General features: G+C 62.3%; 49 protein-coding genes and 1 pseudogene. 28 read left to right on the forward strand and 22 right to left on the reverse strand.

The genetic code is table 11. The annotated features are described in order from the left end of the window. Positions 1 to 51 precede the first annotated feature (51 nt). From PSTU_RS0111785 to PSTU_RS0111795, 3 genes are read right to left on the reverse strand one after another with little or no spacing between them, the layout of a single operon-like run. On the reverse strand, positions 52 to 642 hold the full coding sequence (locus tag PSTU_RS0111785) for a DUF1080 domain-containing protein (RefSeq protein ID WP_019341231.1): 591 nt from the start codon (positions 640 to 642) through the stop codon (positions 52 to 54). A gap of 4 nt (positions 643 to 646) precedes the next feature. After that, complete coding sequence (locus tag PSTU_RS0111790; protein WP_019341232.1) at positions 647 to 2263, reverse strand: alpha-amylase family protein; 1617 nt, start codon at positions 2261 to 2263, stop codon at positions 647 to 649. 1 nt (position 2264) lies between these two features. Beyond that, complete coding sequence (locus tag PSTU_RS0111795) at positions 2265 to 3800, reverse strand: alpha-amylase family glycosyl hydrolase (RefSeq protein ID WP_019341233.1); 1536 nt, start codon at positions 3798 to 3800, stop codon at positions 2265 to 2267. A gap of 175 nt (positions 3801 to 3975) precedes the next feature. Between PSTU_RS0111795 and gap the strand changes: the two genes are divergently transcribed. The 5 genes from gap to PSTU_RS0111820 all read left to right on the forward strand — a co-directional run bounded on the left by gap (position 3976) and on the right by PSTU_RS0111820 (position 9720). Further along, a complete protein-coding gene (gap, locus tag PSTU_RS0111800; protein ID WP_019341234.1) occupies positions 3976 to 4995 on the forward strand; it encodes a type I glyceraldehyde-3-phosphate dehydrogenase in 1020 nt (339 codons plus the stop codon). 13 nt (positions 4996 to 5008) lie between these two features. Continuing rightward, positions 5009 to 5608, forward strand: a complete 600-nt coding sequence (locus PSTU_RS0111805) for a cyclodeaminase/cyclohydrolase family protein (RefSeq protein ID WP_019341235.1) — start codon at positions 5009 to 5011, stop codon at positions 5606 to 5608. Between the two features lie 555 nt (positions 5609 to 6163). Beyond that, positions 6164 to 7330, forward strand: coding sequence for an iron-containing alcohol dehydrogenase (locus PSTU_RS0111810; RefSeq protein WP_019341236.1), 1167 nt, complete (start codon positions 6164 to 6166; stop codon positions 7328 to 7330). Positions 7331 to 7335: 5 nt separating this feature from the next. Next, on the forward strand, positions 7336 to 8838 hold the full coding sequence (locus PSTU_RS0111815; protein ID WP_019341237.1) for a CoA-acylating methylmalonate-semialdehyde dehydrogenase: 1503 nt from the start codon (positions 7336 to 7338) through the stop codon (positions 8836 to 8838). Between the two features lie 117 nt (positions 8839 to 8955). After that, complete coding sequence (locus PSTU_RS0111820; RefSeq protein WP_019341238.1) at positions 8956 to 9720, forward strand: IclR family transcriptional regulator; 765 nt, start codon at positions 8956 to 8958, stop codon at positions 9718 to 9720. Between the two features lie 58 nt (positions 9721 to 9778). On the opposite strand, the gene rep is transcribed toward PSTU_RS0111820, so the two are convergent. Beyond that, a complete protein-coding gene (gene rep, locus PSTU_RS0111825; RefSeq protein WP_019341239.1) occupies positions 9779 to 11788 on the reverse strand; it encodes a DNA helicase Rep in 2010 nt (669 codons plus the stop codon). A gap of 264 nt (positions 11789 to 12052) precedes the next feature. Between rep and PSTU_RS0111830 the strand changes: the two genes are divergently transcribed. Beyond that, positions 12053 to 13693, forward strand: a complete 1641-nt coding sequence (locus PSTU_RS0111830; protein ID WP_019341240.1) for a putative bifunctional diguanylate cyclase/phosphodiesterase — start codon at positions 12053 to 12055, stop codon at positions 13691 to 13693. Between the two features lie 51 nt (positions 13694 to 13744). Here PSTU_RS0111830 and PSTU_RS0111835 read toward each other — a convergent pair whose 3' ends face one another. The 3 genes from PSTU_RS0111835 to PSTU_RS0111845 all read right to left on the reverse strand — a co-directional run bounded on the left by PSTU_RS0111835 (position 13745) and on the right by PSTU_RS0111845 (position 17733). Beyond that, the gene (locus PSTU_RS0111835; RefSeq protein WP_019341241.1) at positions 13745 to 15715 is read right to left on the reverse strand and encodes a BCCT family transporter; all 1971 of its coding nucleotides are present in this window, start codon (positions 15713 to 15715) and stop codon (positions 13745 to 13747) included. A gap of 222 nt (positions 15716 to 15937) precedes the next feature. Next, on the reverse strand, positions 15938 to 17437 hold the full coding sequence (locus tag PSTU_RS0111840) for a YifB family Mg chelatase-like AAA ATPase (protein ID WP_019341242.1): 1500 nt from the start codon (positions 17435 to 17437) through the stop codon (positions 15938 to 15940). Positions 17438 to 17469: 32 nt separating this feature from the next. Beyond that, complete coding sequence (locus PSTU_RS0111845) at positions 17470 to 17733, reverse strand: accessory factor UbiK family protein (RefSeq protein WP_019341243.1); 264 nt, start codon at positions 17731 to 17733, stop codon at positions 17470 to 17472. Positions 17734 to 18128: 395 nt separating this feature from the next. Here PSTU_RS0111845 and glnK point away from each other — a divergent pair, with 395 nt between their 5' ends. The 5 genes from glnK (at position 18129) to sutA (ending at position 22438) form a co-directional block, all read left to right on the forward strand. Beyond that, positions 18129 to 18467 (forward strand): P-II family nitrogen regulator, encoded by a 339-nt coding sequence (gene glnK, locus PSTU_RS0111850; RefSeq protein WP_003096476.1) that lies wholly within the window; start codon positions 18129 to 18131, stop codon positions 18465 to 18467. A 124-nt stretch (positions 18468 to 18591) separates the two neighbouring features. Continuing rightward, on the forward strand, positions 18592 to 19908 hold the full coding sequence (locus tag PSTU_RS0111855; RefSeq protein ID WP_029404746.1) for an ammonium transporter: 1317 nt from the start codon (positions 18592 to 18594) through the stop codon (positions 19906 to 19908). Positions 19909 to 19985: 77 nt separating this feature from the next. After that, positions 19986 to 21239, forward strand: a complete 1254-nt coding sequence (locus tag PSTU_RS0111860) for an ammonium transporter (protein ID WP_019341245.1) — start codon at positions 19986 to 19988, stop codon at positions 21237 to 21239. A gap of 97 nt (positions 21240 to 21336) precedes the next feature. Next, on the forward strand, positions 21337 to 21762 hold the full coding sequence (locus PSTU_RS0111865) for a secondary thiamine-phosphate synthase enzyme YjbQ (protein ID WP_019341246.1): 426 nt from the start codon (positions 21337 to 21339) through the stop codon (positions 21760 to 21762). A 340-nt stretch (positions 21763 to 22102) separates the two neighbouring features. Continuing rightward, positions 22103 to 22438 (forward strand): transcriptional regulator SutA, encoded by a 336-nt coding sequence (sutA, locus tag PSTU_RS0111870; protein WP_019341247.1) that lies wholly within the window; start codon positions 22103 to 22105, stop codon positions 22436 to 22438. A gap of 104 nt (positions 22439 to 22542) precedes the next feature. On the opposite strand, the gene PSTU_RS0111875 is transcribed toward sutA, so the two are convergent. The 6 genes from PSTU_RS0111875 to lptM form a co-directional block, all read right to left on the reverse strand. Continuing rightward, positions 22543 to 23238: an HAD family hydrolase gene (locus PSTU_RS0111875; protein ID WP_019341248.1), complete on the reverse strand. Its 696-nt coding sequence runs from the start codon at positions 23236 to 23238 to the stop codon at positions 22543 to 22545. Continuing rightward, positions 23235 to 24134 carry a tyrosine recombinase XerC gene (xerC, locus tag PSTU_RS0111880; protein WP_019341249.1) on the reverse strand — a complete coding sequence of 300 codons (900 nt, stop codon included), beginning with the start codon at positions 24132 to 24134 and terminating at the stop codon, positions 23235 to 23237. Before xerC ends, PSTU_RS0111875 begins: the two co-directional genes overlap by 4 nt. Before the next feature lie 152 nt (positions 24135 to 24286). Beyond that, the gene (locus tag PSTU_RS0111885; protein WP_019341250.1) at positions 24287 to 24982 is read right to left on the reverse strand and encodes a DUF484 family protein; all 696 of its coding nucleotides are present in this window, start codon (positions 24980 to 24982) and stop codon (positions 24287 to 24289) included. Continuing rightward, positions 24979 to 25809, reverse strand: a complete 831-nt coding sequence (dapF, locus tag PSTU_RS0111890) for a diaminopimelate epimerase (RefSeq protein ID WP_019341251.1) — start codon at positions 25807 to 25809, stop codon at positions 24979 to 24981. Before dapF ends, PSTU_RS0111885 begins: the two co-directional genes overlap by 4 nt. A gap of 10 nt (positions 25810 to 25819) precedes the next feature. Continuing rightward, the gene (gene lysA, locus PSTU_RS0111895) at positions 25820 to 27067 is read right to left on the reverse strand and encodes a diaminopimelate decarboxylase (RefSeq protein ID WP_019341252.1); all 1248 of its coding nucleotides are present in this window, start codon (positions 27065 to 27067) and stop codon (positions 25820 to 25822) included. Positions 27068 to 27077: 10 nt separating this feature from the next. Then, positions 27078 to 27218, reverse strand: a complete 141-nt coding sequence (gene lptM, locus PSTU_RS0111900) for an LPS translocon maturation chaperone LptM (RefSeq protein WP_019341253.1) — start codon at positions 27216 to 27218, stop codon at positions 27078 to 27080. Positions 27219 to 27417: 199 nt separating this feature from the next. Between lptM and cyaY the strand changes: the two genes are divergently transcribed. Together cyaY and rnk are read left to right on the forward strand one after the other, a co-directional pair. Next, complete coding sequence (gene cyaY, locus PSTU_RS0111905) at positions 27418 to 27750, forward strand: iron donor protein CyaY (RefSeq protein ID WP_019341254.1); 333 nt, start codon at positions 27418 to 27420, stop codon at positions 27748 to 27750. Between the two features lie 150 nt (positions 27751 to 27900). Continuing rightward, positions 27901 to 28308: a nucleoside diphosphate kinase regulator gene (gene rnk / locus PSTU_RS0111910; RefSeq protein WP_019341255.1), complete on the forward strand. Its 408-nt coding sequence runs from the start codon at positions 27901 to 27903 to the stop codon at positions 28306 to 28308. 35 nt (positions 28309 to 28343) lie between these two features. On the opposite strand, the gene PSTU_RS0111915 is transcribed toward rnk, so the two are convergent. The 3 genes and pseudogenes from PSTU_RS0111915 to PSTU_RS0111925 form a co-directional block, all read right to left on the reverse strand. After that, the gene (locus PSTU_RS0111915) at positions 28344 to 31175 is read right to left on the reverse strand and encodes a class I adenylate cyclase (RefSeq protein ID WP_019341256.1); all 2832 of its coding nucleotides are present in this window, start codon (positions 31173 to 31175) and stop codon (positions 28344 to 28346) included. A gap of 171 nt (positions 31176 to 31346) precedes the next feature. Further along, positions 31347 to 31592 carry a TIGR02647 family protein gene (locus PSTU_RS0111920; protein ID WP_019341257.1) on the reverse strand — a complete coding sequence of 82 codons (246 nt, stop codon included), beginning with the start codon at positions 31590 to 31592 and terminating at the stop codon, positions 31347 to 31349. A gap of 72 nt (positions 31593 to 31664) precedes the next feature. After that, positions 31665 to 31922 (reverse strand): annotated as a pseudogene (locus tag PSTU_RS0111925) (hypothetical protein); the annotation flags it as partial. A gap of 155 nt (positions 31923 to 32077) precedes the next feature. On the opposite strand from PSTU_RS0111925, the gene PSTU_RS0111930 reads away from it, so the two are divergent. Beyond that, the gene (locus PSTU_RS0111930) at positions 32078 to 33043 is read left to right on the forward strand and encodes a magnesium transporter CorA family protein (protein ID WP_019341259.1); all 966 of its coding nucleotides are present in this window, start codon (positions 32078 to 32080) and stop codon (positions 33041 to 33043) included. Here the strand turns inward: PSTU_RS0111930 and PSTU_RS0111935 are convergent, their stop codons facing one another. The 4 genes from PSTU_RS0111935 to PSTU_RS0111950 all read right to left on the reverse strand — a co-directional run bounded on the left by PSTU_RS0111935 (position 33044) and on the right by PSTU_RS0111950 (position 38272). Next, complete coding sequence (locus tag PSTU_RS0111935; protein WP_019341260.1) at positions 33044 to 33571, reverse strand: hypothetical protein; 528 nt, start codon at positions 33569 to 33571, stop codon at positions 33044 to 33046. An 80-nt stretch (positions 33572 to 33651) separates the two neighbouring features. Beyond that, positions 33652 to 34794, reverse strand: a complete 1143-nt coding sequence (locus PSTU_RS0111940; RefSeq protein ID WP_019341261.1) for an NnrS family protein — start codon at positions 34792 to 34794, stop codon at positions 33652 to 33654. 53 nt (positions 34795 to 34847) lie between these two features. Beyond that, positions 34848 to 36242, reverse strand: a complete 1395-nt coding sequence (argH, locus tag PSTU_RS0111945; RefSeq protein ID WP_019341262.1) for an argininosuccinate lyase — start codon at positions 36240 to 36242, stop codon at positions 34848 to 34850. 98 nt (positions 36243 to 36340) lie between these two features. Continuing rightward, positions 36341 to 38272 carry a methyl-accepting chemotaxis protein gene (locus tag PSTU_RS0111950; protein WP_019341263.1) on the reverse strand — a complete coding sequence of 644 codons (1932 nt, stop codon included), beginning with the start codon at positions 38270 to 38272 and terminating at the stop codon, positions 36341 to 36343. Between the two features lie 267 nt (positions 38273 to 38539). On the opposite strand from PSTU_RS0111950, the gene PSTU_RS0111955 reads away from it, so the two are divergent. The 9 genes from PSTU_RS0111955 (at position 38540) to PSTU_RS0111995 (ending at position 46950) form a co-directional block, all read left to right on the forward strand. Continuing rightward, positions 38540 to 39622: a sensor histidine kinase gene (locus PSTU_RS0111955; RefSeq protein ID WP_019341264.1), complete on the forward strand. Its 1083-nt coding sequence runs from the start codon at positions 38540 to 38542 to the stop codon at positions 39620 to 39622. Next, the gene (locus PSTU_RS0111960; RefSeq protein ID WP_019341265.1) at positions 39619 to 40365 is read left to right on the forward strand and encodes a LytR/AlgR family response regulator transcription factor; all 747 of its coding nucleotides are present in this window, start codon (positions 39619 to 39621) and stop codon (positions 40363 to 40365) included. The genes PSTU_RS0111955 and PSTU_RS0111960 overlap by 4 nt, the downstream gene beginning before the upstream one ends. A gap of 130 nt (positions 40366 to 40495) precedes the next feature. Then, complete coding sequence (hemC, locus tag PSTU_RS0111965; RefSeq protein WP_019341266.1) at positions 40496 to 41434, forward strand: hydroxymethylbilane synthase; 939 nt, start codon at positions 40496 to 40498, stop codon at positions 41432 to 41434. Then, positions 41431 to 42201, forward strand: coding sequence for a uroporphyrinogen-III synthase (locus PSTU_RS0111970; protein WP_019341267.1), 771 nt, complete (start codon positions 41431 to 41433; stop codon positions 42199 to 42201). Before hemC ends, PSTU_RS0111970 begins: the two co-directional genes overlap by 4 nt. Before the next feature lie 16 nt (positions 42202 to 42217). After that, entirely contained in the window at positions 42218 to 43477 is a 1260-nt protein-coding gene (locus tag PSTU_RS20755) for a uroporphyrinogen-III C-methyltransferase (RefSeq protein WP_019341268.1), read from the forward strand. Further along, positions 43474 to 44712: a heme biosynthesis HemY N-terminal domain-containing protein gene (locus tag PSTU_RS0111980; RefSeq protein WP_019341269.1), complete on the forward strand. Its 1239-nt coding sequence runs from the start codon at positions 43474 to 43476 to the stop codon at positions 44710 to 44712. The genes PSTU_RS20755 and PSTU_RS0111980 overlap by 4 nt, the downstream gene beginning before the upstream one ends. A gap of 122 nt (positions 44713 to 44834) precedes the next feature. Continuing rightward, the gene (locus PSTU_RS0111985) at positions 44835 to 45326 is read left to right on the forward strand and encodes a disulfide bond formation protein B (protein WP_019341270.1); all 492 of its coding nucleotides are present in this window, start codon (positions 44835 to 44837) and stop codon (positions 45324 to 45326) included. Positions 45327 to 45575: 249 nt separating this feature from the next. Then, positions 45576 to 46040, forward strand: a complete 465-nt coding sequence (locus PSTU_RS0111990; RefSeq protein ID WP_019341271.1) for an Rsd/AlgQ family anti-sigma factor — start codon at positions 45576 to 45578, stop codon at positions 46038 to 46040. A gap of 115 nt (positions 46041 to 46155) precedes the next feature. Beyond that, complete coding sequence (locus tag PSTU_RS0111995; RefSeq protein WP_019341272.1) at positions 46156 to 46950, forward strand: AlgP family protein; 795 nt, start codon at positions 46156 to 46158, stop codon at positions 46948 to 46950. Here PSTU_RS0111995 and PSTU_RS0112000 read toward each other — a convergent pair. Continuing rightward, the gene (locus PSTU_RS0112000) at positions 46923 to 47402 is read right to left on the reverse strand and encodes a TIGR02444 family protein (RefSeq protein WP_019341273.1); all 480 of its coding nucleotides are present in this window, start codon (positions 47400 to 47402) and stop codon (positions 46923 to 46925) included. The genes PSTU_RS0111995 and PSTU_RS0112000 overlap by 28 nt on opposite strands. 67 nt (positions 47403 to 47469) lie before the next feature. On the opposite strand from PSTU_RS0112000, the gene abc-f reads away from it, so the two are divergent. Genes abc-f through PSTU_RS0112025 form a run of 5 tightly spaced genes read left to right on the forward strand, consistent with a single transcriptional unit; the run spans position 47470 to position 51887 of the window. Further along, positions 47470 to 49380 (forward strand): ribosomal protection-like ABC-F family protein, encoded by a 1911-nt coding sequence (gene abc-f, locus PSTU_RS0112005; protein ID WP_019341274.1) that lies wholly within the window; start codon positions 47470 to 47472, stop codon positions 49378 to 49380. Then, positions 49377 to 49958 carry a mechanosensitive ion channel family protein gene (locus tag PSTU_RS0112010; protein WP_019341275.1) on the forward strand — a complete coding sequence of 194 codons (582 nt, stop codon included), beginning with the start codon at positions 49377 to 49379 and terminating at the stop codon, positions 49956 to 49958. The genes abc-f and PSTU_RS0112010 overlap by 4 nt, the downstream gene beginning before the upstream one ends. A gap of 5 nt (positions 49959 to 49963) precedes the next feature. Then, entirely contained in the window at positions 49964 to 50725 is a 762-nt protein-coding gene (locus PSTU_RS0112015) for a TerC family protein (protein ID WP_019341276.1), read from the forward strand. A 53-nt stretch (positions 50726 to 50778) separates the two neighbouring features. Then, positions 50779 to 51411, forward strand: coding sequence for a LysE family transporter (locus PSTU_RS0112020; RefSeq protein ID WP_019341277.1), 633 nt, complete (start codon positions 50779 to 50781; stop codon positions 51409 to 51411). A 14-nt stretch (positions 51412 to 51425) separates the two neighbouring features. Next, positions 51426 to 51887 (forward strand): YaiI/YqxD family protein, encoded by a 462-nt coding sequence (locus tag PSTU_RS0112025; RefSeq protein ID WP_029404747.1) that lies wholly within the window; start codon positions 51426 to 51428, stop codon positions 51885 to 51887. 50 nt (positions 51888 to 51937) lie between these two features. Here PSTU_RS0112025 and PSTU_RS0112030 read toward each other — a convergent pair whose 3' ends face one another. Then, entirely contained in the window at positions 51938 to 52405 is a 468-nt protein-coding gene (locus PSTU_RS0112030) for a thioesterase family protein (RefSeq protein WP_019341279.1), read from the reverse strand. Positions 52406 to 52527 lie beyond the last annotated feature (122 nt).

Here is a 52527-nt window from a genome sequence, read left to right on the forward strand (position 1 = left end):
GGAAAGCCGCGCATTCTCGCTCAATTCCGTGCGTGGGTCCAAGTGCACCGTTCAGTCAGGTGTTTCGATCGACAAGCGGCGAAAGCGCGCGGCCTCGCCATGATGCTGCAACACCAGATGGCCCTCGTCGGCCTGAGCGAAGCGTGGAAAGCCGGCGAACTTGCTCTGGACGATACGCGCATGCAGGCTCGGGTCGTCGAATCGATAGCGCAGCACACGGCGGCCGCGTAGCCAATGCTCGACATGCCCATCGGAGACGATCAGCGCCGCCTCGATGAACTCGCCAGGCTCCATAGACGTTTCCGGTTCGGCAGCCATCAGCCCATACAGAGCACCGTTGCGGGTGGTGGGCTCGCGGCCGTCTGGGTGGCCGGCGTCATCCAACAGCTGCATTTCCGGACCACTGTGCCAGCTGAGCTCGACGTCTTCTTCTACGCGGCAGAGCACGCCAGAGTTGCCGGCGATGGGCAGCGCGAATTCGAAACGGAAGGTGAAATCCCGGTAGCGTTGCTGCGAGATCAGATCGATTCGCGGGGCGCCGGCGATGGCCTGCAGCTCGCCGTCGCGGCTTCGCCAGCTGCCGACGGGAAAGCCGTCGGTGTGCCAGCCGCGCCAGTCATCGGCCTCGAGTACTCTTTGCATCGCCTTAACCGAACAGCTGCTGCTTGCGCCGCAGCCAGCGATAGCCGTAGCCGATCAGCCGTATCCGCAGCGGATGCCCCTCGGGCTGTTCATAGTCGCTGTCGGCCAGCACGTCGACCATTTCCTGAAGGTCGTCCTCGGCGATCACGACCTCTACCTCCCGGTCCGCCAAGTTCACGAGCATCAGCACGGTGGAATCGTTGTCATGGCGAATGGCGAAAACCGACGGGCAGCCCGTCTCGACGGCACGATGTCGGCCACCGCCAATCTCGCGCAGCCCGATTCGGGTGCGGATCATGGTGCCGGTCCTGGCTAGCAGTGAATCGTCGCGCAGTGTCTGCGCATAAACGTTGCGCTGCTCATAACCGAAGTCGCTCCCGTCGATCAGCGGTGCCGCCAGTTGCGGGGTGTCGGCACAGGAGAAGCCGGCGTTGGGTTCGTTGGACCACTGCATCGGTGTGCGTACCGCCAAGCGCTCCGGGCGCGACAGATCTTCGCCCATGCCGATCTCTTCCCCGTAGCGGATGATTGGCGTGCCGGGAAGCGCGAACAGCAAAGCGTGGGCCATGCCAATGCGCCGCTCGTTGCCGTCGAGCATCGGCGCCAGGCGCCGACGGATGCCGCGGTTGTAGGCGCGCATGTCAGGGTCGGGGGCGAAGGCCTGCATGACTTCTTCGCGCTCATCGTCGGTCAGCCGTTCGAGATCCAGTTCGTCATGGTTGCGCAGCCAAATCGCGTACTGCGCGCGCTCAGGTGGTTCCGGCTGGCGCTCCAGCGCACGATGCAGAGGCTCGGCTTCGCTGCGAGCGAGGGCGAGGAAAAAATGGTTGTTGGCCCAGAAGTTCAGCAGAAGGGTCAACCGATCACCTTCGCCGAAATAATCGCGGTACTGCTCCGGCTCGACATCTACCTCGCCCAGCAGCACCGCTTCGGGGCGGCGCAGGGTAACGAAGTCGCGCATGTGTTCGAGCAACCAGTAGCCGTTACTATCACCGTCACCGGCCTGTTCGATCAGGTGTGAGGCGGCATCGACGCGAAAACCCGATACCCCCAGGCGCAGCCAGAAGGCAATGATCCGCTCGATCTCCTTGACCACCGCCGGGTTGCCCAGGTTCAGGTCTGGCTCATGGTTGTAGAACAGGTGGCGGTAGTACTGCCCTGCATCTTCGTCCCAGGTCCAGACGCTCTTCTCTACGGTGGGGAAAATCGGCTCGATGCTGTCATCCGGCTCGTCTGCCCAGATATAGAAATCCCGGTAAGGCGACTGCGGGTAGCGTCGCGCTTCCTGAAACCAGCGATGCTCGATCGAGGTGTGCTGCACGACCAGCTCGATCATCACATGCAGGCCCAGCTCCTCGGCCTTCTCCAGCAAATAGACCACGTCGGCGAGGTCACCGAAGCGCGGATCGACCTGCAGGTGATCGCTGACATCGTAGCCCGCATCGCGGAAGGGCGACTGATAGAAAGGCATCAGCCAGATGGCCGTGGCGCCCAGGCCGCGGACGTAATCCAGGCGCTCGGTGACGCCGCGTAGGTCACCACAGCCATCACCGTTGATGTCGAGGAACAGTGACGGGTCAATCTGATAGATCACCGCATTGCGATACCAAAGTGGTCTCATTTCAATGTTCCTCCGGTCTGAGCACCAGTGCCTGGCCTGCTGCCAGCTCGCCGCTGTAGGGTTCGTCCTCGCCCTGGGCATCGCTGGCGATTTCTATCTGCCAGTGGCCGGTGATCGGAAACGCATGAGGTTCATCGGCGAAGTTCAGGCAGATCACGCGCTGGTCATCGCCCAGCTTTCGTCGGTAAGCGAGCACGTTCGGGTGTGATCGCAGTTCTTCCCAATCGCCATGAAGCAGAGCGGGGCTGCGTTTGCGCGCGGCAATCAGCCGGCGGTAAAGCTCGAGTGTCGATCCGGGCGCCTTTCGCTGCCGCTCGGCGGCCAGCTCGTCGCTGTCCGGTGGGAACGGCAGCCACGGCGGACTGCCTTCCCAGCCATGGGGCGGCGTGACGAGCCAGGGGATCGGGGCGCGGCAGCCATCGCGACCACCGGGGTCGACCTGCTCGTCCGGCTCGACCACCGCATCTTCCAGCCCCAGTTCCTCGCCCTGGTAAATGAACGGTGTACCGCGCAGCGTGAGCAAGAGCACCGCGGCGGCATGAGCGCTGCGCAGCGAGCCGTGATAGCGGCTGCGTTGACGATGATTGTCGTGGTTGGACAACACCCAGGTCGGCCAGGCGTTGGCGGGTTTGAGCAATGTCTCAACGTCGCGAATGCAGGTGCGGAACAGCACCGGTTCCCAGGGCGCATCCAGCGGCTGGAAGTTGAACGACATATGCAACTCGTCGCCGGCCCCGTAGTACTGCAGGACCCGCTCGGTGGAGCGTATGTTGACCTCGCCGACCAGCACGCGCTCGCCGGGGTAGCTATCGACCAGCCGGCGCAGGCCGCGCAGCACTTCGTGGCTGTAGGCCTGGTCGTTGAACTCCACCAGCGGCTGGCCGGCCAGGCAGCGTGGATCATCGGCGAAGCTCGGGTCCTTGCCGGTGCAATGAATGACATCGACACGAAAGCCATCGATGCCGCGATCGAGCCAGAAGCGCAGCACGCCGTGCATCGCCTCGATCACTTCAGGGTTGCGCCAGTTCAGATCCGGCTGTTCGGGTAGAAATAGGTGCAGGTAATACTGCTGGCTGTGTTCGTCCCAGGTCCAGGCGCTGCCGGCGTTGAGTGCGGCACGCCAGTTGTTGGGCTCGTCGCGCCAGATGTACCAGTTGCGCTTGGGGCTGTCCCGCGAGCTGCGCGACTCGATGAACCAGGAATGCTGATCGGAGGTGTGGTTGGGCACGAAATCGAGCAGCACCCGAATCCCGCGGGCATGCGCCTCGGCGATCAGCCGGTCGATGTCATCCAGCGAGCCGAATAGCGGATCGATATCGCAATAGTTACTGATGTCGTAACCGGCGTCCGCCATCGGTGAGCGGAAAATCGGCGACAGCCACAGCGCGTCGACGCCCAGATATTGCAGGTGGTCGAGATGGCGCAGTACACCGTCGAGGTCGCCGATGCCGTCGCCGTTGCTGTCGGCAAAAGATCGCGGATAGATCTGATAGACGGTGGCGCCTTTCCACCAGGGCGGCTGGGTTGACTCGCTCATGCTTGTCCCCTCTGTCCGGTGTTTCGGCAGGTCCGGCGGGCGGGCCTGTGAGGTGTAAGACTGACGAACGGTGCTCGGGTTTCCCAGCTTCGTTGATCTCCGTCGGACGGTACTGAACGTCACGGGCGATACTCCGACTAACCTTGCAGCTGCTTCAACGACCCAGGAGACCGCCATGTTACGTATTGCCATCAATGGTTATGGCCGTATCGGACGAGCCGTGTTGCGCGCCCTGTTCGAGCGAAATCTGGAGAACCAGATTCACATCGAGGCCATCAACGACCTCAGCGAACGGAGCGCGATGGCGCACTTGACGCGCTTCGATACCACCTTCGGGCGTTTCCAGGGGCAGGTCGACCTGCATGACGACGTGATGCAGATCCGTGGCCAATCGATCCGTCTGCTGCATGAGCGCGATCCCAGCCAGCTGCCGTGGAAGCAGCTCGGGGTCGACGTGGTGCTTGAGTGCTCGGGGAAATTCAAGAAGCGCGACCTGATCGATCAGCACCTGCAGGCCGGTGCCGAGCGCGTGTTCGCCTCGCATCCGCTCGATGACGCTGACCTGACGGTGGTCTACGGCATCAACCATGAATTGCTCGATGGCAGCCAGCGGGTGATCTCCAACGCGTCCTGCACCACCAACTGCCTGGCGCCGCTGGCCAAGGTGCTGCATGAGGCGGTAGGGATTCGTCAGGGACTGCTCAACACGGTGCATTCCTACACCAATGACCAGAGCTTGCTCGACAAGGCTCACAAGGACCTCTACCGCGCCCGTGCTGCGGCGGAGTCGATGATTCCGTCCACTACTGGCGCGGCCAAGGCCATCGGTTTGGTCCTGCCGGAGCTGGCCGGGCGACTGGATGGGTTGTCGGTACGGGTGCCGACGCCCAACGTTTCGCTGGTAGACCTGACCTTCACCGCTGAGCGCGCGCCGGGAAGTGTCGAGGCAGTCAACCAGATCTTGCAGGCAGGGGCGCAGAAGATGCCGCTCGGGGTGATGGAGTGCAACGACCTGCCGCTGGTCTCGCGCGACTTCATAGGTTATCCGATCTCATGCGTCGCCGATCTGAGCCATACCCGTGTACAAGATGATTTGGTCAAAGTCCTGGCCTGGTATGACAACGAATGGGCATTCTCCAACCGCATGCTCGACGTGCTGCTGGCCTGGGGTGACGGCACGGCGCGGGCCGCCTGACCGGATCGTTTGGATGAGCGACGGTGCGAGCCTCTGGACGCAACGGCTGGCGGATTTCCGGACGGCTACGGCTGCTCGCCAGCCAACGCCCGGTTGCGGCGCGGCGGCGGCTGTCACGGCTGACATTGGACTCGCGCTGGTACTCAAAGGCCTGCGCATCAGCGAGGCCCATGCGTCCGACCCGACTCGCCTTGAGCTGACGCAAGCGGCTCAAGCGCTACTGGGAAGGCCAGGTGCTTTCGCTGACGATGACATGCAGGCCTTCAGCGAGTATCTGAGCGCGTCCCGAGAGGATGAGCCCGAGCAAAAGCAGGCGGCGTCCCGTCAGGCCTGTGCCGTGCCGCTGGCTCTGGCTCATTGCTGTCTGGAGGCGCTCGAACTCGCCGTCAACGCCTGGCCTTGTACGGCGCCGATCGTCCAAAGCGATGTCCAGGCCGGCGCCGTGCTTATCCATGCCGGGCTCAGCGCAGCCTTGATCAATGTCGATGCCGATATGGCGAGTCTTGAAGACGCTGCCAGCCGTGATCAGGCCGGGCAGACCCGAGCGCGCTTACAGGCTGAGGGCGACGAACTGTTGCAGCGTCTCCAGGGCCAGGCGTTGTCCCGTTCTTAGCAGATGATCGTCAGCAAGCTGGCTCCTACGAAAAGCCTGTGTCAGCAGTCATGCACGGTTGTTGGCGTCCCCTTGCTGTGGATCTGATTACGCTCGGAAAAGGCAGGGGGGTTTAGTGCGGCTGTGGCATAACAAACCCCACATTCCTGTAGGAGCCAGCTTGCTGGCGAAGCGGTTACCCATCACGCCCGAGGTGGGGCGTATCGCTGATATTCGCGAGCAAGCTCGCTTCTAGGAGACCGATCGACTCGGGTAGCGAGCGACCGCTACGGCTCGCTTCTGTAGGAGCCAGCTTGCTGGCGAACCGATCCCGCTCGCGAGTCAATGACGGACCTTGGCGATAGCATTGGCATATCCGATCGTCTATAACGAGAAAAAATGTCTCGTTATAGTTTGACGGCTGCGCGGATTGTTTCTAGTCTCCAGGTCAGCTGAGGCACTTTCAAATAACAATCGAGACCCGACCGTCTCCTCACGCAAGCCGTTCGCGCATGTGCTTGTTTGGCAGCCAGCTGCCGGACTTTAACGATGTCGCGACCGCCACCGGAGAACACCATGAGCCATCGCATCGTCCTGCCGCGCCTGATGGAAGTCGGCGCCGGCGCCAGCCAGCAGATCGTCTCCGTCCTTCAGAATCTCGGCTGCAAACGGCCGCTGATCGTCACCGACCGGATGATGGTCGAGCTGGGCTATGTCGCGCGGATCAGCGAGACGCTGAGCAACGGCGATATCTCCAGCGACTGCTTCGCTGACACCCTGCCGGAGCCGACCGCCGCCTCGATCCGGGCGGGCGTCGATATGGTGCGGGCGGGCAACTACGACTCGATCATCGCCCTCGGCGGCGGCAGCCCAATCGATTCGGCCAAAGCCATCGGCATCCTCGGCAAGTTCGGCGGCGAGATGCGCGACTACCGCTTCCCGCGCGACGTCAGCGAAGCCGGCCTGCCGCTGATCGCCATTCCCACCACGGCCGGGACCGGCTCGGAAGCCACGCGCTTTACCATCATCACCGACGAAACCAGCGACGAGAAAATGCTCTGCGCCGGGCTTGGCTTCATGCCGGTGGCCGCGCTGATCGACTATGAGCTGACCCTGTCGCTCCCGCCACGGGTCACTGCCGACACCGGCATCGATGCGCTGACCCACGCCATCGAGGCCTACGTCAGCCGCAAGGCCAGTCTCTACAGCGATGCGCAGGCGCTGCAGGCCATGCGTTTGCTGGCGCCGAACCTGCGCGCGGCCTACCACGAGCCCGGTAATCGCGACGCTCGCGAGGCGATGATGCTCGGCGCGACCCTGGCCGGCATTGCCTTCTCCAACGCTTCGGTGGCGCTGGTGCACGGCATGAGCCGGCCTATCGGGGCGTTCTTCCATGTGCCGCACGGGCTGTCCAACGCCATGTTGCTGCCGGCGATCACGGCCTTCTCGATTCCCGCCGCGCCCGAGCGCTATGCCGACTGTGCCCGCGCCATGGGCGTGGCGGCGCAGACCGACGGCGTCGAAGCGGCCAATGAAAAGTTGCTGACCGAGCTGCGAGCGATCAACAAGGAACTGCAGGTGCCCAGCCCCGAGCAGTTTGGCATCACCCGCGAGCGTTTCTTCGAACTGCGCGAAACCATGGCCAAGCAGGCGCTGGCTTCGGGCTCGCCCGGCAACAACCCGCGCGTACCCAGCGAAGCGGAAATCATCGACCTTTACGAAACCGTCTGGAACCAGGAGTGAGCCCCATGCAGACCCTCGGCAACCTGATCAACAACGAGGCCGTCGCTGGCCGCTCCGAACGTCACGCCACCGTCTACAACCCGGCCACCGGCGAGCCTCGCCTGTACGTTTCGCTGTCCTCGGCGGATGAAACCCGCGAGGCCATCGCCGCCGCGCAGGCCGCGTTCGACGGCTGGTCGAAGACGCCGCCGCTGGTGCGCGCCCGCGTCATGTTCCGCTTCAAGGCGTTGCTGGAAGCGCGCCGTGACGATGTCGCGCGGCTGATCTCGCTGGAGCACGGCAAGGTGTTTTCCGACGCCCAGGGTGAAGTCACCCGCGGCCTGGAAGTGGTGGAGTTCGCCTGCGGCATTCCGCATCTGCTCAAGGGCGAGTTCTCGCCCAACGTCGGACGCGACATCGATTCCAACTCGCTGATGCAGCCTCTGGGTGTCTGCGTCGGCATCACACCGTTCAACTTTCCGGCCATGGTGCCGCTGTGGATGCTGCCGGTAGCCATCGCCTGCGGTAATACCTTCGTCCTCAAGCCCTCGGAAAAGGACCCGAGCGCCACCATGCTGCTTGGCGAACTGCTGGCCGAAGCCGGGCTGCCGGCGGGCGTGCTGAACATCGTCAACGGTGATAAGGAAGCGGTTGACGTGCTGCTGACCGACGAGCGCGTGCAGTCGGTGAGCTTCGTCGGCTCGACGCCGATTGCCGAGTACATCTACAGCACCGCCTCGGCCCACGGTAAGCGCTGCCAGGCCCTGGGCGGCGCGAAGAACCACATGGTGATCATGCCCGACGCCGATCCGCAGCAGGTGGTCAGCTCGCTGATGGGCGCCGCCTACGGTTCGGCCGGCGAGCGGTGCATGGCGATCTCGGTGGCCGTGTGCGTGGGTGATGAGGTGGCCGATAACCTAGTCGAGATGCTCAAGGGCGAGATTGGCCAGATGCGCACCGGCCCTGGGACCGGCGTTGAGCCTGAGCCGCACATGGGCCCGTTGGTTACCCGCGAGCATCAGCAGAAAGTCGTCAGCTACATCGAACTGGGCGTGGAAGAGGGCGCGTCCCTGGTCTGCGATGGCCGTGGATTAAAAGTTGATGGCTACGAGCATGGCTTCTACGTCGGCCCGACGCTGTTCGACCACGTATCGCCGCAGATGCGCATCTATAAAGAGGAGATCTTTGGCCCGGTGCTGGCCGTGGTGCGGGTCAACTCCTTCGACGAGGCATTGAAGCTGGTCAACGACCATGAGTTCGGTAACGGCACCTCGATCTTCACCCGCGACGGCGATACCGCGCGCCAGTTCGAGGAGAGCGTCAAGGTCGGCATGGTCGGCGTCAACGTGCCGATCCCGGTGCCCATGGCCTTCCACTGCTTCGGCGGCTGGAAGCGCTCGGTATTCGGCCCGCTGAACATGCACGGCCCGGATGGCGTGCGTTTCTTCACCCGCATGAAGACCGTCACACGACGCTGGCCGACCGGCATCCGTGCTGGCGCGGATTTCTCGATGCCGACCATGAAGTAAGCCGCGGCGCCGTGCAGCGATCATCCGCGCAACCGGTGTGGGTCCCGGTTTATATCGATTAAGCTTTGCCGCCCTTCGGGGCGGCTGTTTTATTCATCTACCGCAACGGGCTTGGCCATGCGCAGTACCCCTCGTGAAAAAGGCTCTTCCATCACCCGCGTGCTGGAAATCATCGAAGCCGTGGCCGGCGCCGCGGAGCCGCTGTCGCCCAGCGCGCTGGCAGAAAAACTGGACATCCCGAAGGCCAGCGCCCACCGTCTGGTGCAGACGCTGGAAAAGGAAGGTTTCCTGCAGTTCGGCCTGCGCGGTGGCCTGTTGCCGGGTGATCGGCTGCATACCACGGCGGTGAACATCCTCGGCAGCGGCCGGCACAAGGCCCTGCGTCAGGCCATCCTTCGTCAGCTGTCTGATGAGATCGGCGAAACCTGCGGCCTGTCCGTGCCCGATGGCCTGGATATGCTCTATTTCGACCGGGTGCAGACCAACTGGCCGTTGCAGATCAACCTGCCCATCGGCAGCCACACGCCGCTCTGGTGCACCGCCAGCGGCAAGCTGTATCTGGCCTCGTTGCCGCTGGAACAGCTGGAAAAGATCCTCCCACGCCTGCCGATCCGGCAGCTGGCACGTAACACCATCACTGACTTGAGCGCCCTGCGTGACGATCTGGCACGTATTCGCGACGAAGACCTGTCCATCGATTCGGAGGAGTTCATCGACGGCATGGTCGCCTGCGCCGTGCCGGTGCGCGATGCTCGCGGCGAGCTGAGTGCTTGCCTATTCACCCATGCGCCGGTCATCCGTTGTTCGATGGAGTCGCTGCTGACGTTCGTGCCACGTTTGCGAGCGGCGGCGAAGGAGCTGGAGGCGATTGTCAGCGGCTGATAGCCAACGGGGTACGCCTGACTCCAAGACCGCCCTGACCTGTAGGAGCCAGCTTGCGCTATTTCTTCAACATCGCCCGCATCGCCGCCAGTGCGTCATTGCCGCGCGCGGCCTTGACCTCCACGGGTGCATCTTCCTGGCCTTCCCATTCCAGGTCTTCCGGCGGCAGCTCGTCAAGGAAGCGGCTGGGCATGCATTCGATGATTTCGCCGTACTGCTTGCGCTTGGCGGCGAAGGTCATCGCCAGGTTCTGCCGTGCACGGGTGATGCCGACGTAGGCCAGGCGGCGTTCTTCCTCGATGGTGTCGGCCTCGATGCTGGAGCGGTGCGGGAGGATTTCCTCTTCCATGCCGAGGATGAATACGTAAGGAAACTCGAGCCCCTTGGACGCATGCAGCGTCATCATCTGCACGCCTTCTGCGCCTTCCTCCTCTTCCTGTTGTCGCTCGAGCATGTCGCGCAGCACCAGCTTGGCGATGGCTTCCTCGATGGTCATTTCGCCTTCTTCGTCGCGCTCCAGCGTGTTCTTCAGCGCGTCGATGAGGAACCAGACGTTGCCCATGCGGAAATCCGCGGCTTTGTCGCTGGAGGTCTGGCCGCGTACCCAGGTTTCGTAGTCGATGTCCATGACCATGCTGCGCAGCGCGGCGATCGGATCGTTCTGCGCACATTGCTGGCGCAGGTTGTCCATGTAGCGCTTGAAGCGTGACAGGCGGTCGGTGAAGCGGCTGTCCATGTGCGCGCCCAGGCCCATTTCGTCGCAGGCGGTGTACATGGAGATCTTGCGTTCGGTGGCGTAGTTGCCGAGCTTTTCCAGGGTGGTCGAACCGATCTCCCGCCGCGGGACGTTGATCACGCGCAGAAAAGCGTTGTCGTCATCGGGGTTCACCAGCAGGCGGAAGTAGCTCATCAGATCCTTCACTTCCTGGCGGCCGAAGAAACTGGTGCCGCCGGACAGGTGATAGGGAATCTGATGGTGTTGCAGTTTCAGCTCGATCAGCTTGGCCTGGTAGTTGCCGCGGTAGAGGATGGCGAAATCGCTGTAGGGCCGCTCGGTCTTCAGGTGCAGCGTGAGGATTTCCATCGCCACGCGCTCGGCCTCGGCTTCCTCGTTGCGGCAGCGGATCACCCGGATCGGGTCGCCGTGGCCCATTTCCGACCAGAGCTGTTTCTCGAAGGCGTGCGGGTTGTTGGCGATCAGGATGTTCGCGCATTTCAAGATGCGGCTGGTGGAGCGATAGTTCTGCTCCAGCATCACTACCTTCAGCGAAGGGAAATCCTCTTTCAGCTGCATCAGGTTTTCCGGCCGCGCACCGCGCCAGGCATAGATCGACTGGTCGTCGTCGCCCACCACGGTGAAGTGCGCGCGCTCCTGCACCAGCAGCTTGACCAGCAGGTACTGGCTGGCGTTGGTGTCCTGGTATTCGTCCACCAGCATGTAGCGGACCTTGTTGCGCCATTTCTCCAGCACTTCGGGGTGGTTCTGGAAGAGTTTCACCGGCTGCATGATGAGGTCGTCGAAGTCCACCGCGTTGTACGCCTTGAGCGTGCGCTGATAGTGGGTGTAGACGATGGCGGCGGTTTGCTCTTTCGGGTTGCGCGCGTTTTCCAGCGCCTCCTCGGGCGTGATCAGGTCGTTCTTCCAGTTGCCGATGTAATTCTTGATTTCATCGACGCCGTCATCACCGGCGTACTCTTTCTGCATGATGTCGGTTAGCAGCGCCTTGATGTCGCCCTCGTCGAAGATCGAGAAGCCGGGCTTGTAGCCGAGCTTGGCGTACTCCTTGCGGATGATGTTCAGGCCCAGGTTGTGAAAGGTCGACACGGTCAATCCACGGCCTTCGCCGCCGCGCAGCAGGCTGCTGACGCGCTCTTTCATCTCGCGGGCGGCCTTGTTGGTGAAGGTTACGGCGACGATGTACTGCGCACGGATGCCGCACTGCTGGATCAGGTAGGCGATCTTGCGAGTGATCACGCTGGTCTTGCCGGAACCGGCGCCGGCGAGCACCAGCATCGGGCCACCGACGTAGCTCACGGCTTCCTGCTGCCGGGGATTGAGTCGGGACATTCTCGTTTGGTCTGTTGAAGCGGGGGCGGGAGTTTAGCAGGGCTGGTGCCGCTATTTGTTAACCGCAGGACACTGACGCTACCGGTCGTCGCCGACAGGGCTGGGTTAACGGCTGCAATGCTCTAGTCTATGCGCCGCGGCGCCCGCTTTAGGCTGCTCAGCTTGCCGTCCCGCTTCACGCAAGGAAGTGTAACCGTCGAGGTGGTGTGCCACCTCCAGCTCCGTTCGAACCGGGGAAACACCGTGAGATCGTCCATACAACCCATGCGCCTGGTTCTGCTGGCCGATGTGCCCCAGTGGGCCGAAGAGCTTCAGGTTGCCCTGTCGTCCGTGCGCGGCCGCCATCGGCTGAGCGTGGCCGAAGACTGGTCGGCCGCCATCGCTCTGCTTGCCGAGTCCGGCCACTCCTTGCTGATCGCGACGCCAGGATGTCGCCCCGAGTCGGCGCACTTCCCGTGGCCTACCGTCCTGCTGCTGGAAGATGAGCCCGCCGAACTGCCGGAAGGCGTGATTGACTGGCTGCCTGGCCCTCGTTTGAGCACGGATATGGTGCGGCGCTGTGTGCGCTATGCCCGCGAGCGCAGCAATCTGGAGAACGCGCTGCAAAGGCTGGCGGTACAGGATGCGCTGACCGGCATCGCCAACCGCCAGGGTTTCCAGGCATTGCTCGCATTGCGCCTGGCCGAGCACGAAGGGCAAGGCCTGACGCTCGGGTGTCTGGACCTGGACAACTTTCGCCGGGTCAACGATGCACTGGGGCATCAGGCCGGGGATCGCCTGATCCTGCAAGTCGTGGCGCGCCTGAAGGCACAGCTGGAAGTGGGCGACACGCTGGCCCGTCTGGGCGGTGACGAGTTTGCGGTGTTACTGGATACCGAGCGCCAGCCGCATCGTGCGGAGCGGATCGCAGACCGTATTGTCGAGGCGCTGGCCGAGCCCTACTGGATCGACGGCGATACCCTGATGCTCGGTTGCAGTCTCGGGCTTGCCCACGCGAAGGCTGATGCGGACCCCGACCAACTGCTCTGGCTCGCGCAGGTGGCGATGCGTCACGCCAAGGCGAGTCAGGGCTGTACCTGGTATCTCTATAACGAGCGGATCAACCGGAGCGCCAGCCATCTTGCTGATCTTGAGGGCGAGTTGCGCCGGGCGCTGCGTCGCGACGACCTTGAGCTGCACTATCAGCCGCGCCTGTGCATCGACACCGGTCGCATCGTCGGCATGGAGGCGCTGGTGCGCTGGCTGCATGCCGAACGCGGGCTTCTCGGGCCAGACGAATTCATTCCCATGGCCGAAGAAAGTGGCTTGATCGTGCCGCTCGGCTACTGGGTGATCGCGCGGGCGCTGCGCGACATGCAAAGCCTGCGCGAAAGCGGTGCAGGCGAGCTGCACATGGCCGTCAATCTGTCGTTCCGTCAGTTTCAGGACAGCCAGTTGCTGACAACCCTGCAGCGGCTCATCGACGAGCGCGGCGTCGATCCACACTGGCTGGAATTCGAACTTACCGAAACCGCAGTGATGCGTCGCAGCGATCAGGTGCGCGGCACCATGGATGCCTTGGCGGAGCTAGGAGTGCGCTTCTCGCTGGATGATTTTGGCACCGGATTCTCGTCGTTCGTACACCTCAGCCGCCTGCCGATCAGCCTGCTGAAGATCGATAAGAGCTTTATCGGCAAGATGGGTGAACGCGCCCAGAACGGCCGGCTGGTCCGCGCGATGATCAACCTGGCACACAACCTCGGGCTGGAAGTGGTGGCAGAAGGGGTCGAGGGAGCGGCACAGCTCGGCCAGTTGCGGCGCTTCGGTGCTGATCAGGTACAAGGCTATCTGATCAGCAAACCGCTGCCCTTCGCCGAACTCAGCGCTTTTCTCAGTGGTGGACTCACCGCCGAAGCCAGCGGCTGAAACGAAGCGCCGGGCAAGAGCCCGGCGCGGTGTATCAGCGAACCATGTGTATCAGCGAACCATGTGCAGGAAGTGCATGTGCTTCTCGTACTGGTCGAGGATGTCGCCAATCACGCCGTCTCGGCTCCAGCCCATGATGTCGTAGTTCTGCCCGCCTTCCTTGAGATGCACCTCGGCGCGGAAGTAGGTGGGCTCATCGCCGTCTCCCTCCTCGGTCGCGACGAAACTCGGCATCGGGTAGCCGCGCGGGCGAACCTGATAGATGAAATCGGGCGCGCCTTCATGGGTGATCTGCAGCCCGGTACGGTTGTCGTCGCCGGTGGTCAGCTCGACGCCGTAACCCTGCGTGCGCAACTCTTCGGCCACGGCAGCGCAGGCAGGCGCTGCGATGTCGTTGATGAAGCGTTCCACGTCACGACGGCGGGGATAACGGGTCAGGTTCTGCACTCGGCGCCGCCAGCCACCCTCTGACTGCGGAGCGGTTGGCATGGTGCTGACCGTCTGGTAACGCAAGCCCTGTTTGGTGGCATCGACGCGCAGCGCTTTGAGCAGCCCCCACATGGCGCAGAGCAGCACGAGGGTGAACGGCAGGGCGCTGGCGATGGTTGCGGTTTGCAATGCTGTCAGGCCATCGGCGAGCAGCAGCGCTATCGCGACAACGCCCATGGAGCCCGCCCAGAACACCCGCTGCCAGGTCGGCGTCTGGCCATGGCCCCCGGAGGCGAGCATGTCCACCACCAGCGCGCCGGAGTCCGCCGACGTGACGAAGAACACCACCACCATGATGATCGCGATCAGTGACAGCAGCGAGGCGAAGGGGAAATGCTCGAGAAAGGCGAACAGCGCGAGGGAGCTGTCGCGCTCGATGGCTTCACCCAGGCTGGTGACGTGCTCCCACAGAATCATGTGAATGGCCGTGTCGCCGAATACCGTCATCCACAGCAGGGTGAAGGCAGTCGGCACAAGCAACACGCCGGTGACGAATTCACGGATGGTGCGGCCGCGCGAAATGCGCGCAATGAACAGGCCGACAAAGGGCGACCAGGCCAGCCACCAGCCCCAGTAGAACAGCGTCCAGCCGCCGATCCAGTCATTCGGCTCGTAGGCGTAGAGGTTGAAGGTCGCGGTGACGATCTGCGAGAAGTAGTTACCGGTGTTCTGCACGAAGGTCTGCAGGATGAACACGGTTGGGCCGGCGACCAGCACCAGCAACAGCAGCAGAACGGCCAGCGTCAGGTTCAGCTCGGACAAGCGCCGTACGCCCTTGTCCAGGCCGGTGACCACCGAGATGGTGGCCAGAACGGTGGTCCCGGCAATCAGCGCGATCTGCACCGGTACCGAAATCGGCACGCCATACAGGTGATTCAGCCCGGTGTTGATCTGCGTGACGCCCAGCCCCAGCGACGTGGCGACCCCCAGCACGGTGCCGATGATGGCGAAAATATCCACCGCATGCCCGATCGGGCCGTGGATGCGCTCGCCGATCAGGGGATACAAGGCCGAGCGCAGCGTCAGTGGCAGGCCTTGGCGAAAGCTGAAATAGGCCAGGATCATCGCCACGATGGCGTAGATGGCCCAGGCATGCAGGCCCCAGTGGAAGAAGGTGATCTTCATCGCTTCCCGCGCGGCCGCGACGGTGCCGCCTTCACCCACCGGGGGCGAGAGGAAGTGCATGACCGGCTCGGCGACGCCGAAGAACATCAGACCGATGCCCATGCCGGCAGAGAACAACATCGAGAACCAGGTCAGGTAGCTGTAGTCCGGCTCGCTGTGGTCCGGGCCCAGCTTGATCTCGCCATAACGGCTGAGTGCCAGCAGTACGACCATCAGCAGAATGATCGCGACGGCAAGAATGTAAAACCAGCTGGCATTGGCGATGATCCACGCCTGGACGTCGCTGAACATGCCTTGAGCGTGTTCCGGGGCGGCGACGCTGTAGATCACCAGTAGCAGGATGAGTACGGCAGAACCGTAGAACACCGGAGGGTTGAGAGTGGAAGAGGAAGACGTGTTGGCCTCCATGCTGCGCTCCTTGATTACCGATTGGGGAGTGGCCGCCTGTGGCGAAGAGGACGCAATCTAACATATTGGTCAGTTTTGGACCGACGCGCTCCGCGGCGATGGGGCTGCCTCTTGGATGTGACCGCGCCAGTCAGCAAGTTGCAGCATTTTTTCTGTGCCCATCGGCAGCTTATCCGGGCTACGCCGATAGATCGTTGAGAAGCCAGAAATCGGCACCTGGTTTCAACCGGCCTGGTTGCCGGGGCGGTACTGCAGTGCCTCGGCCAGGTGGGCGCGTCCAATGGCGTTGGCCGGCTGAAGATCGGCCAGCGTGCGTGCGACCTTGAGAATTCGGTGAGCCGCGCGTAGCGACAGGCCGAGACGTTCGCAGGCGCGTTCGAGCCATTGCTGATCCTCGGGTTGCAATGCGCAATGGCTGCGCAGACCGGCAAGATCGAGGAAGGCATTGGCGCAGCCTTGTCGCTTGATCTGCACGCGCCGCGCTTCGGCCACCTTGGCGGCGACCCGCTGTGTGGTTTCGTTGCCCGCCAGTGGTGCATTCAGCGCAGTGGCTTCGCGCGCGACGGTCAGGTGCAGGTCGATGCGATCCAGCAGCGGACCGGAGAGTTTGCCTCGGTAACGTTGAATCTGGTCTGGCGAACAGCGGCAGCGACCGCTGGCGTCGCCCAGGTAGCCGCAGGGGCAGGGGTTCATCGCCGCGACCAATTGGAAGCGTGCCGGGAAGCGCACCTTGTCACGTGCCCGCGCAATGACGATGCAGCCTGACTCCAGAGGCTCGCGTAGAACCTCCAGTACCTTGCGATCGAATTCCGGCAGTTCATCGAGAAACAGCACGCCCTGATGCGCCAGGGTGATTTCGCCCGGCCTCGGTCGACTGCCCCCTCCAACCAGCGCTGGCCCCGATGCACTGTGATGGGGCTGCCGAAAAGGGCGCTGTGGCCAATGCGCCAGCGGTGACTGACTGGCGACAGACTGAATCGCGGCGACTTCCAGTGCTTCCTGTTCGTCGAGAGGCGGAAGCAGGCCAGGTAGCCGGCTGGCCAACAAGGTCTTGCCGGTGCCAGGCGGGCCGGACAGCAACAGATTGTGGCCGCCCGCTGCGGCCACCAGCAGCCCACGTTTGGCTGCAGCCTGACCCTGCACATCGGCAAGATCAGGGTAGGGCAGTACCTGGCGCAGCAGGCCTTGGGCCTGAAAAGGCTCGATTGGCGTCACGCCGTTGAAGTGCGCAGCCACCTCAAGCAGGTGATCGGCGGCATAAACGACCAACCCCGATGCCAGGCTGGCTTCCTCGGCATTGGCTCGTGGCACCAGCAAGGCACGCCCGGCCTGGCGGGCCGCCAGCGCGGCAGGCAGCACGCCCTGGACCGGTCGCAGTGTGCCGGAAAGCGCCAGTTCGCCCAGGCATTCGAGTGTGTCGAGGCGATCCGCGGGAATCTGCCCACTCGCTGCCAAGATGCCCAGGGCGATGGCCAGATCAAAGCGGCCGCCATCTTTCGGCAGATCAGCCGGGGCGAGATTGAGGGTGATGCGGCGGGCCGGGAAGTCGAAGCCTGAGGTCAGGATCGCGCTGCGCACGCGATCCTTGCTTTCCTTGACTGCCGTTTCCGGTAGGCCGACCAAGGCCAGCGAAGGCAGGCCGTTGGCGAGGTGTGCTTCCACCGTCACGGCGGGGGCTTCCACGCCCACTTGGGCGCGGCTATGGACGATTGCGAGGGACATCCGATCACTCCTTGATCGTGACGCCTTCCGGTCTATTCGGACGCGGGCGGCGCGAGTTTCTCTTCCAGTTCGGCGACCTTGGCTTCCAGGGCTTCAAGGCGCGCTCGGGTGCGTGCGAGGACAACCATCTGGCTGTCGAATTCTTCGCGGCTGACCACGTCGAGCTTGCTCAGCGCACCTTGCACGATGCCTTTGAGCTGGGCTTCGACTTCCGCACGGGGGAGGGGGCTTTCACCGCTGAACAGGCGCGAGGCCTGGGAACCGATGGCGTCGAGAAAAGCTTTGGGTGGGAACATAAACATCACCTGTTTCTGAGCGACGCGCAGTGTAGCACGGGCTCTTCGGGCGTCCTGTCGGAGCCCGTGCACGATTGCGGGCATCGCGTCGCGGTGGTGTGCACCGGCCTGGTGCGTGATCCAGCGAGCGAACCGCGGCGTGGACGTGCGCGCGCGTTGCAGGGCGCCTTGCGCCGGGCATTGTTAGAAGCTGGCATCGATTCTGCTTGGAAGCTCGTGAAGCATGCGCCAGCAGCTTGTGGTGCATAGGCGATTCTGGACGTTTCGTCGGATCGGTTGATGGTGTCGGAGGGTCGCTGGGCAAAGCCGGCGCGTTACAAGAGCCAGACACTGCGCTTAGACTTGAGCCGGGTTCGTACTTCTGGGGCAAGTCCACCTAAACGGGAGAAGTTTTCATGAAACTAGTCACTGCCATCATCAAGCCGTTCAAGCTGGACGACGTACGCGAGTCGCTGTCCGAAATCGGCGTTCAGGGCATCACGGTCACTGAAGTCAAGGGGTTCGGTCGCCAGAAAGGCCATACCGAGCTCTATCGCGGTGCCGAATACGTGGTCGATTTCCTGCCGAAAGTGAAGATCGATGTCGCGATTGCCGACGATCAGCTCGATCGGGTGATCGAAGCCATCACCAAGGCGGCCAACACCGGCAAGATCGGTGACGGCAAGATCTTCGTCGTCAATCTGGAACAGGCCATCCGCATCCGTACAGGCGAAACCGATACAGACGCAATCTGACGACCCGGCGCGTAGCGCGCGTTTGAGCGGGCGGTAACGCCCGACACGTCGCCACGCACCGCTCGAGCTTTTGCGATTGCCTGCCTGGCAGGCCTACGAACCCCCACGCCCCAGGAGTAAAACCATGACTCTGCGAAAATTCGCAGGGCTAGGAGCCCTTTTGTCTCTGATAAGCCCCGGTATCGCCATGGCGCAGGAGGCACCGCTTGATTCCGGCGATACGGCATGGATGCTCACAGCCACTGCGCTGGTGCTGTTCATGACGATTCCAGGTCTGGCGCTGTTCTACGGCGGCATGGTCCGTTCCAAGAACATCCTCTCGGTCATGATGCAGTGCTTCGCCATCACCGGCCTGATGAGCGTCCTCTGGATGGTCTACGGCTACAGCCTGGCGTTCGACACGGCTGGCATGGAAGCAGGCGTCACCAACCTCAGTTCCTTCGTCGGTGGTCTCGGGCGTGCTTTCCTCAGCGGCCTGACGCCCGACAGCCTCACCGGCACCGTGCCGGAAAGCGTGTTCATCACCTTCCAAATGACCTTCGCCATCATTACCCCGGCGCTGATCGTCGGTGCCTTCGCCGAGCGCATGAAATTCTCCGCGATGCTGGTGTTCATGGGCGTCTGGTTCACGCTGGTCTATGCACCGATCGCACACATGGTCTGGGGTGGCGACGGCGGCCTGATGTGGGACTGGGGCGTGCTCGATTTCGCCGGCGGTACCGTCGTGCACATCAACGCCGGTATCGCAGGTCTGGTGGCGTGCATCGTGCTCGGCAAGCGCAAGGGCTTCCCGACCACGCCGATGGCTCCGCACAACCTCGGGCTGACCCTGATCGGCGCAGCCATGCTCTGGATCGGTTGGTTTGGTTTCAACGCCGGCTCCTCCCTGGGGGCCAACGGCACCGCTGGGATGGCGATGCTGGTGACCCAGATCGCCACTGCGGCCGCCGCGTTGAGCTGGATGTTTGCCGAATGGCGGACCCACGGCAAACCCAGCGCGCTGGGTATCGCGTCGGGCGTGGTTGCCGGTCTGGTCGCCATCACTCCTGCTGCCGGCACGGTAGGCCCGATGGGTGCACTGATTATCGGCTTGGCCTCGGGCGTGATCTGCTTCGTCTGTGCCACCAGCCTGAAACGCAAGCTCGGCTACGACGATTCCCTGGATGCGTTCGGTGTACACGGCGTCGGTGGCATCGTCGGCGCTTTGCTCACTGGCGTGTTCGCAGCGCCTGCTCTAGGCGGCTTCGGTGAGGTGGACAACATCGCGCTGCAGCTGTGGATTCAGCTTAAAGGCGTGCTCTTTACCGTCGTCTACACCGCCATCGTCACCTTCGTGATCCTCAAGGTGATCGACGTGGTGATGGGGCTGCGGGTCAGCGAAGAAGAAGAAACCATCGGCCTCGACCTCAGCCTGCACAACGAACGCGGCTACAACCTGTAAGCACACGGAGTGCGCCCGGAGCCAACCCGGGCGCTTGACCGAATGGCGCCCAGGCGCTCGGCATAAAGGTGAAAATAATGGATAGCACAGCACTCATACCCATCCAGTACGGACTCGATACTTTCTACTTTCTCATCTGCGGTGCGCTGGTGATGTGGATGGCGGCCGGTTTCTCCATGCTCGAAGCCGGCCTGGTCCGGGCGAAAAACACCGCTGAAATCCTCACCAAGAACATCGTGCTCTACGCCGTGGCGTCGATCATGTACCTGCTAATCGGCTACTACATCATGTATTCCAGCCCGGACGGCGGCATCCTGCCGAGCCTGGGCTTCCTGATCGGTGACGAGAACGCGGTGGACGTGGTTGCTGCCGGTGGCGAGGACGCACCCTACTATTCCGCGCGCGCCGACTTTTTCTTCCAGGTCGTGTTCGCAGCGACCTGTATGTCGGTGGTCTCCGGTGCCGTGGCCGAGCGCATGAAGCTCTGGGCATTCATCGCATTCGCGGTGGTGATGACCGGCTTCATCTATCCGGTACAGGGCTTCTGGAAGTGGGGCGGCGGCTTCCTCGATGCGGCTGGCTTCCTCGATTTCGCCGGTTCCGGTCTGGTGCACATGGCCGGTGCTTCCGCCGCCCTGGCTGGCGTACTGTTGCTGGGGCCGCGCAAGGGCAAATACGGCCCGAACGGACAGATCAATGCGATCCCTGGCGCCAACCTGCCGCTGGCGACCCTGGGTGCATTCATCCTGTGGATGGGCTGGTTCGGCTTCAACGGCGGTTCGCAGCTGAAGATGAGCACCATCGAAGACGCCAACGCAGTCGCTCAGGTGTTCACCAATACCAACATGGCGGCGGCGGGTGGCTTGGTCGCGGCATTGATCACGGCGCGCCTGCTGTTCGGCAAGTCCGACCTGACCATGGTTCTGAACGGTGCACTGGCCGGGCTGGTCGCCATCACCGCCGAGCCGCTGACACCAAGCGCGCTGCAGTCGGTGCTGATCGGTGGCGTGGGCGGCGTGCTGGTGGTCTTCAGCATCCTGGCCCTGGACAAACTCAAGCTTGATGACCCGGTGGGCGCCATTTCGGTGCATGGTGTGGTCGGTATGTGGGGCCTGCTGGCGGTGCCGCTGACCAACGCCGATGCCACCTTCGGTGCGCAGCTGCTGGGCCTGGTATCGATCTTTGCCTGGGTGTTCATTGCCAGCTTGATCGTGTGGGGCATCCTCAAGGCGGTCATGGGGCTGCGGGTGAGCGAAGAGGAAGAATACGAGGGTGTCGACGTCGTTGAGTGCGGCCTCGAGGCCTATCCGGAGTTCACCAGCAAGCGTTGATTTTCAACGCAGCGACAAGGGCGCCTCAGGGCGCCCTTTGTTTTTTCTGACGCCGCGCTAGAATGCGCGCGTTCAGGAGCCGAAGGGGTTGTTGAGAATGTGGCGACAGACACTCATCACGCTGCGCCCGAAGCCGCGAGGCTTCCATCTGATAACCGACGAGCTGCTTGCACAATTGCCGGAACTGCAACAATGCGAGGCCGGTCTGTTACACCTGTGGCTGCGTCATACCTCGGCTTCGTTGACCATCAACGAGAATGCTGACGGCGCGGTGCGGCGTGATTTCGAGCGGTTCTTCAACCGGCTGGTGCCGCGGGGGCAGAAGGGTTACGAGCATGATTACGAAGGGCCGGACGATCTGCCAGCACACTTCAAGGCGAGCCTGCTCGGTTGCCAGCTGAGTTTGCCGGTCAACGAAGGGCGACTGGCACTAGGGACTTGGCAGGGCATCTATCTGGGGGAACACCGGGATCAAGGTGGCGCCAGGCAGGTCCTTGCGACGCTGCACGGGATGGCAAGTTGAATTTTTTTTGGCGATGGCGAACAAATCACATCGCTGGGCTAGGGTCTATTTCCGTTTCGTCGCGGCCGCGACGGAGCCGATTTTTGCGCGAGATAAGGCACGAGTCGCGCAGTTTGGTTGTTCCAAATAAGCGATGAGAAACGCCGTGTCGCACAAAAATCGGCCCGTCCCTACGGGTTGCGCGCCAAATCTCGCCATGCGGCGTTGCGGGACTTGGCAAGGGAACGACCATTACCTGCGTCCCGCGCCTTGCCTGGCGAGATTTGGCGCAGCAACGCGGCTCGCAGCGAAACGGGAACAGACCCTTAAACTTCCGCTTTGGCAAGGTACGAGGTTGAACATGAGTGACGAAGAACTAGAACAAGACGATCTGGACACGAACGACGAGGACGAAGGCGAGGAGCTGGCGGCTGCCGATGACGGCGAAGCGGATAACAGCGCCGATGACGAAAGCACCGACAGCGACCGTGCGACGCCTACCAGTAAGAAGAAAGCCAAGGCAGTTGTGGTTGAAGAGCTGCCGAGCCTGGAAGCCAAGCAGAAGGAACGTGACGAGTTGGCCCGTGCGATGGAAGAGTTTCTGAAACGCGGGGGACGCGTACAGGAAGTCGAACCCAACGTCGTTGCTGATCCGCCCAAGAAGCCCGACAGCAAATACGGTAGCCGCCCTATCTAACGTCGAGAGCTTCTGATTGGACGATAGGTCACGTCGCCAGGCGGGACCACTAAGAAGCCCAGCACGGTTGTGTTGGGCTTTGTCGTATCTGCGGGAGCGTCAGGCTATCGCCACCGCGCGAGCAGCGCAGGCAACTCTGCCAGGCTGCGAAGCTCGGCGTCGGGCTGGCCTTCGTGCTGCCACGCTTTGCCGCCGGGGTTGAACCAGATCGCACGCACACCGGCGCGTTGCGCCCCGCCGATGTCGTCGTCGGGGTGATCGCCGATATGGACGGCGTGCTCGGCAGCTACGCCCGCCCGCGCAAGCGCTTCCTGAAATGGTCGTGGGTCTGGCTTGCCGATCCCCAGGTCTTCTGCACACAAAGTGAACTGAAAATAGTCAGCCAATCCCAGCCTGCGAACGTCCGCGTTGCCGTTGGTCAGCACGCCGAGCATGTAGTGATTGGCCAGATGTTCCAGTGTCGGGTGAACGTCAGGAAATAGGTCGATGGCGTGCCGCGCTTCGAGGAAGACATCGAAAGCCTGATCGGCAAGCTCTCGCGCCTCTGCCTCCGCATAACCGGCGTCATGCAGGGCGTGAAACAGGATGCGACGGCGCAGCGCGCTGATGCGGTGCTTGAGGTCGGGTTCGGCCTCGACCAGCATGCGGCGGATCGCGGCGAGCGATTCCACCGGAAATCCTCCCAGTCGCGGTGCGTGCTCGCTCAGCCAGTCGCGCAGGCTGTTTTCCGCACTGTGAATGACCGGGCCGACGTCCCACAGCGTGTCATCGAGGTCGAAGGTGATCAGTCGAATGCTCATTGGTCGCTGCCTTGCTTGCGTTTGGCGCGTGGGTGCGCCTGGTCATAGACCTTGGCCAGGTGCTGGAAGTCCAGGTGCGTATAGATCTGCGTGGTGCCGATGTCGGCGTGGCCAAGCAGCTCCTGCACGGAGCGCAGGTCTTGGGATGATTCCAGCATGTGGCTGGCAAAGCTGTGCCTGAGCATGTGCGGGTGCAGGTGCTGGCCGAGTTCCCGTACCCCCGCCTGACGCACTCGTAGCTGTACCGCGCGTGCACCCAGACGGCGGCCCTGCTGACTGACGAACACCGCGCCATCCGGCGGGTTGCTCAGCGCACGCAGTGGCAGCCAGGCTTCGAGCGCTTCGCGTGCTTTGCGGCCCACGGGCAGCACCCGTGCCTTGTTGCCCTTGCCTTGAACCTGAACCAGCCCGGCGGGTAGATCCAGTTGATCGAGGTTCAGGCCTACCAGCTCGGCCAGGCGTAACCCCGATGAATAGAACAGCTCCAGCATCGCCTGGTCACGATGGCCAATGAAGTCGTCTTCGACGCCGCCATCCAGCAACTGCATGGCTCGGTCGGTGTCGAGCAGTCGCGGCAGGCGCTTTTCGCCCTTGGGAGCGGAAATTCCGGCAGCCGGATCGTGGGCGCAGCGGCCCTCCTGACTAAGGTAGCGATACAGTCCGCGCAGCGACGACAGCAGCCGGGCCAGGCTGCGGCTCGATTGACCTTGGCGGTGTTGCTCGGCGATCAACTGGCGAACATGCGAGCCTTTCAGATCGGCCCAGTGCCCAAGCCCGTGCTTCTGGCAGAAGTTCGACACCTTGATCAGGTCGCGCCGATAGCCGTCGAGCGTATGCGGCGACATTTGCCGTTCGCTGCGAAGATGTTCGAAGTAGGCGTCGAGGTCGGTTTGCATGGTAAAGCCTCAAGAGCCGAGACGCGCTGGAGGCTGGAAAGCTGGACAGGTAAAGCATTTGAAGCGGGCTTGGCAGACTTTTGGAGAAAGCCTTGCCCCTGTCCAGCGTCCAGCGTCCAGCGTCCAGCGTCCAGCGTCCAGCGTCCAGCGTGTCAGCGCACCGAGCGCAGCGGTGTGGAATACGACGGCAGCACGCGGGTCAGTACTTCGGCGATGTAGCCAAGGAACAAGGTGCCCAGTGAGCTCTTGTAGTGCTGTGGGTCCTCGCTGCCGATGGCGAGAATTCCCTGCTGCTGGTTCAGTGCGACCACCGCCGCCGAACCGATGCTGCCGCTCTCTTCTTCTCCGAAAAGAAAGGCGAGTTCGTGCGGACGAAGCACGCCGCAGACGGTCTTGCCGCTGCCAAGCAGCCCGCCGATCGCTTGCTGGGCTTCAGCGCTGGTGACGCTGCGCCCCACCGGCAGCGGCGTTTCGCTGAACAGGATCAGGCTCACGAACGGCACCTGGAACTCATGACGCAGGCTTTCATCCACCGCGCCGATGACTTCTTCCAGGCTGTTGGCATCCAGCAGATCCAGTACCAGTCGGCGGGTCTTGTCGAACAGCCGATCGTTATCGCGCGCCACATCCATCAGGTGCGACAAGCGATGGCGCACCTCGATGTTGCGCTCGCGCAGCAGTTTGACCTGGCGCTCGACCAGCGACACGGCGGTGCCGGGCTGATGGGGAATACGCAGCTCTAAAATCAGCTCGTCGTGATCGACAAAGAACTCCGGGTGGGCCCGCAGATAGGCCGCGACGGCTTCTGCGTCCGGCAGCTGTGGCTTGTCCTGGTTTTGCTCGGTCATAGGCGAACCTGTCCTTCGAATACGCGAACGGCGGGGCCGGTCATCATAACGGCCTGTCCGACACCTGCCCATTCAATGGACAGACGGCCGCCTGGAAGTTCGAGTTGCACCGGGGAGTCCATCCAGCCCTGCTGGATCGCAGCGACCGCCGCTGCGCAGGCGCCGGTGCCGCAGGCTTGGGTTTCGCCGGCGCCGCGTTCCCAGACGCGCAGCTTGGCGTGCTGACGGTCGATCACCTGGATGAAGCCGGCGTTGACCCGCTGGGGAAAGCGCGAATGGTGCTCGATCTTCGGTCCAAGTCCATGCACCGGAGCGTTGTCGACGTCCTCCACACGCAGCACGGCGTGGGGGTTACCCATGGATACGGCGGCGATGTCCAGCTGCTGGCCATCGACCTCCAGCGGATAACTCAAGGCTTGTTGATCGGCCAGGAAAGGTATCTGCGCGGGAGTCAGGCGAGGCGGACCCATGTCGACAGTGATCTGCCCGTCGGGCCGCACGATCAGTTCGATGATGCCGCCTTTGGTCTCGACACGGATCTGCCGTTTCACGGTCAGGCGCTTGTCCAGTACGAAGCGGGCAAAGCAGCGCGCACCGTTACCGCATTGCTCCACCTCCGAACCATCGGAGTTGAAGATGCGATAACGGAAATCCACGTCGGGGTTGTGCGGCGGCTCGACCAGCAAGAGCTGATCGAAGCCGATTCCCGTGTGGCGGTCGCCCCACTGCTTGGCGTGCTTGGGCTGAATATGCGCGTGCTGGCTGATCAGGTCGATGACCATGAAATCATTGCCCAGGCCGTGCATCTTGGTAAAACGCAAAAGCATCGTCGTGGCCTCAGGCAGGCAGCAGGCTTTCGCCGGCGTAAAGCTCCTGCACGCTTTCGCGGCGGCGCACTTCGTAGGCTTCGTCGCCATCCACCAGCACCTCGGCAGCACGGCCGCGGGTGTTGTAGTTGGAACTCATGACGAAACCATAGGCGCCGGCGGAACGAACGGCCAGCAGATCGCCCTCGGCGAGGGCCAGCGGACGCTCCTTGGCAAGGAAGTCACCGGTTTCGCAGATCGGGCCGACGATGTCGTAGTGGCGCGCCTCGCCTTCACGCGGCTGCACCGGTACGACGTCCATCCAGGCCTGATAAAGGGCCGGGCGGATGAGGTCGTTCATCGCCGCGTCGACGATGGCGAAATCCTTGTGCTCGGTGTGCTTGAGGTATTCCACACGGGTCAGCAGCAGTCCCGCATTGGCCACGATCGATCGACCTGGCTCGAACACCAGCGCCAGGTCACGACCGTCGATACGCTTGCGCACCGCCTGGATGTAGTCGCCGGCAAGCGGTGGCTGCTCTTCGCGATAACGCACGCCCAGGCCGCCACCCAGATCCAGATGTTTGATTCGGATGCCACGCACGGCGAGGCGGTCGATCAAGGCCAGCAGCCGATCGAGTGCATCGAGGAACGGCGGCAACGTGGTGAGCTGGGAGCCGATGTGGCAATCGACGCCCACGACTTGCAGGTTGCTCAGCTCATGCGCGCGGGCATAGACATCTTCGGCATCGGCAATCGCGATGCCGAACTTGTTTTCCTTGAGACCGGTGGATATGTACGGATGGGTCCCGGCATCGACGTCCGGATTGACCCGTAGCGAAACCGGTGCCACCGCGCCCAGCTCGGCGGCCACCTGTTGCAGGCGCTCGAGCTCCTCGGTGGATTCGACGTTGAAGCAGTGCACGCCGACTTCCAGCGCGCGGCGCATGTCGTCACGGGTCTTGCCGACGCCGGAGAATACGATGCGCTCTGGTTGGCCACCGGCCGCTAGGACGCGCTCCAGCTCACCGCGCGAAACGATGTCGAAGCCAGCACCAAGCCGCGCCAATACGTTCAGTACGCCTAGGTTCGAGTTCGCCTTGACCGCAAAACAGACCAGGTGCGGCATGCCCGTCAGGGCATCGGCATAGGCGCGGTACTGCGCCTCGATGTGGGCGCGCGAGTAGACGTAAGTGGGGGTGCCGAAGCGTTGCGCGAGAGCGGGCAACGCCACGCCCTCCGCGAAGAGCTGACCGTCGCGGTACGAGAAGGCCTCCATGAATGCCTCCTTACAGTTCGAATCGGTCTTTGGAACGTTCTTTGGCAGTTGCCTCGTCGTCCGGTAGGTAGAGCGGGCCTTTCTGGCCACAGCCGGTAAGCGCCGAAGCGAGAACCGCGAGTGCAATGAGTGGAAGCAGCAGACGCTTCATTGGGGTGCAATCCTAGAAAAATCGATGGCCGGAGTATACCCAGCACCCGTGGGATTGCCTATGTGGCCGAGCTCGCCGGTCCCGCATCTGACGCCAGCCCGGACAGCCGCTCGCTAGACGCGGCGGTGGCCTGCTAAGCTCGCCCGCATCGTCGGTGGCCGCGTTGCCGCCGAGCAACCCGTACCGAGGAAATGGATTCATGAGCCTGAGCGAAGCCCGCTTTCACGATCTTGTCGACGCTGCGCAGGAGGAGATCGAGGACGTGTTCGATCACAGCGGCATGGACGTCGATCTGGAGAATTCCGGTGGCGTACTGACCGTGCGTTTCGAGAATGGCACACAGCTGATCTTCAGCCGTCAGCCGCCGCTGCGCCAGCTGTGGGTGGCGGCGCGGTCCGGTGGTTTTCATTTCGATTATGACGAGTCCGCCGCGCTGTGGATCTGCGATGCCAACGATGAACGCCTGGGCGAACTCCTGTCGCGGGTTACTGAGCAGCAGGGTGGCGAGGCGTTGGAATTTGAAGACCTGTGAACGTTGCGCCCAGCTGACCCAAGCCAGGATCAGGCACGCTTGCTTATTTAATGGGCTGTGATAGGGTCGGTTGCAGGTTAAATAACCCCGCCTTCGGGCGGGGTTTTGTTTTTTTGTCTGTTTACTTTTTCCAGGAGCTTACCCGCACCCATGGCCAGCGCACCGCCAATCATCATCACTCAACCCGATCTCCAGCGGCTCGAGCGCTTGCTCGACGGTCTGGCTGACTACGGTCCGGCCGCCGAGGCGCTCGAAGAGGAGTTGTCCCGCGCCCAGGTGGTCGAGCGCAGCGAGTTGCCCGCCGGTGTGGTGTCGATGAACTCCCGGGTTCACTGCCGCGATGAGGGTGTCGGCAAGGATTATCATCTGACGCTGGTGTTTCCTCAGGATGCCGGCAAGGAAGGTACCGTTTCGGTTCTGGCGCCGGTAGGCACGGCGCTGTTGGGCATGACCGTGGGTCAGCACATCGATTGGCCGACCCCCGGCGGTAAGGTGCTCAAGCTGACCCTGCTGGCTGTCGAGTATCAGCCGGAAGCGGCGGGCGATATCAATCTCTGAGGGCGTCGTGATGACGCCCGTTCTCGCACAATGCCTCAGAGAGCCTTTAGCGCCTGGTTGAGGGCCGCTTCAAGATGCGCTTTGTAGCGCAGGTGCTGAACCGTTTGGGCGCGACCGGTACCGTGCAGGCCGGACATGTCGAGATCGGTTATGTAGCAGGGATAGCGCTCGGCACCGTGCCGTTGCGCGAGAATGAACTGCGCAACTGCGGCGAACAGCTCGGTGCCGTATTCCAGGCTCGAAAACTCCTGATGGTTGCAGTACAGGGTCACCCGTGAGCGACCTCGTTCGCTGTGTTCGACAATGGCCTGTACGTCATAGAAAGAATCGCCAACGTTTTCCCGTGGCGGCGGGCGGCGCTCGATGCTCGCTGCCCGGTCCGCGGTTGCTGTCATGAGTCTGTAGTACAGGATGTCCATCGCTGCCAGCCGGCTTTTCTCGAAGGGAAGCTGGGTGTTGCGGCGGTAGCTCACCGATTGTAAAAACCGCAGCAAAGGCGTCAGCAGGCTCTGCTCGTCTCTATAGGGCTGTTGCTGACGCCAGAGCGCGTTGAACTCATCGAGGACGGTAATTTCCGCCAGGTCCCCCTGAACGCGGTAGAACACCTGAAGGCAGTGCGCCCTGGCCTGACCAAGGATTAACGGCAGGTCGGTTCCTTCAAGTGCATGTCGCTCCACGCGGATGGGCCGCACGCTGCGATGAGCCTCGCCGAGATGTTCCAGCAGTGCGGGCATGTCGCTCAAGGTGGTGTGCCGAACATTGCCACTCACCAGATCGAGCAAATGGTAGTGCTGGCGTACCTGTAGCAGGTAGCGGGTCTCATCCGGCTCGTCGAGCAAGGTCTGGGCATCGGTGAAGATGGTGTTGATACGCCGTGCGAGTGCCATGCCGGCGTTTCGACTGAAACAGCGTATTTGCAGGTTGGGTCGCTCGCCACGAGGGGGCAGTTCCTGCAGGAAGTCACGCAGGCAGTCCGGCAGCGGAGATGTGCCTTCATAGCGCGTTGCGATCAGTTCGCTCCAGCTGTTGAGCGTCAGTTGATCGATGCTCAGCACCAGGTTGTCTCGCGTAACGGCATGCCGCAGCGATTCGGTGAGCTCGTCGAACGACAGGGGCTGCAGAGGGTTCAGCGGATCAAGCCCGACGTTGATCAGTAGCAGGACCTTGACGGGACTGGCCGCGATCAACAGCGCTTCGTCAGCAAGTGCCTCGGGCGGCATTGGGAATGCCTGGCGGATATCGGTCAGTAGCGCGAACAGCTCGGCTTCACTCAGGCCGCTGTCGCCAGGGTGCAGGGCGACATGCGTGGCCGTATCGATAATGCCGTTGCGGTGGCACCAGGCCAACAGCGGCACCAGCTCGCGGGAGCGCTTGAGCGGGGAAAAATTGCTGAGCTGTTGGGCATTTAGGTTGCCCTCGTAAAGCGCCCAGTACACATCATCTGCCGCGTCGTAGCCCTGCATGAGCGTCAGGCTGTGTTCTGCCAGATCAGGCGCGATGCCCAGGTTGATGGCTTCAACCTTACCCGCCTTGCGCTCGATCGCCGCATGCAGGCGCCTGCCAAGCACACCGAAATCCCGCCCGTTGATGCTGCTGGTGATCTGCAGGCGTCGCGCAAACTCACTGAGGAACCGGTAGCCGTAGGTCAGTTCGTTGACCAGTGCGCGGCGTTCCTCGACGACTCGCCGCACCTTCCATTGGCTGCGTGCGTCGAGTTGGGCAAATTGTCGATCATTCCATTGCCACTCGGCCGTCAGCCGCTCGAGCAAACGCCGCTTCCAGCTTTTGCTACGGCCGCTGGGCGGCTGGCTGAGGGGCTTGTTGACCTTCAGGTAGAGACAGCGACGCAACAACGCGAGGCGTTCCTGGTCGCCTCGCTTGGCGAGGTAAAGTTCGATTCGGCGGTAGGCGACGATGTAGGGGTCGAGCTCGTCCAGGTCGAGGCGATTGGCGTACACGGCCTGTTTGAAATCGAGGCTCAGGCAGCGCACCTGCGGGTGTTCGCTGGCGTAGACCTCGACCAGCAGCAGCTTGAAAAGTGACTTGTAGGGCGACTCGATGGCCTTGTACAGCTGCCAGAGGCCCGCACCGAGGTATTCGCCGGGAGGGATGCTGGCGAGGCTGCCCAGGTCCAGGACCTCGTCGCTGCGCACGAAGCGCTTATCCAGCAGGGTGCGCACGTAGTCGTGGTAGCGGTGCTCTTCGTAATCCGGCACCAGCCACCAGAGGGGCGTACGCCCGCCCAGCCAGATCGCGGTGCGGTAGAACTCGTCGAGCAGCAGGTAGTGCTGAGTAGTACCGCAATCATCGGAGGTGAGCTTGGCTTCGCGCGCGCCCTGGGTGAAGCGGACCGGGTCGACCAGAAAGAAATGAGCCTCGCTGCCTTGAGTCGCCGCCCAAGTCTGCAGCAGTTCGCATTTGCGTTGCAGTTCGCCGAGTTGTTGCGCAGACAGATGCGGATCATGGCAAACCCAGACATCCAGGTCGCTTTGATCATCCTGCGCAACAGTGCCAAGACTGCCCATGAGGAACAGGCCGAGAATCGGTTGCGGCGGCTTACCGCGCAGTGGCTTGTAGGTGAACGAACGGCTCAAGCGCTGGGCTTCGGCCAAGGTATCGGCGTCAGGCTCGAACCCCGCCAGTCCGGCTGGCATGGTGCTGGAAACGTAGCCGGGCAGAATCGGATGGTTTACATGAAATAGCAGCGGCAACAGGCTGAGCACGCTCTGTTGGCGGGATGACATGGCCAGCCGAGTGCGTTCCAGGCGTGCGGCGTTCAACGACAGAAAGCGGGCACGAAGCGCGGCAAGCACCTTGCGATCGATTCCCTCTTCAAGGACGGGGCGGAGTTCCTGGTGGCGCGTCATCGGGTGATTGGTTCAGGCAAGCGACGTTGTCCGACATGTTGATCGAGGCGAACGGCGAAAACTAGCACGGGGCAGCGAAAGCCGCAGCTGTAGCAGCGGGTGATAGCCGATGCCGGTTCGCTGTTCAAACCGGCAAATGGCGTACTCGGCTCCGATTTGGGCGCCCCAGGCTCAAGCCGGAGCGGTCTCCGAAAGGATGCTCAGCAACACTCGGGCGTGCTCCGCGGCATCGCGCCCAAGGCTGGTCAAGTAGCCGCCGTCAGGCAGCGTTGTCAGACCTTTGCTATGCAGGCGCTGTGCAGCGGCGATCGCCGTATTGCCGGCGTCGTGGTGAACCTTCAGGCCTTCAAGTGAGTTGTCGAGGTTGAACAGGCGAAGCATTTCCAGCTCGGCTACCACTTCTGGGGTGTAGGACATGTCTGCTCCTCGGATGGTGGGCTTTGGCCCTGTTTGCGAAGTGTAGATGCTGCGCGCGCACCTGCTCTAAGACTATTCGGCTAGGTCCGGCAGATTCCGCAGCTGCGTTTCGTATCCTTCGACATCGAACGGGCGGTCTTGCTCAAGCATTAGCCGGATCTCTCCCGCCAGCACGAGTGCCATCAGCTTGAGGATCTCGTCGCGCTCATAGCCGACCAGCGTCAGTTTGTTCAGCGTAGCTTGGGTGGCGGCGGGCTCGCCGGCTTCAAGCTGGTTTTCGATTGCCTGGATCAGGGTTTCCTCGGCAAAGGTTTCATCATCATCGGACGTGGCATCGTTCATGTCGCAACTCTCGTCAGGGAAGATCTCGATGGCGTGTCGAGGTGAGTACCGGCAAGCTTACTTCAGTAGGAGAGGCCGGCTGAACGCTTCGCTTGGGCTGGTTTCTATTCTTACTATGACTTATCGAGAACGCGACTACAGCAATGATCATTTTTCACTGTCTTGAAAACGGCACGCTGGTGCGACGCGTTGCCGAAAATCTGCAGACACTCCCCGAGAATGTGCTGTGGGTCGATCTTCTGTCGCCTGACTCGCAGGAAGAGCGTTTTATCGAGTCGTCGCTGGGGCTGGACATTCCAACCCGCGAAGAACTTGCCGAAATCGAGGATTCGTCGCGCTTCTACGATGAGGACGGCGCAATCTTCATGACCACAACGGTGGTCATGGGGATCGCGGATCGGCGTCCGGAAAATGCCGAAGTGACCTTCGTCCTGACCAAGCGCTGCCTGGTGACCGTTCGCTATACCGAGCTCAGTGCGTTTCGGCAGTTCGGCGCGAAAAGCTCTCGGCAGCCATCGACCTTTTCCTCCAGCCATCAGATTTTTCTCGCCCTGGCGGACGCTGTGGTCGATCGCATCGCCGATGTGCTGGAAAGCGTTCAGGTTGAGCTTCAGACCTTGTCGAGGTGCATCTTCGACGAACGAAAGGAGCAGCGCACCGACCTGCAACAGATCATCCAGCAGCTTGGGCAGCACCGCTCGCTCCTGTCGCAGCTGGGCGAAAGCTTGTTCAGCTCGACCCGTCTGTTGGCGTTTTATCGTCTGCATGCCAATGAGCCCAGGCAAGGCGTTGCCAAAGGCCTGCTGAAGGCGTTGGAGCGCGACGTGCGTTCGCTTGGTGAGCATCAGGCGCGACTGTTGGGCGATATCGCCTTCCTGCTTGACGCGACGCTGGGTCTGATCAATATCGAGCAGAACGCCATCATCAAGGTGTTTTCCATTGCTGCCGTGCTGTTCTTGCCACCAACGCTGGTGGGGACGGTATACGGCATGAACTTCGAACGCATGCCCGAGCTGAGTTGGTCGTTTGGCTATCCCATGGCACTTGGGATGATGATCGTGTCAGCGATCATTCCCTATGCCTGGTTCAAATTCCGTGACTGGCTCTGATCACCCGAAGAAGTACAGGATGATGCAAAACACGCCCAGCAGCGCCCAGACACTGCCGAAGATGATCGGCGTGCGCAGAGAAAACATCAGGGTGCGTTTGTAGCGCTCGCCGCCTGCCGGGGTGTTGCCTTCTCCAAAGAGCGCCGAGTCGTTATTGGGTAGCAGGCCGACCCTGCCTTCGACCTGGAGCAATTCGCTTTGCTTGTGATGCCAGCGCTCTATCACGTTGTAGCTCGCCCGGATGCCCGGTATCGCATGCAGCGACGTGATGAGCCCGAGGAGCGCCAGCACAGAGGGTACGACCAACCGAAATAAACTCCCCCAATCAGGGTTGGTGTTGGCCATCGATGACGCGAAGGCGATGATTAGAAACGACTGCGAAGACAGGTAGCCGCTGGTGCGGCTGGCCAGTAGCGTGGACTCGAAATGAATTTCCGAGCGGTAAAATTGCAGCCGCTCCTTGGGCGAGTCGAAGACCTCGGCGGCCTGCGTGTCCTGGTTCAGCAGCAAGCTTCGCAGATCGGTCATGGATGTCTCGCATAAGATGGAGCGATAGGAAAGTGGCGCTCTACTAAAGTCCTGATTACGCCGTAAGAGTTCCAGGCGTTCTAGACAGCTGATGGCGATCTCGGGCGCGGCGGCATCCGGGTCCACCAGAGCGATACCACCAGCGCGATGAATGTGGATGACCAACAGGCGGCGGCGATCACTAGCCAGAGCCCGGCTTCAATGCCCAGCAAGGGCGGTAAGACGCGCGCCAACGTCGCTGCGCTGATCAGCAAGGCGAAGGGATGAATCCACGGTTGCGCATTGGCATCGCGAAAGCGGTACAGCAGGCGCGTGCGCACCATCACGCCAAACGTCAGGCTGCCCAGTGCACCGATGGTCAATACGTGCAGCGTGGCGCTGACCGGCAGCCAAGGGCCGCTCATGGCGACGCCAAGCAGCACCAGGCCCAGTGAAAGCCAGCTGTAGCCAACCAGCAGTACCAGCAAATCGGCTCGGCTGCGGTAGTGCCAGGGTTGCCAGCGCAGCAGGCGAAGTACGCCGAGCACTCCGGCTGCAACCAGCACGGCGCCCGCCACTCGTCCGAGTAACGTCCAGGGCAGCAGGCTCAATCCAAACGCAATGCCCAGCAGGATCAGCACGGCACCTTCAAGCTGCGGCTGCACCCGTGCATCGAGACGGCGGCCTTCGCTTTGAGCATGTCCGGCCAACGCCGGGGCGATGATGCGTCCGCCCATGAAGAACATCAGTGCGGCGAAAAGCACCAGCGCCGGCTCCCGCAGCCGCATTGAGGAGCCGGCGCCGGCAGCGTTGGCCAGGAGACTGGTTACACCAAGACCGATTACCACAGGCGCCACCGTCTGGTTGCGCCATTTCTTGGCTGCTCCGAGAAATCGCGGTACCACCTTCCACAGCAGCCCGGCGACGAATAACAGATCGGCGCCAACGGCATACCAAGCGCCCGGTGCAAGAAGGAAGCCGGCGCGTGCGGCCAGCCAGCAGCCAAGTAGCGCCAGGGTGATCCGCTGAGGTTGGGGCCCAAGCAGGTAGCCGGCGACAACTGCAAGCGCGTATCCGAACAGCATCTCGTGAGCGTGGCCGGCCGGTGTTGCCAGCCCAGGCAGAGCCGGTGCAAGGCCGAGCATGGTTAGCACGGACCACGGCAGGATAAGTGCCGCGTAGAGCGCAGCCGCGGGGAAGAACCAGGCGTTGGCGAAAGGGAGGCGCGGTTTACGTGGGGCCATCTGCAACTCCGATGTAACGGGGCGCGCGGATGCCCCGTTACCGGATGGAAACATCAGCGGCTGGCGAGGCGTTCGCGGCCGCGCTGAACCGCTGCGCGAACCTGCGCCGGTGCCGTACCGCCGATGTGATCACGGGCGTTCACCGAGCCTTCCAGGGTCAGCACGGCGAACACGTCATCGCTGATCTGGTCGCTGAACTGGCGCAGCTCGTCCAGCGACATCTCGGCCAGGTCCTTGCCGGTCTGCACGCCGTACTTCACCGCATGGCCGACGATCTCGTGGCAGTCGCGGAAGGGCAGGCCCTTGCGTACCAGGTAGTCGGCCAGATCAGTGGCGGTGGAGAAGCCGCGCAGGGCCGCTTCGCGCATGATCTCGCGCTTGGGCTTGATCGCCGGGACCATGTCGGCAAAGGCGCGCAGCGAGTCGCGCAGAGTGTCGGCGGCGTCGAACAGCGGCTCCTTGTCTTCCTGGTTGTCCTTGTTATACGCCAATGGCTGGCCCTTCATCAGCACCAGCAGGCCGCTCAGGGCACCGAATACACGGCCGGTTTTGCCGCGCACCAGTTCCGGCACGTCCGGGTTCTTCTTCTGCGGCATGATTGAGGAGCCGGTGCAGAAGCGGTCGGGCAGGTCGATGAACTGGAACTGCGCGCTGGTCCAGAGCACCAGCTCTTCGGAGAAGCGCGACAGGTGCATCATCGCCACCGAGGCGGCGGCGCAGAACTCGATGGCGAAGTCACGATCCGAGACGCCATCCAGGGAATTGCCAGAGATCGCTTCGAAGCCCAACAGTTCGCAAGTGATTTCCCGCTGAATCGGGTAAGTCGTGCCGGCCAGCGCGGCCGAGCCCAGCGGCATGCGGTTGGTGCGCTTGCGGCAGTCGACCAGGCGCTCGTAGTCACGGCTGAGCATCTCGAACCAGGCCAGCAGGTGATGGCCGAAGGTCACTGGCTGGGCAGTTTGCAGGTGGGTGAAGCCGGGCATGATGGTGTCGGCTTCGGCTTCCGCAAGACCCAGCAAGCCCTGCTGCAGACGGGTAATTTCACCGAGGATGGTGTCGATTTCGTCACGCAGCCACAGGCGGATATCGGTGGCGACCTGGTCGTTGCGCGAGCGGCCGGTGTGCAGCTTTTTGCCAGTGACGCCGATGCGGTCGGTCAGCCGCGCCTCGATGTTCATGTGCACGTCTTCCAGCTCGACGCGCCAGTCGAAGGTGCCGGCCTCGATTTCGCTCTGGATGTCCTTCAGGTTGGTGATGATCTGATCACGCTCATCTGCAGTCAGCACGCCGGCCTTTTCCAGCATGGTGGCGTGGGCGATGGAGCCCATGATGTCGTGACGATAGAGGCGCTTGTCGAACTCGACGGAGGCGGTGAATCGGGCGACGAAGGCGTCGACGGGCTCGCTGAAGCGGCCGCCCCAGGACTGGTTGGTCTTGTCGGTGCTCATGAATGCGCTCGCAGAAATCGGATGGCAAATTGGAGGCCCCGAATAATAGCAGGGTTACGCGCGGCTTCCGCGCTGGTGCGACCCGGCGAGCGGCTTTATCAGGCCTTGAACTGCCCGAGGCTGGCTTCGAGCCGCTGCGCGAGCACGCCCAGCTCCTTGCCGCTGGCCGCGGTTGCGGTCACCGCTTCGGCGGAGCGTTCAGCTTCGGTGAGGATGACTTCGACCCGCTCGCGTACCGCCGTTGCCGTGCCGGCTTGTTGTTCCGCGCCTTTGGTGGCCTCGCGGACGACCTGATGCACTTGCTCGACTGCAGTCTGCAGGGCGCGCTGCAGATCGCGACTGCTGCCGAGGGAGGCCAGGCCGCTGTCGGCTTGTTTGCCGGCCGCGTTGATTGCCGAGACGGCGTCGCGCGCACCCCGTTGCAGGCTTTCGATATGCATCTGGATATCGCCGGTAGATTGCTGGGTCTTGCTGGCGAGTGCTCGCACTTCATCGGCCACCACGGCGAATCCACGACCACTTTCGCCGGCGCGGGCGGCTTCGATGGCTGCATTCAGTGCCAGCAGATTCGTTTGCTCGGCGATACCCCGGATCACGGTCAGGACCACTTCGATCTGTTCGCTTTGCGTGGCCAGTTTCTCGATGACCGAGGCGCTTGTCTGTACGCCACTGCCAAGTGCCTCGATCGTCCGGCCGACCTGTTCGGAAATCGCCTCGTTATCCACCGCGGCCTTGCGAATCGAGGCGACCTGATCGAGAGCGGTCTGCATGGCCCGACTTTCATCCTGCGCGCGCTGGGTCATGTCGGCCAACGCCTGCAAGCTACCGGCGACTTCGTCGCGTTGCCGTTCGGCAGCGGCTGCGGCAGCGCGACTGCGGTTGCCCAGGGTGTCGATTTCCGCCCCTGTCTGTACGGCGATGGCGCGTGCCTCCTGGACGATCGGCTGGAGCTTGGCCAGGAACAGATTGACCGCGTCCGCCATCTCTCCCACCTCGTCTGCGCTGTGAATCTTGACGCGCTGGGCGAGGTCGCCGTGGCCGGCCGAGAGACCGCGCAGCGCGCCGTTGAGCAGGCTCAGTCGGCGCAGTACCTGGCGCCCAAGCACTAAGGTAACGGCGAATAGCAGCAGTATTCCGGTGATGGCGAGGCCGGCGCTGATTTTCCAAAGCAGCGCCGAAGCCGAGCGCTCCACTGCCTTCTGGCTATTGGACTCGATGCTTTGGGCCACCTCCGTAGCAGCGGCCAGGCCTGACGCCATGATTTTCGCGCTGTCGCTGGCAGTGGTTGCGAGGCCGGCCTCTACCAGCTTGGCGCCGCTGGTGACCAGCTTCTGGAAGCGGCTGTCGAAGGCGGCCAGTTCGGTGCTTACCGCGGAAGTGGAGAAACCAAGGACAACCTGGCCGATGTCCGCGCCCTTGGGGTTGATCGAGGTCTTGGCGAGATACAGCATGGGATCGTTCTCGGCTGCTGACAGCACCTTGTCGAATGAGGTGCGTCCGGTGCCCTTGTCCAGCAGCGCCTTGACGCGCGGGTCCTGGCGGTTCAAATGGCGGGTTAGCTGGTTGCCATCGGCATCGAAATAGACGACGAACACGACTGCCGGGTTGCGGTGAGCCATTCTGACGAACTCGGTCAGCGCCGGTACGTCGTTGTCCCAGATCGCCGCTGGCGCAACGCCGGCGAGCAGCGTGGCGAGGTCGTCTCCGGATTGTTTGAGGTGACGCTCGAGCACGTCTTTCAGCTGTTTCTGCTCTTCGGTCAATTGCTGCGTTAGCCCTTGGGATAGATCACCGGTCATGCGTTCGGCCAGGCTGGAAAGCCCGCGACTGACCTCGGTGTCTGCGGTGCGCAGTGCTTGCAGCAGCCGTGCCGAATCTGCGCCCAGACTTTGCTCGATCTCCTGCTCGAGTCCGTCGATCGTGCCGCGGGTCAATGCGAGAGCAACCAGCATTTGCACCAGAACGGCGGCGCATAGCGTCAGGAATACCGGGCGTAGCAAGCGACTACGCAGAGAGGAAAATAGCAGCATGGGTCAATACTCCTGAGGCAGCGGTAGCGATCGGCGGCGAGAGATGTAATGCAGGCATTAAGCCATCATGTGCTATTGCGAGTCGCCTATATACCTCTTTTATCGGCCAAAACGGCCATATGCTTGATTGTCGAAACCTAAACTGGCGACCGTTCGTCAGCTTCGGATCGCGCCGGGCCGATAGACTTGCCTTCGCTGCGCGACGGTAGATGCCCGCCTTGCCGGGCTCACCTTGCTTTGCACCCTCTCGGCGCGGAAACTCGATTCATGCGAACAAAAACACCTGATCGAACGCGGCCCTCAGCTCCTGTCGATGACTTTTTCGTGCCTGAGCTATGCCAGCCCGATGCCCTGCTTGGCCTGGTGCTGCTCGCAGAGCTGCTGGTGCTGGTACTGGTGCTCGCCGAGCCGATGCAGCCTGGGTTCAACTGGATGCGTCTGGCGCTGGCGTCGCTGTTCGTGCAGTGGGTGATGCTGCTGTCGGCCGGTCTTACCTGCCAGCTGCGGCCGCTGCTGGCGCGGTTGCCCGCCTGGCTGGCAGGGCTTGCCTGCTGTGCGATGGTGGTCGGGTTGACGCTGGCGTGCACCGCGGTCGCCGATATCTACCAGCTTGGCGGTCCGCTGACACGTGTCGGCGAGGTCAATCTGTATCTGCGTCATGCACTGATCAGTCTGATCATGTCGGGTCTGTTGCTGCGCTACTTCTACCTGCAGAGCCAGTGGCGGCGGCAGGAGCAGGCCGAGCTGCGCGCGCGCATCGAGTCGTTGCAGGCGCGTATCCGACCGCACTTTCTGTTCAACAGCCTGAACAGCATCGCCAGTCTGGTGGCCACCGATCCGGCCAAGGCCGAGCAAGCGGTGCTCGATCTGTCTGATCTGTTCCGCGCCAGCCTGGCGCGCCCCGGCACGCTGGTGCCCTGGCGCGAAGAGCTGGAATTGTCACGCCGCTACCTTTCCATCGAGCAGTATCGCCTCGGCGAGCGGCTGAAAGTCGAATGGCAGGTCGATGCCGTGCCGGACGATTTGCCGATTCCCCAGCTGACCTTGCAGCCGCTTCTGGAGAACGCGCTGATTCATGGAATCCAGCCAAGAATCGAAGGCGGGGTGGTCAGCGTGGCGGCGTACTATGCTGATGGCGTGTTCCATTTGCAGGTCAGCAATCCTTTTGACGAAACGGCTGCAAAGCTGCCATCTAGAGGGACTCAGCAAGCGCTGCACAATATAGACGCACGACTAACGGCACTTTTCGGCCCCGCGGCGAGTCTCAGCGTGGAGCGGCGTAATGCCCGTTACTACACCTGTCTACGCTATCCGTGTGCGACACAAAAGCAGGAAGCCAGAACTGTATGAATGTGCTGATTGTCGATGACGAACCTCTAGCCCGCGAGCGCCTCGGCCGACTGGTAGGTGACCTTGACGGCTATCGTGTCCTGGAACCTTCCGCCTCCAATGGCGAAGAGGCGCTGTCCTTGATCGAGGACCTGCGACCCGATGTTGTGTTGCTGGATATCCGTATGCCGGGGCTTGACGGCCTCCAGGTTGCAGCCAAGCTGTGCGAGCGCGACGCGCCTCCGGCGGTGATCTTCTGCACCGCCCACGACGAGTTTGCGCTGGATGCCTTCCAGGTGAGCGCGGTCGGTTATCTGGTCAAGCCGGTACGGCCCGAACACCTCGCCGAAGCGTTGAAGAAAGCCGAGCGGCCCAATCGGGTTCAGCTCGCGGCACTGACCCGTCCGGCCGCGGTGAGCGGTACCGGCCCGCGCAGTCATATCAGCGCGCGGACCCGCAAGGGCATCGAACTGATCCCATTGCCTCAGGTGATCTACTTCATCGCCGACCATAAGTACGTCACCCTGCGCCACGAGGGTGGTGAGGTACTGCTGGATGAGCCCTTGAAGGCCCTCGAAGATGAGTTCGGCGAGCGGTTCGTTCGAATTCACCGCAATGCGCTGGTCTATCGCGACCGTATCGAGCGCTTGCAACGCACGCCGCTGGGGCATTTTCAGCTGTTCCTCAAGGGGCTTGAAGGCGAGCCGCTGACCGTAAGCCGCCGCCATGTCGCCGGTGTTCGCAAACTGATGCAGAACCTCTGATACGGAGCTGGCGCTAAGGACAGGCGCCCCGCTCAACCGTTCGCCGGACGGCTTTCCTTGATCCCTGCCAACCCGATCGCCGCTCCTTGCCTGTTATCATCGCCGGCAGTTCATCTGTTTGGAATTGCTCATGTCCCGCGAAATTCGCATCGCTACCCGCAAGAGTGCCCTGGCCCTGTGGCAGGCCGAATACGTCAAGGCGCGCCTGGAAGCCGCCCATCCGCATGTAACGGTGAGCCTGGTGCCGATGGTCAGTCGGGGTGACAAGCTGCTCGATGCTCCGCTGGCGAAGATCGGCGGCAAAGGCCTTTTCGTCAAAGAGCTGGAAACAGCCCTGATGGAGAACGAAGCGGACATCGCCGTGCACTCCATGAAGGACGTACCCATGGAGTTTCCCGAGGGGCTCGGCCTGTATTGCATCTGTGAACGGGAAGACCCGCGCGATGCGTTCGTCTCCAATCACTACGAGCATCTCGATGCGTTGCCCGCTGGCGCGGTCGTCGGCACGTCCAGCCTGCGGCGTCAGGCGCAGCTGCTGGCGCGTCGCCCCGATCTCAAGATCCAGTTCCTGCGCGGCAACGTGAACACTCGCCTGGCCAAGCTCGATGCCGGCGAGTACGACGCGATTATCCTCGCAGCGGCCGGCTTGATCCGTCTTGGTTTTGGCGACCGTATCCGCGCCAGCATCAGCGTCGAAGACAGCTTGCCAGCGGGCGGGCAGGGCGCGGTCGGGATTGAGTGCAGGACCGGCGATACCGAACTGCATGACCTGCTGCAATGCATGAACGATTCCGATACCGCGATTCGCGTCAGTGCCGAGCGGGCACTGAATCGCCATCTGAACGGTGGTTGCCAAGTGCCCATCGCCTGTTACGCCGTGCTCGAAGGCGATCAGCTGTGGTTGCGTGGGCTGGTAGGACAGCCCGATGGTGCCCTGCTTCTGCGCGCTGAAGGGCGTGCGCCCAATGCCGACGCCGAAGCGCTTGGCGTGCGCATCGCTGAAGAATTGCTGCAGCAAGGCGCTGGGAAGATCCTCCAGGATATCTACGGCGAGACCGGCAAGGCGTGAACGGATGGCGTCTGTTGCTGACGCGTCCAGCTGAGGAGTGTGCGGCGCTCGCCGCCACGCTGGCAGTGCAGGGCATCCACAGCGCTAGCCTGCCACTGCTGACCATCGAAGCCCTTGCAGAAACACCTCAGCAGCGCACGACCATACTGGAACTGGACCGCTACGCTGCGGTGGTGGTGGTCAGTAAGCCGGCTGCCAGGTTGGGTTTGGCGCTGCTCCGCCGCTACTGGCCGCAGGCGCCGGCTGGGCAAGCATGGTTCAGTGTCGGTGGTGCGACTGGCGCGATACTCGCCGATTACGGTCTGGACGCCCGCTGGCCGGTTGCTGGTGACGACAGCGAAGCGCTGCTCGCCTTGCCAGGATTGGCTCAGGCCATAAGCGCGCCCCATCCAAGGGTCTTGATTCTTCGAGGCGAAGGCGGACGCGAGCTTATCGCCGACACGCTACGTGCCCGCGGCGTGCAGGTCGACAGCCTCGAGTTGTATCGGCGTCATCTGCCGGATTACCCGCCAGGCACGCTGCTCAAGACCCTTCGCTCGGAACGGCTGAACGCGGTGGTGGTCAGCAGTGGACAGGGTTTGCAGTCATTACGCGAGCTGGCAGGCGCCGATTGGGGCGGCCTGCTTGAGCTACCCTTGTTCGTACCCAGCCCTCGTGTGGCCGAGATGGCCAAGGCGTTGGGCGCCAATAGAATAGTGGACTGCCGTGGTGCTGGAACCGCGGCTTTGCTGGCGGCGCTACGGGAGAATCCCGGGCCCGCTTCCTGATGCAAAGGATGGAAACGTGAGCGAAGTAGACCCCGACAAGGCACCGCAGCAACCGAAGGGCAACGATTCCGTCGCCAATCAGAGTCCAATCAATAAAGACGCCCCGAGGGATTCGAAAGAAGCCCCGAAGGCGCCGCCACCGATAACACCTGCCAGTGCCAAATCTGATGCGCGTGGCGGCGGCAAAGGGTTGGCCGGTCTGGCCCTGCTGGTCGCCCTCGCAGGTCTGGCCGCGGGGGGCTACAGCGTCTGGCAGACTCAGCAACTGGCCGATCAGGAGCAGCAACAGCAACAGTCAACGCAGGCGGCGAGCGAACAGACCCGCCAGTTGGGTGAGCGCAGCCAGCAGCTGGCCAGTCGTCTCGGTAAGCTCGAACAGCTGCCCTCGGCGGAGCAACTGGAGGATCGTCGTCGTTTGCTTGCCGAGTTGCAGAGCGATCAGCAACGGCTGGCAGGGCGTGTCGAGCAGGTTCTCGGGTCCAGCCGCGAGCAATGGCGGCTCGCCGAAGCCGAGCATCTGCTGCGCATGGCGATGTTGCAGCTGTCGGCCATGCAAGACGTGAACAGCGCCGAATCGCTGCTCGCCGAGTCGGATTTGATCTTGCGCAAACAGGACGATCCCGGTGCCTACGCGGCACGGCAGAAATTGCTCGAAGGGCTAGAGGCGTTGCGCAGCCTGCCGGAACTGGACCGCACCGGTTTGTTTCTTCAGCTGGGTGCGTTGCGCGGCCAAGCCAACCAACTCAACGGTCTGGCTCCAGAATTCGAGGCGGGCCAGGCGGGAAGTGAGCAGGCTGATAGCCGCTGGCAGCGTTGGCTGAATGAGCTGACCCGTTATGTGCGTATCGATTTCGACGCCGGCAATAGCGTCAAACCGCTGCTTGCGGGCCAAAGCCTGGCGCAGGTGCGGTTGGCCTTGTCTCTCGCCATCGAGCAAGCGCAGTGGGCCGTGCTGAACAGCAACGAAAAGGTCTACCAGCAATCGCTGGAGCAGGCCGCGCAGCTCATCAACGATCACTTCAGCGAAGAAAACGGGCAGAGCCGAGGCCTTCGGGATCGCATCGAAGAGCTGAAAACGCGCCAGGTGTCGGTCAGCCTGCCCGATCTTTCACCAGCGCTCCGTGCACTGCAGACCTATGTGCAGAAGCGCGAATCGTCCGAAAGTAATGCGTCGCCTGCTGACAGCAAACCGCAACAGCCGGAAGAAGATGCGAGCCCGAAACCGGACCAGCCAGCAACTGAAGAGGCCTCAGCCGAAGAGGGGCAGCGCGCATGAAGCGATTCGCCTTTGTCCTGATCCTGCTCATCGCAATCGTTGGGTTCTTCGGCTGGGCCATCGCACAGGACGCAGGCTACGTCCTGATCAGCTATGACCGCTTCCGCTACGAGTCGAGCTTCTGGATATTCCTTGGTCTGATCGCGTGCCTGTGGCTGCTGGCGATGGTCGTGCACTGGGTGCTCGGCCTGCTGCATACGTCCGGAGCCCTGGTCAATCCGTGGTCGCGTCGTCATCGCGAGCGGCGTGTCAGCAACGCATCCCGCAGCGGTTTGCGAGAGTTGGCCGAGGGCCAGTGGAGTCACGCGCTGGGCCATTTGCGCTCCGCTGCCGAGCACGATCACCAGCCGCTGGTGCATTACCTTGGCGCCGCCCGTGCCGCCAATGAACTGGGCGAGCATGAGCAGAGCGACGAGCTGCTGCGCAAGGCAAGGGAGCGCGAGCCCGAGTCGGGGCTTGCGGTTGGCCTGACCCAGGCGCAGCTGCAGATCGCCAGAGGCCAGTATGGCGAGGCGCGGGAAACGCTCAATGCGCTGCACAGCGATCACCCTCGTCATGCTTATGTGCTGACCCTGCTGCAGCAGCTCTACGTTCAGCTGCAAGACTGGTCTGCGTTGTGCCGCTTGCTGCCCGAACTGCGCAAGCATCGGGTATTACCGCCGGCTCGCTTGAGTGAGCTCGAGTTGTTGGCCTGGACTGCAGCGCTTGAGCAAACCGGTCAGGCGTCAGCCACCAGCAACGAGGAGGCGCTGCAGGCGCTGAATCAGAAGTGGCAAACCGTCCCGTCCGGGTTGCGCAGTGAGCCTCTGCTGGTGCGAGCCTACGCTGACGGACTGTCCCGCCTAGGCGCCGATGCGAAGGCCGAAGAGGTGCTCTACGCAGCGCTCAAGCGTCAGTTCGATGATCGACTGGTGGAGCGTTACGGCCGCCTTCGCGGTCAGGACCCTGCGCGTCAGCTGGCGAACGCGGAAAACTGGCTCAAGGCTAATCCGGAGAATGCCGAGCTTCTGCTCGCGCTTGGTCGGCTGAGCATGCGCAACGCGCTATGGGGCAAGGCCCGCGATTATCTCGAAGCCAGCCTGCGCTTCGAGCACCGTCCGGAAACCTGCGCCGAGCTGGCGCGATTGGTGGCCCAGCTGGGCGACAACGAGCGCAGCAACCGGCTGTTCCAGGAAGGGCTGGGGCTGCTTGATCAATCCAGCGCCAACCGGATACAGACAACCCGCAGCAGTTAGCAGATGGCGCGGCCGCTCGGGACGTGACATCTGTCCCGCGCTGCTGTGGCAGTTTGCGTATGGCTTGCAGCTCGCTGCGAGCCGCACTACCGTAGCGAACTTTTCCTGTCTGCGGAGTCACCATGAACCTGGCCAGTCCACGTTCGCTGTTTCTTCTGGCCTTCATCGGCTGCGTGTTGATGATGGTCGCTGCGCTGTATCTCGAGCATGTTGTCGGACTGGCCCCCTGTCCGCTGTGCATCGTTCAGCGTATCTGTGTCATCGGCTTTGGCCTGGTCTGTCTGGTCGCGGCGTTGCACGGCCCGCGTAAGACCGGTCGACGGGTTTATTCGGTTCTGGCATTGCTCTGCGCCGTTGCTGGCGGCGGCACGGCGATACGCCAGATCTGGCTGCAGAACATGCCTGCCGACCAGCTCCCGAGCTGTCTGCCCAGTCTCGAATACATGATGGACGCCCTGCCGTTCCAGGAAATCGCCAGGCTGGTGCTTCACGGTACGGCCGAGTGCGCCGAAGTCAGCTGGACCCTGCTCGGCATGAGTATTCCCGAGTGGACCTTGCTTGCCTTCATCGCTATGGCCGTCTTTTGTTTCTGGCAGCTGTTGCGGCGTGATTAAAGCTTTTTGTTCGAGCGTGCGAATGATCGCTGTTGTTGGCGGTCAATGAGCAAGGCGTAGCGGGGTTGTCGAAAGAGCAGAATGAAAATGATGCTGCTGCTTGATGCATCCTTCTCTGCGGCTTAGTCTGCCCTGGCGGCGTCGGTTTTCTGCCAATTTCGCTGTCACTCACCCAAGGCCGATATCCCAAGACAAAAAACCGTCTCGGAAGGCGCAACAAGAAACATCGATTAGGGAAGTGAGGTCATCATGCTCGAGAGCTGTCGGAACGCCCAGGAACGCTGGGGAGGTGTACACCTGCTGATAGACCGCTGGCTGCAGGAACGCCATGCATTGATCAACGCATTCGATGGGCTGCATGGAGGTGTCGAAGCGGGTACCCGCCAGGCCTTGCAGAAGTTCTGTGAACTCTTGCTCGACTATGTTTCGGCTGGTCATTTCGAGATCTATGAGCAATTGCTCAACGAAGCTGAAGCCTTTGGTGACGAGCGCGGCCTGGATCTGGCGCGTCAGATTTATCCTCGTATCGAGGCAATCACCCAGGTGGCGGTTGCTTTCAATGATCGTTGCGACAAGGGCGATTGCCTTGAAAGCCCAGGCCTTCCGGACGAGCTGAAGCATCTGGGGCGTTTGCTACACGAGCGCTTCGAGTTAGAGGACTGCCTGATCGAAGTGCTGCACACGGCGCATAAGCAGCCTGCGGCTACCGCCTGATCTGCGCCACTCAGCTGCGAGCGAAGGATCGCTTGTAGCATGCCTCGCTGGTTGGTTGGCGGATCACTGCAGCCCGTCTAGTATGGTTGCACCAATCCCGCCAGGAGGCGCTTTCATGCCAGCAACGAAGAACGCGGTCACGACTCCGCTGCACTTGCTTCAGCAGTTATCGAAGAGTTTGGTGGAGCACCTGGAAAAGGCCTGCACGGATGCACAGAAGGACGCAGAGCTCCTCCTGGCCAAGCTAGAAAAGCAGCGCGGCAAGGCTCAGGAAAAACTGGTCAAAGCGCGAGCCAAGCTCGACGAGGCTGGCAGTGCGGGCAAGTCGAAAGCCCAAGGCAAGGCGCGTTCAAAACTGACCGAACTGGATGACATGCTCGCGTTGCTGCAGACACGGCAGAGCGAAACCTTGAGCTATCTGGCCGATCTTAAACGCGATGCCGAGCAGAGCCTGAGCCTGGCGCAAGGTGTCACACAGGTTGAAAAGGCTGCGGCACAAGCACTGGCATCACGCGGCAAGGCCACGCCATCGCGTTCGGCTTCAGCGCAACGCAAGGCTGCGCGCGCTACAACAAAGTCAGGTGCTGCCAAGCCGGCAACAACCAAGCCAGCTCCGACCAGGCCATCGTCCAGCAGTTCAAGCCCGGCGGCGAGCAAGCCAGCAGTCAAAACCCGCACGCGGCCGGTAGCTTCCAAAGATGGCAAGCCAACCACCGCTAACGCTTCCGGCGACCCAGCGGCAGTAGCTGGTAGTGCTGCGAAACGCCCCGCCCGGCCTGCCAGTAGCCGCGCAAAACCCAAACCGGCTACAGCCAATCCATCCGGTGCTGCCAAGCCCGCTGCAACGCGCAAGCCTCCATCAACCAGGACCCTCAGCGCGGATCAGCCCGCACCGCCAGCGTCCAGCTGAGAAGCCGCACGGCGCAGTACGTTCAGCAATGCGCGCGGGTCGCCATCGACCCCTGCGCACAGTGGGTTCAGCCAGTTGTCCGATCCGTCCTCTGCCAGCCAATGCTGTGTTACTCGCTGAAGGCGATCGAGCTGAGTCCGTTCGGCATCCAGTTCCAGCGTTTTGACACGCCTGCGCAAGTCGGCAAGTTCTGTGTCGCCGGCTGCTTGCTCACGCCACGCCTGGCGCAGGTTTCGCAAGGGCAATACGACTGCGCTCTGCCAATCCTTGCTGAGTTGTTTCAGTGCTTCCAATCGCTGTGCATCCCAGCGGGCGCCGCGGGTCTCCAGCCAGCTGCAGGCGAGGAGCAGGCACACGTCCAGTCCTAGCGCCTGCAATTCAAGGCACGCCTTTTCCACGCCAGGCTCCGCATAGCAGGCAACGGCAAAATTCCAGAGGTCGTCGTTCTTCATCTGCAGTGGTTTTTTTCGTGGGCAGCCGGATGGATTTCCGGGCGACCTGATAAACTCCGCCGCCATTATGATCCGACTCCAGAACCTCACTCTACAGCGCGGCCCGCAGCGTTTGCTCGACGGCGCCGATCTGACTCTTCACCCTGGCCAGAAGGCGGGGTTGGTCGGTGCCAACGGCGCCGGTAAATCCAGCCTGTTCGCCTTGCTGCGTGGCGAATTTGCCGCAGATGGCGGCGACTGCCAGATTCCGCCGGACTGGCGCATCGCGCACATGCGCCAGGAGGTCGACGTGCTCGACCGGTTGGCGGTTGATTACGTGCTGGACGGCGATACCGAGCTGCGCCGCATCCAGGGCGAGCTGATCGAGGCTGAAGCTGCCCACGATGGCAGCGCGCTGGCTCGTTTGCATACCGAACTCGATAACGCCGACGGCTATACCGCTGACGCGCGGGCGCGCAAGCTGTTGGCAGGCCTGGGCTTTGCCAACGAACAGATGGATCGACCGGTCAGCAGCTTTTCCGGTGGCTGGCGAATGCGCCTGAACCTGGCCCAGGCGCTGATGTGTCCGTCGGACTTGCTGTTGCTCGATGAGCCGACCAACCACCTCGATCTGGACGCGATCCTCTGGCTGGAAGCCTGGCTCAAGAGTTATCCGGGCACGCTGATGCTCATCTCTCACGACCGCGACTTCCTCGACGAGGTGGTTGGTAACGTGGTCCATGTTGAACAGCGCAAGCTGACGCTCTATCGCGGCGGTTATTCAGCCTTCGAGCGGGCGCGCGCCGAGCGTCTGGCTCAGCAGCAGCAAGCCTTCGAAAAGCAGCAGGCGCAGCGCGAGCACATGGAGGATTTCATCCGCCGCTTCAAAGCCAAGGCGAGCAAGGCGCGTCAGGCGCAAAGTCGGATCAAGGCACTGGAACGGCTAGAAGAGCTGGCGCCGGCGCATATCGATTCGCCATTCGACTTCGTGTTTCGCGAGGCGGATAAGGTCTCCAGCCCGCTGCTGGATCTTGAACAGGGCCGTCTTGGCTACGGCGAAAAAGTGGTGCTGGACAAGGTCAAGCTGCAGCTGGTGCCCGGCGCGCGTATCGGTCTGCTCGGTCCCAACGGTGCGGGCAAGTCGACGCTGATCAAGACATTGGCAAACGAACTGCAGCCATTGGGTGGCCGTCTGCAGCGTGGCGAGAATCTGGTGATCGGCTATTTCGCCCAGCATCAGCTCGACGCCCTGGATGCCAAGGCCAGTCCGCTGTTGCATTTGCAGCGCATTGCACCGGGCGAGCGTGAGCAGGTGCTGCGCGATTTCCTGGGTGGTTTCGATTTCCGCGGCAATCGCTGTGACGAGCCGGTGCTCAATTTCTCCGGCGGTGAAAAGGCGCGACTGGCGCTGGCGCTGATCGCCTGGGGCAAGCCCAACCTGCTGTTGCTCGACGAACCGACCAACCACTTGGATCTGGAGATGCGCCTGGCTCTGACACTGGCGCTACAGGATTTTGAGGGTGCGGTGTTGGTGGTGTCACACGATCGCCATCTACTCAAGAGCACGACCGACGAGTTTCTGTTGGTGGCTGAAGGGCGGGTCGTCACCTTCGATGGAGACCTCGAGGATTACGCGCGATGGTTGGTGGATTTTCGCGCCCGCCAGCAGCCAATGAGCGCAATCGAGCCATCCGGCGACAAGACCGACAAACGCGCCTTGCGTCAGGCGGCGGCTGCTTTGCGGCAGCAGTTGGCGCCGCTCAAACGCCAGGCGGACAAATTCGAAAAGGATCTGGTCGGTGTGCATGACAAGCTGGCCGTGCTGGAGCAGCGACTCGGTGATGCCGCGCTCTATGAGGTGGCGCGCAAGGATGAGCTTCGCGAGCTGCTGGCCAAACAGGCTGAGCTAAAGGTGCGCGAAGGCGAGCTGGAAGAGGCCTGGCTGGAAGCGCTCGAAGCCCTGGAGAGCCTGCAAGGGCAGCTCGAGGGTAGCGCATGAACGAGTCGCTAATGTTACTGCTCCAGCAGTGGCGCGACCCGCTACTGCTTGGGCTGCAGGTCATCCTGATCCTATTTATCGCCTACCTGTTGCAACGGCTGGTGGCGCGCGGGCTGGAACGGCTGGGCAGGCGCTATCCGTTGCCGCCTGAACTGCTGCTGCCGCTGCGGGGCGGTATTCGCTGGTTCATCATGGGCGGTGCGCTGATCATGGTGCTCGAGCGCTTCGGGGTTTCGGCAACCGTTCTCTGGACCGCTTTCTCCGGGTTCGTTGCGGTCGCCGCCGTCGCCTTTTTTGCGATCTGGAGCGTGCTGTCCAACCTGCTTTGCGCCGTACTCATCATGACGGTGGGGCCTTTTCGGTTGGGCGATCTGGTGGAACTCGTGGAGAGCTTCGACAAGCCCATCGTCAAAGGCCGCGTCATCGATATCAACCTGCTCTACACCACGCTGGAGGAAATCTCCGAGAGCGGAACTGGTGCGATCGTTCAGGTGCCAAATAGCTTGTTCTTTCAGAAGGTCGTGCGCCGCTGGCGCGGGACCGACATCCAAACTTCCAATAACCGCACACACGAGTAGCACTCATGGAATGGCTTAGCAGCCCAGAAATCTGGGTCGCGTTTCTGACGCTGACCGCCTTGGAAATCGTCCTTGGTATCGACAACATCATCTTCATCTCCATTCTGGTCGGACGTTTACCCAAGGAGCAGCAACCCAAGGCGCGCTTCTTCGGGCTGGCCCTGGCGATGGGTACGCGGATTCTCTTGCTGTTGTCGATTGCCTGGGTAATGCGCCTGACCAATGACCTGTTTACGGTCTTCGAGCAAGGCGTATCCGGGCGCGACCTGATTCTGTTCTTTGGTGGCTTGTTCCTTTTGTTCAAGAGCACCATGGAAATCTGGCACAGCGTCGAGGGAGAGGAAGAGCAGGATGGAACCACCGGCGGTGCGGTTAAAGCTGGGTTTGTCGGCATCATCCTGCAGATCGCGGTGATCGATATCGTCTTCTCGCTGGATTCGGTGATTACCGCAGTGGGTCTGGTGGACAACGTACAGGTGATGATCGCCGCGATCGTCATCGCGGTTGGGGTCATGATGTTGGCGGCTGGCACCATCAGCAACTTCATCGAGAAGCATCCGACGCTGAAGATCCTCGCGCTGTCGTTCCTGATCGTGGTCGGCACCCTGCTGGTGGCCGAAGCCTTTGGCGCGCATGTGCCCAAGGGTTATGTGTACTTCGCCATGGCGTTCTCCCTGGCAGTAGAAGCCCTCAACATCCGCATGCGCAAGGCGATGAATCGCAAGCTGAAAGAGCCTGTGAAACTCGGCAAGGACATGCCGGACTGAGAACCATAGCCGGCTGCGTCTGCTCGGCGCAGCCGATGGTGTGAGGATCAACCATGACGTTCGAAACCTGGCTTGCCTTCTTCGTCGCCTGTTGGGTCATCAGCCTTTCGCCGGGCGCAGGGGCGATCGCCTCGATGTCCTGTGGCTTGCAATACGGCTTCTGGCGCGGCTACTGGAACGCCATAGGGCTGCAGATCGCGCTGGCGCTGCAGATCGCAGTCGTGGCGGCCGGGGTGGGCGCCGTGCTGGCGACCTCTTCGCTGGCTTTTAGTGTGATCAAGTGGTTTGGTGTCGCCTATCTGCTGTGGCTCGCCTTGAAACAATGGCGAGCGCTGCCGGAAATGCTCGACGACAGTTCCGCGCCGCGACCAATCGGCCGACCGCTGGCATTGGTGTTTCGCGGCTTTCTGGTCAATGCCAGCAACCCGAAAGCCATTGTGTTCATTCTTGCCGTGCTGCCGCAGTTCCTCGATCCGCAGGGGGACCTGGTAGTGCAGTACCTTCACATGGGGGCAACGATGGTGGCCGTCGACCTGATTGTCATGGCGGGCTATACCGGTCTGGCGGCGAAGGTGTTGCGGTTGCTGCGCACGCCGCGCCAGCAGCGGCTGGTCAACCGCAGCTTCGCCGCCATGTTCGCCGGTGCTGCCGCCTTGTTGGCCACCGTGCAGCGGGCGGTAACATGACGGCAGCCGTACCGTTGCGGGTATGGGTTGACGCCGATGCGTGTCCCAAGGCCGCAAAAGAACAGCTGATCAAGTTCGCGCTCAAGCGCAAGTTCGTAGTGGTGCTGGTGGCTGGGCAGAGTCAGATCAAGCCGGCCTTCGCCTGTGTTCGCCTGATCGTGGTGCCGAGTGGCCCGGATGCTGCGGACGATTATCTGGTCGAGCACGCACAGCCCGGCGAGCTGGTGATTTGCAGTGATGTGCCGCTGGCTGATCGCCTGGTGAAGAAGGGCGTGGCTGCGCTCGATCCACGAGGGCGAGAGTTCGATGAGGGCAACATGGGCGATCGTCTGGCAGTACGGAATCTATTCACAGACCTGCGTGAGCAGGGGCAGGCGGGCGGTGGCCAGGCGGCGTACGGCGACCGTGATCGCCAGGCATTCGCCAACGCGCTGGATCGTCTATTGACGCAGCTCGCTCGCACCGGTGTTCGCTAGCCGACGGCCGCTGCAGCAGGGTCTGTTTCCTTTCAGGTTGCGCTTTGCGATCAACCGCAGAGATAGGTGCCGGTGCCGACTGCGATCAATACACCTTCTTCGTTGTGCAGCTCTGAGCGCACCACTGCCACCTTGTTGCCGGAACGCAACAGCGTTGCGGCGGCGCTGAAACGTTCGCCACGCCCTGGGCGCAGATAGTCGATTCGCAGGTCGATAGTGCCAAGCCGCGACAGGCGCAAGGCGCGCGCTTCGGTCGTCAGGTGCTGATGCTTTTCGAAGGCGCCGATCATCGCCATGGCGCCGCCCACGACGTCGAGCAGTGACGCGATCACCCCGCCATGCAGAATGCCGTGAAAGAAGTTGCCGACCAGCTCGTGCTTCATTGGCAAATGCATCACCACGCGCTGGCGGGTCACTTCGCCCAGCTCGATGCCCAGGTATTCGTTGAACGGAATGCGCTCGAACAGCTGACGCACGGCCTGTTGTTGTTCTTCGATGGTATCGATCGGGAGATTCATGCGTCAGGCTCTCGGGCAGGTCGGGCTAAGCTGCCGGAGGGCGACGGGATTGAACAGTGGCGCGGCGGGTGCGCCAGTGAGATTGGCTGGATCGCCACGACGCGAGCGCGACAATTCCCGCC

The sequence above is a fragment of the Stutzerimonas stutzeri SDM-LAC genome (genome assembly GCF_000235745.1).
Taxonomy (GTDB): domain Bacteria; phylum Pseudomonadota; class Gammaproteobacteria; order Pseudomonadales; family Pseudomonadaceae; genus Stutzerimonas; species Stutzerimonas stutzeri_H.

What these genes read in the sequence shown, in the direction of transcription:
- argH (WP_019341262.1), bottom strand. Translation starts at nt 36,242, where the DNA reads ATGAGCACCGACAAGACCAACCAGTCCTGGGGCGGCCGCTTCAGCGAG.
- PSTU_RS0112015 (WP_019341276.1), top strand. Translation starts at nt 49,964, where the DNA reads ATGGAATGGCTTAGCAGCCCAGAAATCTGGGTCGCGTTTCTGACGCTG.
- PSTU_RS0111920 (WP_019341257.1), bottom strand. Translation starts at nt 31,592, where the DNA reads ATGTCCTACACCCCAGAAGTGGTAGCCGAGCTGGAAATGCTTCGCCTG.
- PSTU_RS0111955 (WP_019341264.1), top strand. Translation starts at nt 38,540, where the DNA reads ATGCGAACAAAAACACCTGATCGAACGCGGCCCTCAGCTCCTGTCGAT.
- sutA (WP_019341247.1), top strand. Translation starts at nt 22,103, where the DNA reads ATGAGTGACGAAGAACTAGAACAAGACGATCTGGACACGAACGACGAG.
- PSTU_RS0111820 (WP_019341238.1), top strand. Translation starts at nt 8,956, where the DNA reads ATGCGCAGTACCCCTCGTGAAAAAGGCTCTTCCATCACCCGCGTGCTG.
- PSTU_RS0111930 (WP_019341259.1), top strand. Translation starts at nt 32,078, where the DNA reads ATGATCATTTTTCACTGTCTTGAAAACGGCACGCTGGTGCGACGCGTT.
- rnk (WP_019341255.1), top strand. Translation starts at nt 27,901, where the DNA reads ATGGCCAGCGCACCGCCAATCATCATCACTCAACCCGATCTCCAGCGG.
- PSTU_RS0111960 (WP_019341265.1), top strand. Translation starts at nt 39,619, where the DNA reads ATGAATGTGCTGATTGTCGATGACGAACCTCTAGCCCGCGAGCGCCTC.
- PSTU_RS0112010 (WP_019341275.1), top strand. Translation starts at nt 49,377, where the DNA reads ATGAACGAGTCGCTAATGTTACTGCTCCAGCAGTGGCGCGACCCGCTA.
- glnK (WP_003096476.1), top strand. Translation starts at nt 18,129, where the DNA reads ATGAAACTAGTCACTGCCATCATCAAGCCGTTCAAGCTGGACGACGTA.
- PSTU_RS0111915 (WP_019341256.1), bottom strand. Translation starts at nt 31,175, where the DNA reads ATGACGCGCCACCAGGAACTCCGCCCCGTCCTTGAAGAGGGAATCGAT.
- abc-f (WP_019341274.1), top strand. Translation starts at nt 47,470, where the DNA reads ATGATCCGACTCCAGAACCTCACTCTACAGCGCGGCCCGCAGCGTTTG.
- PSTU_RS0111865 (WP_019341246.1), top strand. Translation starts at nt 21,337, where the DNA reads ATGTGGCGACAGACACTCATCACGCTGCGCCCGAAGCCGCGAGGCTTC.
- PSTU_RS0111835 (WP_019341241.1), bottom strand. Translation starts at nt 15,715, where the DNA reads ATGGAGGCCAACACGTCTTCCTCTTCCACTCTCAACCCTCCGGTGTTC.
- PSTU_RS0112030 (WP_019341279.1), bottom strand. Translation starts at nt 52,405, where the DNA reads ATGAATCTCCCGATCGATACCATCGAAGAACAACAACAGGCCGTGCGT.
- PSTU_RS0111795 (WP_019341233.1), bottom strand. Translation starts at nt 3,800, where the DNA reads ATGAGCGAGTCAACCCAGCCGCCCTGGTGGAAAGGCGCCACCGTCTAT.
- gap (WP_019341234.1), top strand. Translation starts at nt 3,976, where the DNA reads ATGTTACGTATTGCCATCAATGGTTATGGCCGTATCGGACGAGCCGTG.
- PSTU_RS0111840 (WP_019341242.1), bottom strand. Translation starts at nt 17,437, where the DNA reads ATGTCCCTCGCAATCGTCCATAGCCGCGCCCAAGTGGGCGTGGAAGCC.
- rep (WP_019341239.1), bottom strand. Translation starts at nt 11,788, where the DNA reads ATGTCCCGACTCAATCCCCGGCAGCAGGAAGCCGTGAGCTACGTCGGT.
- PSTU_RS0111785 (WP_019341231.1), bottom strand. Translation starts at nt 642, where the DNA reads ATGCAAAGAGTACTCGAGGCCGATGACTGGCGCGGCTGGCACACCGAC.
- PSTU_RS0111855 (WP_029404746.1), top strand. Translation starts at nt 18,592, where the DNA reads ATGACTCTGCGAAAATTCGCAGGGCTAGGAGCCCTTTTGTCTCTGATA.
- dapF (WP_019341251.1), bottom strand. Translation starts at nt 25,809, where the DNA reads ATGCTTTTGCGTTTTACCAAGATGCACGGCCTGGGCAATGATTTCATG.
- PSTU_RS0112000 (WP_019341273.1), bottom strand. Translation starts at nt 47,402, where the DNA reads ATGAAGAACGACGACCTCTGGAATTTTGCCGTTGCCTGCTATGCGGAG.
- PSTU_RS0111980 (WP_019341269.1), top strand. Translation starts at nt 43,474, where the DNA reads ATGAAGCGATTCGCCTTTGTCCTGATCCTGCTCATCGCAATCGTTGGG.
- PSTU_RS0111790 (WP_019341232.1), bottom strand. Translation starts at nt 2,263, where the DNA reads ATGAGACCACTTTGGTATCGCAATGCGGTGATCTATCAGATTGACCCG.
- PSTU_RS0112020 (WP_019341277.1), top strand. Translation starts at nt 50,779, where the DNA reads ATGACGTTCGAAACCTGGCTTGCCTTCTTCGTCGCCTGTTGGGTCATC.
- lptM (WP_019341253.1), bottom strand. Translation starts at nt 27,218, where the DNA reads ATGAAGCGTCTGCTGCTTCCACTCATTGCACTCGCGGTTCTCGCTTCG.
- PSTU_RS0111990 (WP_019341271.1), top strand. Translation starts at nt 45,576, where the DNA reads ATGCTCGAGAGCTGTCGGAACGCCCAGGAACGCTGGGGAGGTGTACAC.
- PSTU_RS0111805 (WP_019341235.1), top strand. Translation starts at nt 5,009, where the DNA reads ATGAGCGACGGTGCGAGCCTCTGGACGCAACGGCTGGCGGATTTCCGG.
- lysA (WP_019341252.1), bottom strand. Translation starts at nt 27,067, where the DNA reads ATGGAGGCCTTCTCGTACCGCGACGGTCAGCTCTTCGCGGAGGGCGTG.
- PSTU_RS0111995 (WP_019341272.1), top strand. Translation starts at nt 46,156, where the DNA reads ATGCCAGCAACGAAGAACGCGGTCACGACTCCGCTGCACTTGCTTCAG.
- PSTU_RS0111810 (WP_019341236.1), top strand. Translation starts at nt 6,164, where the DNA reads ATGAGCCATCGCATCGTCCTGCCGCGCCTGATGGAAGTCGGCGCCGGC.
- PSTU_RS0111830 (WP_019341240.1), top strand. Translation starts at nt 12,053, where the DNA reads ATGCGCCTGGTTCTGCTGGCCGATGTGCCCCAGTGGGCCGAAGAGCTT.
- cyaY (WP_019341254.1), top strand. Translation starts at nt 27,418, where the DNA reads ATGAGCCTGAGCGAAGCCCGCTTTCACGATCTTGTCGACGCTGCGCAG.
- PSTU_RS0111985 (WP_019341270.1), top strand. Translation starts at nt 44,835, where the DNA reads ATGAACCTGGCCAGTCCACGTTCGCTGTTTCTTCTGGCCTTCATCGGC.
- PSTU_RS0111815 (WP_019341237.1), top strand. Translation starts at nt 7,336, where the DNA reads ATGCAGACCCTCGGCAACCTGATCAACAACGAGGCCGTCGCTGGCCGC.
- PSTU_RS0111935 (WP_019341260.1), bottom strand. Translation starts at nt 33,571, where the DNA reads ATGACCGATCTGCGAAGCTTGCTGCTGAACCAGGACACGCAGGCCGCC.
- PSTU_RS0111940 (WP_019341261.1), bottom strand. Translation starts at nt 34,794, where the DNA reads ATGGCCCCACGTAAACCGCGCCTCCCTTTCGCCAACGCCTGGTTCTTC.
- PSTU_RS0111875 (WP_019341248.1), bottom strand. Translation starts at nt 23,238, where the DNA reads ATGAGCATTCGACTGATCACCTTCGACCTCGATGACACGCTGTGGGAC.
- xerC (WP_019341249.1), bottom strand. Translation starts at nt 24,134, where the DNA reads ATGCAAACCGACCTCGACGCCTACTTCGAACATCTTCGCAGCGAACGG.
- PSTU_RS0111885 (WP_019341250.1), bottom strand. Translation starts at nt 24,982, where the DNA reads ATGACCGAGCAAAACCAGGACAAGCCACAGCTGCCGGACGCAGAAGCC.
- PSTU_RS0111845 (WP_019341243.1), bottom strand. Translation starts at nt 17,733, where the DNA reads ATGTTCCCACCCAAAGCTTTTCTCGACGCCATCGGTTCCCAGGCCTCG.
- hemC (WP_019341266.1), top strand. Translation starts at nt 40,496, where the DNA reads ATGTCCCGCGAAATTCGCATCGCTACCCGCAAGAGTGCCCTGGCCCTG.
- PSTU_RS0111860 (WP_019341245.1), top strand. Translation starts at nt 19,986, where the DNA reads ATGGATAGCACAGCACTCATACCCATCCAGTACGGACTCGATACTTTC.
- PSTU_RS0111950 (WP_019341263.1), bottom strand. Translation starts at nt 38,272, where the DNA reads ATGCTGCTATTTTCCTCTCTGCGTAGTCGCTTGCTACGCCCGGTATTC.